Consider the following 56,967-nt stretch of genomic DNA (forward strand, 5'->3'; position numbering starts at 1 on the left):
GTCGTTGCCGAGCGCATTCTCGCTCACGTGAATGGGCTGTTTACCTGATTTGAGTTGGTAGCCCGATGGCGAGTTCTCGCTCGACACAAACTTGCACACCCAGACCTTCACGTTTTTCTGCGGGCGGGATTGCGGTGCGGGCTGAGCCGAGCGAGCAACTGCCGCTACTGGCGCCACATCAGGAGACTCTTCGCTAGGCGCGGCGGTTGTCGGCTCGGGGGTTGGGGACTCTGGTGCGGCTTCAACGACGGGCTCGTCGGGGGACGCCGGCACCGATGTTGGTTCGGCAGAGGATGCGGGAGCTGGAGCTTCGGGCACCACAGGAAGGGTGTCGGCGATGGTTTCGGTCGCCGTTGGGTCGTGGGCGGGTACTGCATCATCAGCAAATACGGGTGCGGATATTCCGACAAATGCACCGGTCATAAGGGTGATGCTGGCGACTGTCGCCAGCAGTTTCTTAATGAACATGTGTGGCAGCTTTCTACAGGGGGAATGCATTTCGGCGCATCCGCACGCAACTGCAGAATCGGAGCCGCCATTGGCTCACGACAGGGAGTACGAGCGCATTCACGGGGGTGAACTGCGCCGCTGGGAGTGATTCGGGTATCACCTTCTTCGTCACCATCGGGGGTTGACCGGAGCGGGCCGGTCTGGTGTGTCCAACAAATTAGCATGTCCCCCTTTAGGAGGACAGTAGACGTATTTGTTGGTCAAAATTCTGCGATCCCCGTTCGCAGTGTGAGCCGCTCCTTTCTTAGTCTCGAGAAATTCACTCGCTAGGCTGAGGCGACTGAGCGGAGACCCCGATGGCCACTTCACGCACGATTGCGATTACGGGCGCCAACTCGGGAATCGGGCTCCGCGCCGCCGCACAGCTTGCCGCGGCCGGTCACACGGTGCTTGCCCTCTGCCGTGATGCAGAACGTTCCAGCATCGCGATCTCGGCAGCTACCGGCAACGCCCAGAACGTGCGAATCGTTCAGACAGACCTCTCCAGTCCCACCTCGATCCGCAGAGCAGCCGACGAAATGAAGGCCTACGGCGCTCTGGATGCCCTCATCAACAACGCGGCGATCTTCGACTTGAGCCAGAAAACAGCCGCATTCACCGCTGAAGGCAACGAGTTGTTTTGGGCAACCAACCACCTCGGACCTTTCGAGCTAACGGCACGACTGAGCCCGCTTCTCGCTGCAGCGCCGCAGCCCCGCATTGTGTTCATCGCGAGCAAAGGTCTCATCACGATGCCTTGGCTCCAGATTCGATTCGACCAACTTAATTCGGCCACCGGGTACAGCCCAACGAAGGCGTACTACCAGGCCAAACTTGCGCAGGTAATGACGGCCACGAGCCTGGCCGAACGCGTGCCATCGAATGTGGGTGTGAGCTGCATCCGTGTACCCGCTGTGAAGCTGGATAGTGCACGTCTTGCAGCGCAGCCCGCTCTGCTGCGCGCGCTTTATGCCCCCAAAAATGCCGCCGCTGCGACTCCCGAAACACTCGCCGCGACCTACGTGCGAGCAGCAACACGCTCTACGCCGCAGGATGGCGTCTACATCGACGAAAATGACCACGCTGTCCCCATTCCGCGGAGCGCTCGCGACGGCGCTGCACGCGAACGCCTGTGGGCTCTGAGCGAGCATGCCGCCGGCGATGTCGAGTGGGCTTGGTAGCGACGCACTGCAGACGGAAAGCGGCGAGCACTAGGTGCGCGAGAGCGTACCTGCGCAATAAACGAAAAACCCCATGATCGTAAGGATCACGGGGCTTCTCTTGCTGTGCACCCCCCCGGACTTGAACCGGGAACCCACTGATTAAGAGTCAGTTGCTCTGCCAATTGAGCTAGAGGTGCGTGGCTTGGTTTTCCCTCTCAGGGCAACCGAGGAACAACGTTACCATGAGTTAAAGCGACTAAGGAGCACAATGACCACTGAATCTTCTCGACTTGCCGTCGGCACCCCCGCACCGGGCTTCACACTGTCCGATCACGACGGAAATTCGGTGTCGTTGAGCGACTTTTCTGGCAAGAAAGTGATTCTTTATTTTTATCCTGCAGCGATGACTCCCGGATGCACGAAGCAGGCCTGTGACTTCCGCGATCAGCTCGGCTCGCTGCAGTCAGAGGGCTATGTCGTGCTGGGTGTTTCTCGCGATACTCCCGAGAAGCTCACGAAGTTTCGCGAGCAAGAAGCACTCACCTTTCCGCTCCTCAGTGACCCCGATCACGCGGTGCACGAAGCGTATGGAGCCTGGGGTGAAAAGAACCTCTACGGCAAGCAGGTCGTTGGCGTCATCCGGTCGACTTTTGTCATTGACGAAGAGGGCGCCATCACGCTCCCCCTCTACGCCGTAAAGGCGACCGGCCACGTAGCATCGCTGCGCAAGAAGCTCGGGCTCGACTAACCCTCTCGGCGGGTGGTTGCCGCTAGCACCGGCTTCGTAAAGAGGAGCACCAACACCACGATTGCCGGGGTGAGCAGCAACCATCCAACATCTTCGCGAGCAAACACCCCTTGGAAACTGCCGATCGCCACTGAGATCTGCAACACCTGCCAGACGACAGCGGCGCCGCGAATCCACGGTTGTTGCCGCAGCGCACTGATACCAATAATTGCGACCCATACTGCCGCGATTGCGGTCAAAACCGTGAGCGCAATCGCACTCGGGTACGACTGTGGGGTCTCTGCGCCGAGTTCAAAAACGAGGTACGCCAGAGCAGCAAAGAGCAGGGCGCTCTCGAGCAAGATCACGACCGCCAGCGCTATCAAATACGGATGATGACGTGCCGTTTTCTCTTCTGGGACAAGTTCGTCTACCATTCGCTCCCCGTTAAATCGCTGAAAGACCATTGCTTTGCCTTTGACGATATGCGATTCTAGTTGAGGTTGATTTCTGGCTCCCAGTGTTGCGAGCGAGACCCACATAATTTCTCAAGCTCGACGCCGATCAGGGCGTAATTTTTTTGTGCGCTCGAGCAACGCAACACACTGTAAGGAGCAACAAATGGACTGGCGCGATAACGCTGCATGCCTCACCGCTGACCCGGAGCTATTCTTCCCGGTCGGAAACACCGGTCCGGCTGTTGACCAGATTGAAAAAGCAAAAGCCGTCTGCGGTCGCTGCTCGGTAACTGAAATGTGCCTCCAGTACGCACTCGAGACCAACCAAGACTCTGGCGTCTGGGGCGGACTCAGCGAAGACGAGCGTCGCGCTCTCAAGCGCCGCGCCGCACGCGCACGCCGGGCTTCCTAAGCACTTCTCGCCACCGGGAGTAAAGACTCTCAGCGCTACTGATCTTGCAGAGAAATTCTGCTCGTGTTGCCGCGCGCTGACTAGCTCGCTTGGCTACTTAACGCGAGTCAACCAGGTCAGCGGGATATCGATCGTCACTTCGGTGCCGCTGCCGACGACCGTGTGCCAGTCAATGGTTCCGCTCAGCTCACCCTGAATGAGGGTGCGCACAATTTGCGTGCCGAGGCCTTCGCCGACGCGGCCTTCAGCAAGACCTACGCCATTGTCACGAACCTGCACAGTGAGTTTGTCTTCCGTACGGCGAGCGTCGATCTCGACGGTTCCATCTGCCCTGCCAGCAAGTCCGTGCTCAACAGCATTCGTCACGAGTTCAGTAAGCGCGAGCGCCAACGGCGTTGCGTACTCGCTCGGGAGGGCGCCAAAACTTCCCACGGATGTGGGGTGCACTGTCGTGTTGTGGCTCGATGCCACTTCGGCGATGAGCTTCAAGACACGGTGGAACACCACGTCGAAGTCAACGTTTTGGTTGAGCCCCTCCGAGAGCGTGTCGTGGACAACGGCGATTGCCGCTACGCGGCGCATGGCCTGACCAAGAGCCTCCCGTGCGACTTCGCTATGCGTTCGACGCGCCTGAATTCTCAGCAACGATGCCACGGTCTGCAGGTTATTTTTCACCCGGTGGTGAATCTCCCGGATCGTTGCATCCTTGGTGATGAGTTCGCGTTCCTGATGGCGAACCTCAGTGACGTCACGGCACAACACAATGGCGCCAACGCGTTCTCCACGGTCGCGGATCGGAATCGTGCGCAGCGACACCGTCACACCGCGGGCCTCGATATCGGTGCGCCACGGGGCACGACCGGTGACGACCAGCGGAAGGGACTCATCCACTTCTGGCTGGCCCGCAATAAGCGTTGTCGTTACTTCAGCGAGGGATTCTGCCTCGAGTTCGCCCGAGAAACCGATGCGGTTGAAGGCTGAGAGCGCGTTGGGGCTAGCAAACGTTACGAGACCGTCGACATCCAACCGAATCAGACCATCGGATGCTCGGGGAGCACCCCTCCGCGGTGCGGCTGGGGCACCCATGTCGGGAAAGTCACCGGCTGCGATCATGGCGAAAAGATCATTCGCACAGCCGTTGAAGGTGAGCTCTTGACGTGACGGAGTGCGGGCATCCCCCAAGTTTGTGTGCCGCGTGATTACCGCGATCGGAGTAGCTGTTGTCTCGTTTCCTGTGGCCGTGAGCCGACGCATCACTGGCACAGCACGCACACGGGTGGGAGTCTCTTCGTACCAAGCGGGAGCTGCCGTATCAACGATACGAGCGGTATCGAAAGCCTCAGTGACCTGCGCAAGCCACTCCGGTTTGATCTTCTGACCAACGAAGTCACGGTAGAACAGCGTGGCTGAACTGCTCGGGCGAGCGTGGGCTACAGCGACGAATTGATCGTCATCGCTGGGAATCCAGAGCACGATATCTGCAAACGCCAGGTCGGCAAGAAGCTGCCAGTCGCCGACAAGCATGTGCAGCCATTCGATATCTGCTTCGCTCGAATGGCCCTGCTCTTGTACTAGATCACTGAGAGTCGACACCTCTACAGGTTACCCGCGCGCCAGCATCCTCCCGAACAATGACCGCTGCGGGGTTGGTTCTGCCTCCTCTGGCACCAGTCTCGATGTCACCAAGTCTCGGATGGCGGCGCGCGCCGGCGAGCGCGGAGCGGCATCCACGAGTGTCTTACCGCTGAGCACAGCGCCATCGAATCCAGACAGATCGTGAGGCACCAGAATCGGATGCTCGATGCCGCCGAAGCGCGACAGCGTCTGGGTAATCTGGCCATGCGGATTCATGCCGCTTGCGCTTACCCGGATCTTGTTCATCACCACGCTCACGCTCCGCGTCGTCACAGTCTCGAGTAGATCGACATGGGCACGCAGGAACCGCGAGAGCCCCACAGGATCGGCCGAACCAACCGCGATGACATGATCTGCGGCACGAACAGCAGTGACTGCCGCCGCATTGCGGCGGGGAGCGAAAAGGTCGCTCGTGATTTCTTCGTCGTTCTCCAAGCTGGAACTCGTATCGAGGACCGTGTAATCGACCCACAGCCGACATTGGGCAATGGTCGTGCCCACGCGCTCAGAGGAGAGCTCAGGCCAGCGGCTAGGGCGGCCGATACCCGTGAGTACCCAAAACGCGCCGAGAGGTGACTCGTAGCGCTGCCCAATGCGTTCCAGTTCGCCAGCATTGAGGGTCTCTGTTCCAGCCAGCCGACACGCTGCCGCAAACCCAGGGGCTTCATCCAGCATCCCCAGCGCCGGAGCAACCGAGGCGCCGTGGGTGTCCACATCGGCAAGCGCCACGCTATAGCCGAGGGCTGCAAGTTCAGCAGCGATGGAAATGGCGATAGACGTTCGGCCGGGAGCTCCCCCAGGGCCCCACACCGCGATCACTTGGCCGAGCGCGCTGCGCCCCTGAACCGGAGCTTCTGCGTTCCATTGCGATTGCGAGAGCAGAGCATCCAACCCTGCCCACCCTTCGGCAGCGTCGACAATGTCGAATAGTCCCAAATCGCTCGCGTAGCGCTGCTCTCGCTCACTACTAGCGACCGCAACAAGTCGTACTCCAGCGTGATCGCACAAGGCAATAAGTCGATCGGTAAGGTAGCGCGCTTCTGCCGCCACGAGCGCGATGTCCGCGCTGGCTCCGGCCACGCGGGACGCAAGCTCCGGTGCGCTCACCGCCCGCAACACAATTTCGTGACCATGATGAGCGGCCTCAAAAGCGAACTGGTCTTCAAGGTTCACCGGCATCGCAAGAGCGAACGCAGTCATCTCAGCCCTCCGCGGGGAGGTTCGCGGGGATGACCGACAGAACATCGCCGTTGGCCATCGCCTCAAGCAAGCGGGCAACGCGCGAGCGCGGCACCAGCAACTCAATTGCGCTCCCCTGCGCCGAAGATACGAGCGAGTCATCCTCGACCAAACGCACTACGATTGCGCCCGAGATGATCACAGCGGGCGCGCCGTAGCCGACTTCCTCTGCCTCAGCACTTGCCCACACATCGACGGATGCTCCTGTGGCCACTGTCGCGGCCAGCCCGCCCTGAGGAGAGACCACGACCGAGGTCAAGGAGAGCCCGTCGTGGCTACCAAGCGAGGATGTTGGCACCAGCTCCCCCGCTTCAATAGGCCGAGTCGCGATGAAGCCTTCAGCCGGAAGCTCGCCCCGCGCAATGTACTGGTCGGTCGCTTCGTTGAGCTTGACGCTACGGATGACCAGATCTGAACTCATGACTCGGTCTCCCGGGGTCAACGACGACGCTGCGGCATACACCTCGGTGGAATCGTCTGACGTCGCAACAATCGCCACGACACCCGCCACCGAGGCTACGACGAGCACAACGCCGATCGCGAGCCGCGGGTCAAGTGCGAAGGCACGCGCCCGCGCTCTCGTCTGAGATTGGGGTTTGCCGGAGCGGCGGCTCATAGCGTGCGCTCCGCACGTCGGGTGTTGATCATGGCACCATGGTTCGTTACCACCCGGAAGCGGGGTGATAGTTATCCACATCAGCCCCATTCCCAGCTTCGTACACGCATAATCGATGCATGAACGCGATCAATCCAGCAGAGAGCCTCGGGCGATTTCTCACCCTTGCCGATACTGCCGAAGTGCTCAGCGTCTCTCCCCACGAGGTTCTTGAGCTCGTACGTTCCGGCGAATTGCCCGCGATCAAAGTCGGCAGCAAAGGCCAATGGCGTATCGAGAACTCCGTTCTCGAGTCATACATCGAAGCGCTCTATGAAGAAACTCGCCGTATGAGCTTGTGGAACCAGTCCGATATCGCCACCGTCACCGAAGTGAACTTCGGCGAACAGCGCTCGCGCTAACGCACACGTCGCTCGCCGCGCTCGCGCAGATCAGAGCGATGCCCGCCCAAGCGGCAGTCAGCGTTAGGGACGAACGAGCACGACGCTCGTAAACGGCACCAAGCGATACTCCGATACTGCAGCCTCTCGGCGCACGGCGCCGCGCTCGTGCACCGCGACGTCAAGATGGTCCCGCCCCACCCGGTCGATAGTGCCATGAACTTCTCCTGAGACAAGAACCAAAGAAACTGAGCGTCGCCGCCGGCACAAATCACGAAGCACATAGCTCAGGCTCAGCCGCTGAGAGAGGCTCGGATGCCCGTCAGATGGAGTAGTCGCGAGACTCGGCGTGATGTGAGCTGCCCCCATCGAGATGCCCGCTAGCGCCGCGAACGGCACGATGCACTGGGCAGGACGCCCGCTGTCGTCCACCACGTCGGCCGACATCCAATCTCGACCGATGATGACGGGACGCAGCGTGACGCGCGCCCCCGTGACCAACAGCACTGCGAGCGTGAGGGGCGAGTTGGTGGTGCTGCGGGAATGAAGTGCCAGAATGCGGTCCCGGATGCTCAATCGCCCCAGTCGCAGACGCTCTTCTTCAGCGTCAAGTTCAAGGTCATCAGCACTGATTTCACGTTCGAGTTGGCTCTCGAGATCGTCGAAAAGGTTGTCCCAGCGCATGGGTTGACGGTACTGACGGCGGCAAGAAACTTGAAAATGTTATCCACAATTGAATATTGGTCATAGACAATTGGTCTACTTCCTGATTAAGTGTGGTCTACCCCCGAATGGGGGTGAACATTGCAATCTTGACCTTTTACCCGGGAGATCATGAGTACCGAGCCACTTCCCGCCTCCTTACCGAGTGTGGAAATACCCCGACAGGCGCGCCAGCGCACAGGCACACTTCCTTCTAAGGTCATCCGGCCTCGCTTCGTCCCTGACGAATTTTTTGGACACCAGCCCACGCCCAGTGCTGACCTGCCCGACCCCACGCCCCTCGTCGAAAACCTCACTCGCTGCGTGATCGAGGTTCTCGCCGGCGCACGCGATTTGGAGCAGATCGCCCGGTGGGTCACCGATGACGTCTACCGGCATCTGCTCAAGCGCACCGTGCTCTCCGCCCGCGCTCGGCGCGCCAAGGGCCAACCGGTCACTCGCCCCACCTTCAGCATGGGCTCAATTCGACTCTGTGAACCCCGCGATGGCGCCGTCGAAGCCGTGATCATCGTGCGCGGTCGTGCCCGCACCCGCGCTGTCGCCATACGCCTGGAGGGCCTCGACAAGCGCTGGCGAGCGACCGCCATCAACGTGCTGTAGCCTCACACCCCTACAGCGCACACAACGGATGCCCCACTCACAATCTGAGTGGGGCATCCGGTGGTTAATAGCCGGCGATCATTCGCTGGCTCGACGTCTTGCTACTTCTTGCGCTTCTCCTGCGCACGACGCTGCGAACGGTTCAGCGGAGCCTCGGGAGCGGCACCCTCAGGGCGTTGACCGAATGCTCCACGATCGTTGCCCTGAGGTGCAGCCGGCGCCTGCGTGGCCTGCTGAGGAGCAACCTTCGATTGGTGCTGCTGTGCTTGCGCTGTAGCAGCACGCTCAACCTGGCCGCGGTCGTTGCGAACCTCAACTTCGCCCGACGCGTCGGCGCTGGGTGCCGAGTAGCTGAGCTGAGTTGCGGGCGCGACCGGTGCATCCAGACCACGCGCTTGAACCGTGGTCGCTTCGCCGCCACCATTGACTTCAACATCGAGGTTGAAGAGGAAGCCAACGGTTTCTTCGCGGATCTGGCCCATCATGCTCTGGAAGAGAGCGAAACCTTCACGCTGGTACTCGACAAGAGGATCGCGCTGAGCCATAGCCCGCAGACCAATACCATCTTTGAGGTAATCCATCTCGTAGAGGTGATCGCGCCAGCGACGGTCGATCACACTGAGCACGACGCGACGCTCAAGCTCGCGCATCGCGGTCTCGCCAAGTTGCTGTTCGCGTCGCTCGTAAGCGATCACGGCGTCGGAGTGAACTTCCTTAGCAACGAATGCACTCGTCAGCTTGCCGCGAGAACCGCCCTCGGTGAGCACCTCGTCGACAGAGATGCCAACGGGATACATCGTCTTGAGCTCAGCCCACAGCCCGTCAAAGTCCCACTCCTCGGAGTGGCCCTCGGCGGTGTGGACGTCTACGACCTCGGTCACGACATCTTTCAGGAAGCGCTGCACGCGATCCTTGAGGTCATCACCTTCGAGAATATGACGACGGTCGCCGTAAATGGCTTCACGCTGGCGGTTGAGGACATCGTCGTACTTGAGAACGTTCTTGCGGATCTCAGCGTTGCGAGATTCAACTTGCGACTGCGCACTGCGGATGGCGCGGCTGACGACCTTGGACTCAATAGCGAGATCATCGGGAACCGACGAGCGCCCCATGAGCGCCTCGGCTGCACCGCTGTTGAACAAGCGCATGAGGTCATCCTGAAGCGACAGGTAGAAACGGCTCTCGCCAGGGTCACCCTGGCGGCCGGAACGACCACGGAGCTGGTTGTCGATACGGCGCGATTCGTGGCGCTCCGTGCCAAGCACGTAAAGCCCACCTACGTCGATGACCTTCTTGGCTTCCTTCTCGACTCCCGCTTTGACTTCAGCGAAGACGTCATCCCACGCAGCTTCGTACTCGTCGGGGGTTTCAGACGGGTTAAGACCGCGGGCATTCATTTCGGCGACGGCCAGGAACTCAGCGTTTCCGCCGAGCATCACGTCAGTTCCACGACCAGCCATGTTGGTGGCGACCGTGACGGAGCCTAAACGACCGGCTTGAGCAACAATTGCTGCCTCACGAGCGTGGTTCTTGGCGTTGAGCACTTCGTGCTTGACGCCCTTCTTGGCGAGCATGCGCGAGAGGAGTTCGCTCTTCTCAACGCTTGTCGTACCCACCAGCACCGGCTGCCCCTGTTCGTGACGCTTAGCGATGTCAGCGACGACTTGCTCGAACTTGGACTGCTCGTTCTTGTAGATGAGGTCGGACTGGTCGATGCGCTGCATCGGACGGTTCGTGGGGATAGCAACCACGCCGAGCTTGTAGGTCGACATGAATTCTGCCGCCTCCGTCTCGGCAGTACCGGTCATACCCGACAGTTTGTTGTACAAACGGAAGTAGTTCTGCAGAGTGACGGTCGCAAGAGTCTGGTTCTCGGCCTTAACCGCAACGCCCTCTTTGGCCTCAATCGCCTGGTGAATACCTTCGTTATAGCGACGACCTTGAAGAATACGGCCGGTGTGCTCATCAACGATCAGCACTTCGCCGTTCATGACGACGTAGTCCTTGTCTTTCTTGAACAACGCACGAGCCTTGATGGAGTTGTTCAAGAACGAAATCAGCGGAGTGTTCGCCGATTCGTACAGGTTGTCGATGCCGAGGTAGTCCTCAACCTTTTCGATACCGGGCTCGAGCACACCAACGGTGCGCTTCTTTTCATCCACCTCAAAGTCGATCTCGGGAACGAGCTTCTTGGAGAGGTTCGCAAACTCGGTAAACCACCGGTTTGCCTCTCCCGACGACGGTCCCGAAATAATGAGCGGCGTGCGTGCCTCATCAATGAGGATCGAGTCGACCTCGTCAACCACAGCAAAGTAGTGCCCACGCTGCACCATGTCGCTCGCCTGCCACGCCATGTTGTCGCGCAGATAGTCGAAACCAAACTCGTTGTTGGTTCCATACGTGATGTCGGCCGCGTACTGTTCGCGACGCTCGGGAGGCGCTTGACCGGAGACAATACATCCGGTCGTCATGCCGAGCGCGCGGAAAACGCGACCCATAAGTTCAGATTGGTAGCTGGCCAGATAATCGTTGACCGTGATCACATGCACGCCCTGCGCCGCAATGGCATTGAGGTAGGCCGCGAGCGTTGCCACGAGAGTCTTGCCCTCACCGGTCTTCATCTCGGCGATGTTGCCCAAGTGGAGCGCCGCACCACCCATAAGCTGAACATCGAAGTGGCGCATGCCCAGAGTACGGCTTGCCGCTTCACGAACCGCAGCGAAGGCCTCGGGGAGCAAGTCGTCGAGCGACTCTCCGCCGGCGTAGCGCTCGCGCAGTTCTACGGTCTCGTTCTTCAGCTCATCATCAGTGAGGGTTTTGAAGTCATCCTCGAGCTGGTTAACGGCCGCCGCGTAGCTTTTCAAGCGTCGAAGAAGTCGACCCTCACCTACGCGAAGAGCGCGTTCTAAAACATTCGCCACCGAATACTCCCATTCTTGTCGGACGGGTCCGACCCTGGCATTGCTCGACGAAGCGCATTCTTTTGAACGCTTACGTCACGGTAACGCGGTGCAGGCAATAAGCACGCAGCCGCGTTACCGGTTCGTAATCGTATCAACTCCAAGCCAAAAACTTGGTGTGATTAGCCGTTAGCGACCTTGCGCTTGCGTGAGCGGCCGCCCTGAACTGCGTCATCAGCCTCTTCTTCGAGACCAATTACACCGTAATCCCAGCCCTTGCGGCGGTAGACAACGCTCGGACGATCCGTCTGGCTATCGACGAAGAGGAAGAAGTCGTGGCCGACCAATTCCATGTGATCGAGTGCTTCCTCAACCGTCATGTGACTCGAGGGGAATACCTTGCGACGGATCACGACGGGCGAGTAGTCCTCGTCGCCGGGCTCCGGTGTCTCATCCTGGATCGGTACTGCTCCAGTCGCGACCTTCTCGATCACGTCGGGGCTAGCCGGGGTGATATCGACGACAGCAAATCCACCAGCGCTTGCCTCACGAAGTGACGTGGGGCGGTGATTTCCGCGATGAACCTTGCGGCGATCTTTCGACTGGCGGATGCGCTCAATGAGTTTGGCCATAGCCAGATCAAAAGCAACATATTTATCTGAACCAGCAGATTCCGCTCGAACAAGCGGACCTGGTCCAATCAACGTCAACTCGACACGATCGTCTCCACTGGAACCTTTGGTTTCGTGGTGTCTACTCACCTTGATCTCGAAGGCGATTGCCTTCTCGGCCAAGTGAGAGACCTTTTCAGACTTCTCGATCGCGTACTCACGGAAACGATCCGTGACTCCTACATTTCGTCCGTTGACGGTGATTTCCACGGCGACCTCCTAGCGATCCTGCGCGGCTGCCCCGTGAGGCAGCTACTATTTCGCGCCCTTTTCCTTACCGTAGCCCTCGCCGCTAGCAATGTCACGGACCGTCAGCGTTCTTGGAGTGAACCCAATGGTTACTGCCGCAATAACCGTTCCGCCAGCGGCAGAAACTGCCCTCGCTGCTTCGTCGAGCGTCGCGCCCGTGGTGAGCACGTCATCCACAATGATTACGCGGACACCGACGAGAGAACGCGCCGAAATGAACGCACCTTTAACGTTGAGCGCCCGCTCGTCAGCGCTCAACAATTTCTGGCTTCGAGTTTTTTGAGCAACACGAAGCACCCGGGCGTGGCGGATTCCCGCTGCTGCGAGCACAAGCCCGACCGGATGGTAGCCGCGCGTTCGGAAAGCCTTCTTGCTGCTGGGAACGGCAACAATCTCAATCGGTGCCGATGCTCTCTCGTGCGCCGCTGACTCGCTGAGTGCCCGCCTGAGAGCGGGAAGTAATGCACCAGACAGCGGGCGAGCAAGATCGGTGCGGTGGTGGTTTTTGAAGGCGAGCACGACGCGACGAACACGGTCCTCGTACCTCAGTGCGGCATATACACGCAGGTGCTGGGGTGTGGAGTGGATGCTGGTATCCGCGACAAGGCTGCGCATGCAGTCGGAGCACAGCGCTCTGTCGTGCCGCTGGCATCCAGCGCACTCGACAGGCAAAACGAGCGCGAGTGCGTCACGGAGGGCATCCCGCACCACCGCCAGCCAGCGGCTGCGTCCGTGACCGATGGGTGGTTGGGGCGGAAGCGTCATGAAGGGATTGTGACCGCACGCGGCACCCCCAAAAATCGCTTCAAACGATCCGTGGAGAAATGCTACTGCTGGGAGGCCATGAAGGAGGCGTCGAGCCCCGCAAGAACCCACGCCTGACTGCCCTGAGGCCGCCACACTTCGCCACCAGCAAGCACCCGCAGCCCATCAGTGTTCGCTCCAGTGCTCACGAGCTGCGTAGCGCCGGCGACAGTACCTAAGTCAGTCGACGGACCGCCGACGCTGTATGCGGTCACAGAGACCGAATCGTCGGCGCCGGAGAGCGTTGCGACAGTGCTCGACCCCACCCACGCGGCATCGATAACCGATCCCTCCCGCACCGGAAGCGAAACGGGATCCACCAGTTGCACCGGCACGTTGCCCTGCTGGCGAACGATTCCATAGACGAGCAACTGGGGCCCGGACGGAGTGGAGAGATACACAAGCAATCGCGCGCCATCGCGTGAAACATCCAACGACACAATTTCAGAGTCTGCAGGCAACGTGGTTTGCAGCGGATGCTCAGTGCCATCGACTTCGAACGTTGAGAGTGATGTCGCACTGCCATTTTGCGCCGACCAGACAAACCGGAATGGGTCGAGTGAGGGAGCGATGAGGCCCGAGCGCGCGTCGATGAGCCGAGGCGCCACCCCAACGGAGGCGAAGTAGGCGCTGCCCTCAGAGTCCAAATAGGCGACCGAGAGTCTGTCAGCGGAGAGCGCTGCACTCGTCGCCCCAGCGTCGACCACAATAGTGCTGAGCTCGTTCAGCTCAGTGAGGCCGTCGCTGGTACTGAAACCGAACTCGCTACCGGTGCCGACGACGAGTGGTCCGGCCGATGCCGGCTCAATTACTGCGGCGGTCTGACCAGAACTTGTGCTCTGCAAATCGCGACCATCGACGGTCAGCTCGACAATCGGCGTGTGCAATGTTGCTGACAGCTGCTGGCGCATCCGTTCCCGAGCAACCGTGTCTGCGGCGAGCGCCTCAGAGCTCAGATCAACAACCGCGCGGCCAGAAGTCAGGCTGCTAGTGGCACCGAGAGTTGTGGATTGTGGGAAAGCGGTGAGCAGAACGCCCTGCTGCACCCAGGCAGAATCCGCAGCCAACAACGCCTGGATGGCACGCGACTGGGAGGACTGACGCACGGCGAACCAGCGAACATCCGGAATCAGGTAGGCGAAGCTCGGGTCGAAATAATACAGAACTTGCTCTTCGAAGCTCACTTCGAAACCGCGATCGGAAAGCACAATGCCCGGTGGCGCTGCAGAAATTCGCCACTCCCCTGCGATCTGTTCGAACTCGAAGGCGAGAGTTTGCGACACCGGCGAGCGCAACTCTGCATAGACGCCGCCCTCATCAATGACGGCCTGCGCTGAAAAGGAGTAGGTGAGCGCATCGTCGTCGGCTGCAGCAGCAATAGTCGGCAGCTTGTCGACCTCGCGGACCGTAGCGCTCGCTGCGGGATTCCAGGTCTCACTCATGGAACTCGTGAGGAACTCGCGGGCCACCGAATAATCGCGCGAAGGTGAGCGCACAGCACTCATAAAGTCGGTGAGAATTTGTTCTTGAGTGGAGCCGGCGACGGGGCCCGATGCCACAATTTCGTATTGAGCATCATCTTGTTCGTCGATCAGCGGGCCCGATTGCACCTCACTAGACAGCGGAACACCGACGCACCCGGTGAGGGCGATCGAAACCCCGACGAGGAGAGCCAGGTAGCTCAGAGAGACCTTAGGCATTCAGGCCCTCCAAAATCGGTACTTCATCGTTCGGTGGCAGCTCAAGAGGTGACGAGCGCAGCTCGGCACCACGGATGCGCGGAATGGTGAGCCGGAAGCACGAGCCGTTATCTCCATCCGACCACACTTCGAGCCAGCCACCGTGGAGCGCAGCATCTTCGAGGGCGATCGCGAGACCGAGGCCGGTACCGCCCGTCGTGCGCTGGCGAGAGGGATCAGCTCGCCAGAATCGGTCAAAGACTCGTTCAAGGGCAGCGTGACTCATGCCGACTCCATAGTCGCGCACCGCAATCGCCACCGCGTCTTGATCGCTGTCGATCCAGACAACAATCGGTAGTCCATCGCCGTGGTCGATGGCGTTGCTGAGAAGGTTCTGAAGGATGCGACGGATGCGACGCGGGTCGACATCCGCCTCAAAGTAGCCACCTGGGGCCACAAGTCGCAGTTCGGATCCCTTGCTTGCCGCAAGCGACGTGAGGCTCTCGATGGCATCTTCGACCAACCGTACGAGGTTGGTTGGCTCGGTTTCCATGTCGACCGCGCCCGCGTCGTAACGGCTCATCTCGAGCAGGTCAGCGAGAAGCAACTCAAATCTTTCTACCTGAGTGTGAAGTAACTCAGCGGTGCGGGCCGTTGCCGGCGGGAACGTCTCGCGCTGATCGTAGAGAACGTCGCCGGCGAGCCGGATGGTCGTGAGCGGCGTACGAAGCTCGTGCGAGACATCCGACACAAAGCGTTGTTGCACTTGCGAGAGAGCAGCCAGCCGGGTGATCTGCTGCTGCATGCTCGTGGCCATTCCATTGAACGACTGTGCCAAAGTCGCAATAACGTCGTTGCCGTGAACCGGAATGCGCACTTCGAGTTCGCCAGCGGCAAGGCGTTGGCTGGTCTCTGCGGCCAATTTGACCGGGCCGACAACAAGGCGCACGACCACAAAGGTGACGATGCCAATGAGTGCCAGCAGGGCGAATCCACCAAGGCCAAGCGTCTGCTGCACGACCACTAAGGTGTCTTGCGTGTCTTGAATGTCGTACACGAGATAAAGCTCGTATTGGGCACCTCGAATGTCGAGAGTCGATCCCACAATGAGTCCAGGATGTACGGCCCCGTCTTCAGACTGCTCGAGCGCCACTGACTGCCAATAAGTGCGCTGCTCAGTGGAATCCGCCACCACGTCGCGCAACTCCTGCGAGATCAGAGTTTCGGACGACAGCCCCTGAGTCTGCACATCGGCCGGAACCCGAACGCCGTCTTGACCAGGAGTGCGCAAAATCGCGTAGCTCGTGCCACCTGTGCTCGAGGCAACGCTCTCGATCACGCCGGCAACATCCCTCATCATGTCATCGAGGTCTTCAACGCCAAGATCTTCGTCTGCAGCATCGAACACCTGCTGGCCAGCAAGTGTTGCGTTGACCGAGGTGCGGGTGAGTTGGTCTCGACTCGCATCAAAAAGGTTCGCCCCAACGCTGAGCGACATATAGCCCGCGATCACAGCGACAACAACCGACGACAGCAACACCGTGATGGCCACAGTGCGCACTTGAAGCGACGAACGCCACAGGGCAGCAATTCGCTGCCCCCAGCCGCGCCAGTCGAAATCGAGCATGAAAGTTAGACGCTGGCGCCGGCGCGGTAGCCAACTCCGCGAACCGTCATGACGATCTTCGGGTTGTCGGGATCTTCTTCAACCTTGGCGCGCAACCGCTGCACGTGAACATTCACGAGCCGGGTGTCTGCCTTGTAGTGGTAGCCCCACACTTGCTCCAGCAGCATCTCGCGAGTGAAGACCTGCTCAGGCTTCATTGCGAGCGCCAACAGCAGCTCAAATTCGAGCGGCGTCAGGTTGATCTTGGTGTCACCGCGGCGAACCTCGTGGCCCGTGACATCCAGTTCAAGATCGCCAACCGTTAACGTGCCGGTCGCTGCGTCACTTGCCGGACGCAATCGAGTGCGCACTCGAGCAACGAGCTCTTTGGGATTGAACGGCTTGACGACATAGTCATCAGCACCGCTCTCGAGCCCCTTCACGACATCGGCCGTGTCGCTCTTGGCCGTGAGCATGATGATTGGCACGCCAGACTCTTCCCGGATGCGGGCACAAATCTCGATGCCATCCATGCCGGGCAGCATGAGGTCAAGCAACACCAAATCGGGCGCCGCCGACTTAAATGCGTCGTACGCTAGGGCGCCGTCTTGACAGAAAAATGGTTCATAACCTTCGGTGCGTAGAACGATTCCGATCATTTCTGCCAGGGCAGTGTCGTCGTCGACTACAAGAATTCGTGGGTTCACGTGTCCTCGATACTTTCTAGCTCTCGGGCGAACTGAGTGAGAAGCTTTCGCACAAGAGTAGTCGAGTGTGAAAACATGAGTGAGATTGAATAGATGAAGTTCAACATTCGAGGGTGAGACGTGAGCGATAACAGTCCGTGGCAATCGCCAGATAGCAGTAATCCTGTTGGCGGTTCGCTGCCTCTTGCTCCCCCAGCGCCATCCTCGGCCTACGTGCCCGGCACGACGCCTTCGGCCTCCGGCGGCGCTCCCGGAGCACCGCAGTACGGGGTTCCAGCGCCCTCGTGGACTCCACCACCCAAGCCCGGGCTGATCCCCCTCAGCCCCATGGGACTCGGCACGATTCTTTCGGCATCACTCATGGTGCTGCGCCGCAACCCTCGGCCTACATTTGGACTCGCTCTAGCGATCATGAGCATTGTCATGGTCGCGTCGCTCGCGCTCGTGGGCATCGTGACCTTTGCTGGAGTCGAACGCACGCTTAGCGCGAGCGACGCGGATGCCGCTGCCATCGAAGCTGGCGCCGCCGCCGGAACAATTTTGTCGGCGCTCTTTGCCGTCGTGCTCTCCCTGATTGGTGGCGCACTTCTTCAGGGAATCGTCTCGCTCGAGGTAGCACGAGGTGCTGTCGGCGAACGACTGCGCCTGCGCGGATTGTGGGCAGCCGCGAAAGGACGCATCTGGGCTCTCATCGGCTGGTCGGGTCTCGTCACCGTTGCCGTTGTTGTTGGTATTTCCATCATCGCCGGAGCTGCCGTGCTGCTGTTCATGTGGGGCGAAACCGCCGGCATTGTCATCGGGGTTCTCGTGATGCTGGTCGGGATTCTTGGTGGCGTATTTCTCGCAGCCTGGCTCGGCACCTTTTTCGCTTTCGTACCTAGCGCGCTCATGATCGAACGATTGCCGCTCGGCCAAGCTATTCGTCGCTCGTGGTCGCTGGTCAAGGGAAGCTTTTGGCGCACCTTCGGCATCTTGCTGCTCATCATGGTCATCGTGAACACGGTGTCGAGTGTGGTTACCGCCCCGCTGAGCTTCATTGGCGGTCTCGGCGTTGCCCTCCTCAATCCAACCGGCGACGAAGATGCTGGTGCCATCGCGTTCGTTGCGCTTTACATCGTGACGATCATCGTTTCCGTCGTGATCAGCGCCGTCACAATAGTGATTCAATCGGCCGCTCCCGCGTTGCTGTACATCGACATGCGCATGCGAAAAGAAGGTTTCGACCTCGAACTCTCGCGCTTCGTCGAGGCCCGCAACGCTGGTGACTTCTCAGTCCCCGACCCGTACCTCACCCTCAACAGCTCTCCTCGACGCACCCCCGAAGCTTCGCCTTACACGGCTTCATGACGCTCACCACGCTCACGGTCGCCGTGCCCGCCCTGCTGTCATCTAGCTGGGCGCGCGCGGTTTCTGGCGAGGTTCCGGTTGATCCCGACTCAGAGCAAGCCACGAATTGGCTCATCGAGGAACTTTCAAAGGCTCCCTATCAAGCAGCGCGACCCACTCTCTTCGATCAGATATCGAAGGCATTTAGCGACTGGCTCGCCAGCCTCACCATTGGCGAAGGAACGGGCATCCCAACCATCGTGTTGATCGTGCTGCTGGCAGTGGTGGCGATCGCCATCATCGCCGCCATCGTGGTCTACGGGCTGCCCCGCCTCAACCGCAAGAGCCGCCACGAGGAGGGCATATTCGGCGAGGCCGACTACCGCACGGCGGCCCAATTGCGGGCATCAGCAGAGCAAGCGGCTGCGCACGAAGACTTTGCTGAAGCGATCGCTGACATGTTCCGCTCGATCGCCCGCGGGCTCTCGGAACGCACTCTCGTGAGCATGACGCCCGGCACCACCGGGCACGGCTTCGCCACCCGCGCTAGCCGCGCGCTGCCCGAGCTCGCCCGCGAGCTTGGCCACAGTGCCGACGTTTTCGACCTCGTGCGCTACATGCGCAAACCCGCAACGCGAGAACAGTACGAGGAACTGCGCACGCTGGAAGCACGCGTACGTGCGGCCAAACCGGATCTTGCCGAGGCCGCCCTGTGAGCGAGACAACAGAAACAGCTGCAGAAACGACTGTGCTTACGCCGCGCCTCGGCACCACCGCCAAGCGCTCGCTGTTCTGGGTTGCGGCGGCGATTGTCGTGCTTGTCGTTGCTCTCGCGAGCCTCAATCTCGCCGGCACCGCGGTCGAAGGCCCAGCCCTCGACCCAACGAGCCCGTATGCATCGGGAACGCTGGCACTCGCTGAAGTACTCCGCGGTCACGGCGTCGACGTTGTGGTCACTGAGACCCTCGATGACACTCGCGCAGCACTTGATACCTCCAACGACAGCACGCTGTTCTTCTCCAATTTCGAGGCCTATCTCACCGAGGACCAAGTAGCCAGCGCAGCGGGACTCGCGGCGACCGTCGTCTTCGCCGATCCCACCCTCCCCGAAATTCTGCGGGTGGCACCAGAAGTCGCCCACGCCGGCCAAAATTCGGATGCTGTTTCGGCATCCTGTTCAGCACCTCTCGTCGCGCAGGCCCCCGATATAACCGCCGGCCCGAGCAACTATCGCGTGATCGAACCGAGCGCCGACATCACGGCCTGCTACGGAAACGACGACGATGGCTACGGGCTGATCGTGCTCGACCGTGGCGATACTGAACTTCGGATTCTTGGCGCCACGGATGCGCTCAGCAACGGCGACATCACGGCAGCCGACAACGCGGCCTTCGCTCTGCGGCTCCTCGGCGAGCACGAAACACTCGTGTGGTACACGCCAAGCTTCCTCGACCTCGCCAACTCCGGTGATGCCAAGACGCCCGCTGAACTCGCCCCCGGGTGGGTCTTGCCCGGTGTCTGGCTCACGATGCTGACACTTCTGGCTGGCGCACTCTGGCGTGGGCGCAGATTCGGTCCGCTCGTGATCGAAAAACTGCCCGTGACTGTGCGCTCAAGCGAGACGATGCAGGGGCGGGCGCGGCTGTATGAGCGCTCCACGGCCCGGCTCCACACCCTCGATTCGCTGCGCATCGGCACCATTCGCCGTCTCGCCGTACTGTGCGGCATGCCGAGTACGGCATCCGTCGACGATGTCATCAACCGAGTATCACCTCTTGTTGGTCAGCCGATTGAGCCGTTGAGACAGTTGCTCATCGATCGCGAGCCGACCTCCGACCATGAACTCATCACCCTTTCCGATGAATTGCTTGCTCTCGAAGATCGAGTTCACGCTGTCATCCGCCCCGCCTAACAACCTCAGCCCCACCGAGCCAGAGATAGAGAAGAATCGAGATATGACTGACGAGCAACTGCGGCACGCATTCACTCAACTCCGCACCGAAGTAGGCAAGGCCGTCGTCGGTCAGGATGCGGCTGTTACTGGCCTCACCATTGCACTGCTCACGGGCGGCCACGTGCTGCTCGAAGGTGTTCCCGGCGTTGCCAAGACCCTTCTCGTGCGCACCCTCAGCCGTGCGCTGCAGCTTGACACCAAGCGCGTGCAGTTCACGCCTGACCTCATGCCGGGTGATGTCACCGGTTCGCTCGTCTACGACGCCAAGGCTGGCGAGTTCGAGTTTCGCGAAGGCCCCGTCTTCACCAACATTCTGCTCGCGGATGAGATCAACCGCACACCACCGAAGACTCAGTCATCGTTGCTTGAAGCGATGGAAGAACGTCAGGTTTCTGTCGATGGCCAGTCGCTGAAGCTGCCGGTGCCGTTTATGGTTGCCGCCACGATGAACCCCATCGAATACGAAGGCACCTACACACTGCCTGAAGCGCAGCTCGACCGCTTCCTACTGAAGCTCGTGCTCGATCTACCGGAACGCGACACTGAAATCGAAGTGCTCACGCGCCACGCTGCCGGCTTCAACCCGCGCGATCTCGCCGCCGCCGGCGTGACCCCCGTGCTCGATGCGACCATGCTCGCCGCCGCTCAGGATGCCGTAGCAAAGGTCGGCGCAAGCCCCGACGTGATTGCCTACGCCGTCGACCTCGCTCGCGCCACTCGTCAGAGCCCGTCCGTGAAGCTCGGAGTCAGCCCTCGTGGCGCGATCGCGCTCATCTCGGCTGCCAAGGCCTGGGCGTGGCTCACCGGCGCTGACGCGATCACGCCCGACCACATCCAGAGCATGGTGTTGCCGGTGCTTCGCCACCGCATCCAGCTCCGCCCGGAAGCCGAGCTTGAAGGCGTTTCGTCTGACGTGATTTTGCGATCGATCGTGCAGCAAGTGCAGGTTCCGATCTAACGATGGCGCTTTCTGGATGGTTCGTCGCATTATTGGCGCTCGGCATTGTGCCGATCGTCCTGACTGGCGAGCCCTTTGTGCTCACGCTGTGGCTGATTTTCGTCATCGTCGTCGGAGCCATCGACCTGCTGCTGGCGGTGTCGGTGCGCTCGCTGCGCTTCGATCGCACCGCTCCCGACCGGGTGCGCCTCGGCGAGACCACGAGCTCAACGCTGCGCGTCACAAACCCGACCCGCCGTCGACTGCGTGCCGTCGTGCGCGATGGCTGGCAACCATCCGCTGGCGCTCACACCAACCGGGTACCTCTGACGGTGCCGTCGCGCGAACGTCGCGAACTCAGCACCGTGCTCACGCCCGTGCGGCGAGGAACCCGCGAAGCCGTGCACGTCACGGTGCGGTCGTACGGCCCGCTGCGACTGATTGCGCGTCAAACTACGGTGAGCGTGCCGAGTACCTTCACCGTTCTACCGCCGTTCAACTCTCGCAAGCACTTGCCATCACGGCTCGCTCGACTGCGGGAGCTCGACGGCGCCACGAGCGTCATGATTCGCGGCCAAGGCACCGAATTCGATAGCCTGCGCGACTACGTTCGCGGCGACGATGTGCGCTCCATCGACTGGCGTGCCACCGCTCGTCGCTCTGAACTCGTGGTGCGCACGTGGCGGCCAGAACGGGATCGCCGCGTGGTCATCGTCGTCGACAGCGGCCGCACCTCAGCCGCACGAATCGAAGACGAGCCCCGCATCGATACCGCGTTCGAATCAGCGTTGCTGCTCGCCGCCCTCGCTTCGAGTGCCGGCGATCACGTCGACTTCATGATCTACGACCGCCGCGTTCGCGCCCGCGTGCAAGGCGCAAGCGGCCCTGATCTGCTCTCCAAAATGGTCAACAGCATGGCGCCGGTGCAGCCGGAACTCATCGAAATGGACTGGGACTCCGTGCCCGGCCTCGTTCGCCAGGCCACCACCCAACGCGCGCTCGTCGTGCTTGCCACCACAGCTGAATCGCCCGGCGCCAGCCTCGGGCTGCTCGCGATGCTCCCCCAGCTGACCGCAAAACACACTGTCGTAGTGGCATCCGTCACCGATCCTTCCATTGTGGATGCCACGCTCGATCGTTCAACGCGCGACGCCGTTTATCTGGCCGGGGCCGCCGAACGCGCTCTCCTCGATCAGTCACGAGTTGCCGCCGCGATCAACCAGCTCGGAGCATCCGTAGTCTCGAGACGCCCCAGTGAACTGCCGCTGGCTCTCGCCGACCATTACATCGCGCTCAAGGCCGCAGGAAAGCTGTAAAGGCGGTCAGCAGCGGTAGCTAGTCGCAAGAGAGGTTCGCGACGAGCCCACCGTTGCTGCGATCGGCAAGCGAACGGCTAATTGGCGACGATGTGGGTAGCCCCCGCGTCGAACTCGCTGAGGTCTCCCGTGTTGCCGGCGCGAGCACTGCGCCCACCGAGAATCCACTGGTACGCCAAGAACCCGGCGAGCGCGACGGTACCGATTCCAATTTTGATAGGCCATGGCCAGTCTTGGCGAGTGACGTAGCCCTCGATCACTCCGGAAACCAGCAGGGCAAGGATGAGCCCGACGACGATAGTGAAGAGTGAGCGACCGGCGTGCGCGAGCGACTGAGCCCGCGTGCGCGGCCCAGGGGAAACCCACGACCAAAAGATCATCATTCCTGTGGCTCCAGCCACGAAAATGGCGTAGAGCTCAAGCTGGCCGTGCGGGGCGATGTAGAGAAAGAACACGTCGAGTCTGTCGAACTCGTTCATGATCGCCGCGGTGAATCCCAGTTGCTGGGCAGTATTGAACAGCAGGTAGGGAACGTAGAGGCCGATGATTCCGAACGCGACAGATTGTGCGGCAATCCACGCGTTGTTGGTCCAGACGAAGCCAGTGAACGATCCACCCGAGTATTCAGAGTAGTAACCGACGAAATCGTCTTGCGCGAGGGCTTCACGCTCTGCCTGCGTGCCGAAGTTGGCAAGAACTTGCGGGTTCGAAATTGCCCACCACGCGAAGAGGAATCCGACAAAGAAGGTCGCGGCAGCGAGGATGAGCGACATCCACCGCACTCGGTAGAGCGCCGCAGGGAGTTGGACAACAAAGAATTGCGGGAGTTGGCTAAGCAGGTTTGCCGACGCGCCAGTGAAGCGCAGGCGAGCCCGGCTGAGGGTGAGCGAAAGCCGATCTGCTTGCGCTGACTGGCCCGTGCTCGTCTTCATCGCCGACAATTGCGTGGCGCCCGACTGATAAAGATCAATCAATTCGTCGACATCGGTGCCGGAAAGTCGTCGTTGCTTACCCAAATCGGCAAGGCGATCCCATTCTTCGCGGTGCGCGGCTGAGTATGAGTCGAGATCCATCTGCTTAAATGATGTCATGCCGAGCCCACAAACAACCAACACATTTGCGTATGGTGACGAACCCGATGAGCTGATCACGGGTGAAGCAGTTGCGTTGGAACTGCGTTCGACCAGTTTCGTCTTGCGTGCTGCCGGCACCATGATCGATTTTCTTGTCTACGCCGCCGCCCTCATCGGTCTCCTGATCGGCGCATTCGCGTTCGCGAATGCAGCCGGTCTCGACCAAGCAATCGGCACAGCTCTCACCGTCAGTGCGACCGTCATCTGCCTCGTCGTCATACCGACAACCGTCGAAACCCTCAGCCGCGGTAAGTCCCTCGGCAAGCTTGCGATCGGAGCCCGCATCGTTCGCAACGATGGCGGCGCGATCGGCTTTCGGCATGCTTTCATCCGAGCTCTCATCGGCGTGCTCGAGATATTCATGACCGCGGGTGGCTTAGCGGCAATCGTGGCGTTGCTCAACACTCGAGCACAGCGTCTCGGCGACCTCGTTGCTGGCACCTACGCTCAGTACGAGCGAGTGTCGAAGTTCTCGAACCCGGTTGTGCAGCTGCCTGGCCAACTCGCTGACTGGGCTCGCACCGCCGATGTTGCCAAGATGCCGGATGCTCTGGCACGGCGCATCTCACACTTCCTTGTTGCCGCCCCTGGCTATACGCCGATGACGCGCCACCAGCACGCTCTGAACCTCGCACACGAGGCATCCGCCTATGTTTCTCCGTTGCCGGCAGTGGAGCCCGAAATGCTGCTCAGCGCTGTGAGCGCCCTACGTCGAGAGCGCGAAACAGTCGCCCTCACCAACGAGAAGGCGCGGCTAGCGGCGCTCTCGCCCGCACTGACGAGCGTTCCACGCGGCTTTCCGAGCGACCGCGACTAAGCGGCTCGCGAGCAACTTCTCCGAACGCGGGCTAGGCGCGAATCAGCGCGAGTACTCGATCGCGAATCGTCTCAAGCGTCGGCTGGTCTCCGGCTTCAGCATTGAGTCGCAGCAAGGGTTCAGTATTCGACGGGCGCACGTTGAACCACCAGAATGGTTCGCCTTCCCCTGTCGACCCCGTGACGGTGAGGCCATCGAGCTCGTCGAACTCGGCCTCTCCCTCAAACGCCGCACGGACGCGAGCGGTAGCCGCCACGACGTCGTCCACCACCGAATTGATCTCGCCGCTGGCCGCATAGGGCGAATAGCGATCGGCGAGCACCGAGAGGGGCTCCGGTTGGGAGCCGAACTCGGCCAACATGTGCATTGCGGCGAGCATCCCATTGTCTGCTCCCCAAAAATCGCGGAAGTAATAGTGGGCGGAATGTTCGCCGCCGAAAATCGCCCCCGTCGCCGCCATCTGATCTTTGATAAGCGAATGGCCGACCTTCGTGCGCACCGGGATCGCACCAGCGGCCACGATTGTTTCTGCCACGATGCGCGAGGTGATCAGGTTATGAATGACGTGAATGTCACCCTCCGGCTGCGACGCCCGCACTCGTTGGATCTCGCGCAGGGCCACGACGGCAGCAACGGCGCTCGGGCTCATCGGGTTTCCGCGCTCGTCGATCACGAAGCAGCGATCGGCGTCACCGTCGAAAGCGAGCCCGACATCAGCACCGTGTTCGAGCACTGCCTTTTGCAGATCGACGATGTTGGCAGGATCGAGCGGGTTGGCTTCGTGGTTGGGAAATGTGCCGTCGAGCTCGAAGTACATAGGGATGATCTCGATGGGCAACGCCGGCAATCCGGCAGCCGTAGAGAGCACAGCAGGGACCGTCAAACCTCCCATGCCGTTACCGGCATCTACAACGACCCGAATGGGACGGATGCTGCTCAGATCGACGAGTTCACGCAAGTAGCCAGCGTACTCACCGAGCACATCGAGCTCCCGCTGGGAACCGACAGCCGAAACTGCCTCGATGCCGGTGGAAAGGTAGCGCTGCGCGCGGTCACGAATCGACTTCAAGCCGGTGGCAAAGCTGATTCCCTGTGCACCCGCACGGCTGAACTTGATGCCGTTGTACGTCGCAGGATTATGGCTCGCGGTAAACATGGCGGCCGGAGCATCTAGCGAACCGGAGGCGAAATACGTTTCGTCTGTCGAACAGAGTCCGATGAGAACGACATTGGCACCGCGAGTGCGAGCACCCGCCGAGAACGCGGCGGCGAAAGCGGGAGACGAGTCGCGCATGTCATGACCGACGATGATTTCGTGGCCAGCGGCATCCACTTCATCGGCGAAAGCTGCACCGAGTGCTTCAACGACCTCGTCTGTGAGTTGTGAGCCGACAAGGCCACGAACGTCGTACGCCTTGATAAACGGGGCAAGATCGATGGGGTTAGCTTTGCTCATGCCCCAAAACTACATGGCGAACGACCTGCCATCCCTGAGGCACGGATAGTCGTTCAGCATGGCGGGCGCACAAATCGTAGGTGTGTGGTTCTGCGCTGTAGCTCAGCGGCCCCAAAACTGCCATCGAGTCGGCATAGACATAGGTGAGGGTGGCGACTGCTTCGGAGTTGCAGGCGACCTTGCTGCACGGGCGCTGATTCATTGTGAGCCCTAGCCTACGACTGTGCGCCCACAGATGGGCAACTGACGGCCGTACAATGAGCACGTGGCTAGATCATCGAAACGAGCGACGACGCGCTCTGTGCGGGGCAACTGGCGCGACCGTCACGGTCGCGGCATCCGCTCTGCTGTCACTGGTCCGCATCTTCCGCTATTGAGTAGTCGCAACGGAAACTTCGAGCTCACGGTCGCGTCTGCCGCCCAGTATTCGAAAGAGATGTGGCCAGAGGAGCTCGCTAGCGCCCGGTTCGAGCTCGGGCTCATGCCCGGCAGCAGTCCAGAAGGCAGCAAGATCGTGCGCTGGACCGCTCTCCCTGATGAGAAGCGCATCATTCTCTACCGCTTGCCCATCGAACGCATGGCCAGACTGCACCGCGATGACGAACTCCATAAGCGGATGCTCATCGAAAGTTGCGTCTTTCAGGCGGTCGCCGAATACATCGGCAAAGAGCCGTGGGAACTCGCGCCGGAGCGATTCCGCAACTTCTAGCGGTTAGCTAGCGTCTCGAGATTTCGAAACTGCTCGCGGTTAGGGAAAGACGGTCAACGGCGATGAACCGGGCGTCAGCGGGTCAATCGAGTACGCCGCTATGAAGCCATCCTCTTCCTGCGTGACGCTCAGGTAGACAGGACCACTCTGGTTGAGGGTGAACGTGCGTCCGCTCGATACTGGCACGCGCACGGTAGCCCCTGGCTCGATCGTGTATTCCTCATCGAAGCCAGCATCGGCGGTGAGAGCAACGTCGACGGCAGTCTCACCAGCATTGGTCACGTTGACCGTTGCTTCTAGGCCGGGAGCAACAGTGAACTGAGTCTCGCCGCCCAGAGCAGGACTTGAAGTGAACCAGGCAAAGTCGGTCGCCGAAATCTCGTCGTCTGAGTCAAGAACCGCGGAGGTCGTGCGCGCAGCGGCGACGATGGGCTCACCAGACTCGATCTGAACCGTGTAGGCGCCCGTCGCGAGTTCTTCGATCGGAATATCGGTGACGACTCCGGCGCTCAGGTCGAGCGTGAAGGTGATGGTGTCGTCTTCGGTGTCTGTGGGCGTCAACGTTGTCGTGATGCTCGTTGGCTCGTCACCCGGCACGAATACGCGAATCGCCGTGATGACGTCATCGGTCTCGCTCGCCGTGCCCCGAAGCGCTTGGATTGCCTCAAGACTGGTGACAACCATGCTCGGGATGACAACGGAACGAGACGCCGGTTGGCTCGCGCCCACAATCTCAACGCCGCCGGCATCAAGCCCCCGCACGATCGATTGCTGGAGTTCTGCGGTGATTTGACCGCCGCTGCTCGTAACGTGAACGACTGGCGAAGAAACTCCGGGGGCAAACCCGGCTAGTGACAGCACGCGCTGCCCGTTCGGCGGCACCACGATCCCGGTGGTTCCTGCCGCTGAGACAGCGCCGCGCTCGTCGAAGATGTCGAGCGTGACCGTCGAGGCGACTTCGGTGGGGTTAGTCAAAGAAATGAGTGTTGTGCGACCGGTCGTGGTTGATCCCCCCACAAGCCAGCTATCGCCGCCGACTGCACGGCACCCGGCGGCCGCGAAACCTACATAGTCACCGATGTCTACGGATTGCGATTGGGCGCCGCTCAATCGCACGAGCGAGTCGGGAGATTGCGAATCGGGCGCAGCGCTCAGCACCAACGGTTCGGCGACGGCTTCTCCTGATTCGGCATCCGATGCGGTGATGCTCGACTGTTCGACTGCTCCCGTGCTCGACGAGAAGCGAGTGCTGGCTTGCCCCAGAGTAAACACGCTGGATGCCGCAGCACCGGAATCGTCAGAAAGCCTCAGGAGAGGTCCGGGGCACGTCAACTGCTGCGCTGTAGGAACTGGAACCACGACCTCGCTCGGCGGCGAAGCTGTGTAGCTGGGGAGCTCGACAAAGGTCGACCCCAGCACTGCTGCGGCCGCGATTGCGATGCCGACGACGCCGACAACCACTCGGCCCCCCACTGCAGCAGCGGCTTTGGCCGAGATGGGGCGTTTTGTGCTTGACTCCGGTTCCGGGGCTCCCGTGAGTTCGTGATCGTCGTCGAATTCTTCACCGGTTGGCTGATCGGGAAGCGCTGCGGCTTCGTCAGGGGTGAGGTCGTTGTCGGTCATTGGTTCGCCTCAATTACGGTGACGGCACTTTCCGCTTTGGCTGCTTTGAGCCGACGGCGGCGAGTGGTCGGAATGGCGAGCAGCAGGGTAAGGCCGAACACAACGGCCTGGCCTGCCAGCACACTCTGCCCCCAGCCGGTCTCCGTGTTGCCGGCTCCGACCGGAATGTCGGCTTCGCGCAGATCGGGGTAGTGCCACAGGTAGCCCTGCGCCGTGTCACCGATCGGGTTCAACAGGCTGTTGCCGTCTAGCGCCTCAATGATGCGCTGACGTGTCTCGGCGGTGTCGGAATCAGTGGCCGGGGTGAGCACAATGAACGCGACCTGCAAGTCATTCAGTTCGTTCGCAATCGCATAGCCACTGCGTGATGAAATGTTGCCGGCTAGTGTCGCGTTCACGAGTTCGGCGTCAGAGAGTTCAGTGCTCGTGGCGGCGAGAGTCGATTGCTCGTCGAGGCCCGAGCCTCGTCCGCGATGCAGATCTACCGAGATTGTGGAATCTGACGTCACAGTAAGTTGGAGAGTCCCTAAGCCATCTCGTTGAGTGGACTCCGCAGACACGAACGCCGGCAATAGGCGCCCATTGCTGGTCGTGACCGGGACCTCACTGGACGCGAGTGACCAAAGCGGAGCCGCAGCAACGCCGACGAGGCCGACGAGAGCGACGAGAGCGGGAAGCGCGGCATTGCGGCCAAGACTGTCGATCGCAACGATCACGGCGCCACAGAGACCGAGCCAGTAGAGGCTGAGACCCGCGCCCGCCCAGACGACAACCCCAGATTCGCCAGAAGCGCTCACCGTCAGATGCGTTGCCGCAACCGCGGTAGCGAAACCCAACAAAGCGAGCCCAAGCGCAGGAACAGCACGACGGGTGCCAGGCACAAACAGGCTCATGAGCGCGAGCGCAGCGAACGGTGCGAGCAGAAGCGCGACGAGGAGCGGGCCATAACGGTCGTTGAGTCCGAGCGTGGCGAGCAGGGTGCTCCATCCATTCGTTCCAGGAACGACGCTGCCGATAGCCAGTTGCCACCCGCTCGAGGCAACGCGGGCTATGGGAAGTCCAGGGTCAGCGAAGACGGCGAGGAGAGCGCCGCGACTCCATTGTTGGATCACGAGCGGTGCGAATAGTGCAGCGGCCGGAATCACGATCCAGAGCAGTCGATGTGTCGACTTCGGACGCAGCACGATCCACGCCACGAGTCCGATCACCAGTGCGGGAATCAAGCTGGGCGCCGAAGCCGTGATCACCGCGAAGAGCAGAGCGGCGAGTGCCGCCATTGCCCAGTTGTGAGCAGCACGCAATGCCGTAAGCATCAACCACGGCAGCGCAATGTGGGCAATAACAGCGCCCAATTGTCCTTCACCGAGAGAAATCAAGAAACTCGGAGCAACTGTCCACGCCACCGCCGCGAGCGTTGGCGCCCAGGTGCGTTCCGACATCGACGCCGCACACAACCACGCGGCCAACGCCGCTAAGGGAAGCGCGAATAAATACAGCAGCACGATGCTGAATGACGGATTCCAGAACGTCAACGACCCCATGACGGCGAGGACAGCGGCAAACGGATCAGCCGCTACCACCTGCTGAGCGAGATCGTTCCAGCCATAGCCCACGTGAGCCCAGAGCTCAGACACCGTTGTCGACAGCGGCAACAATCCGCCACCGGTGAGGGCACTCGCATCCACAAAACGCGAAAAACTGACCATGCCCAGAATGCCAGCCAAGAGCACCACCCAAGCTCCGCCGTTTCCGAAGAACTTGGGCCGTACGATTTCAAACGCCGCATCGGGAGCGTTGCCGTGACGCTCATGGGCGCGCATCTCGCGCAACTCTGCCCACGTCATCCGCAGCGGGTCTACAGCCGCGAACCCCACGGCCTTGTTTCGCCTGAGGTTCCGGCGAGCGGCAACAACGCCACCATCAAAGATCGAAGCAAACGCTGCAGCAAATTCGCCCGCGATTGCCGTGGGGCGTTTCGCGATGAGATGGCCGAGCGATCGAAGGATCGCGAGAGGCAAAAGAGTGAGCCAGTGCAACGGCACAGCGAGAGCCGGCGCATAAACCAGCCGACGATGCAGCTGCGCAAACCGTTGCACCCGGTTGTGAGCTGCCGCAGAAATTGAACGCTTGCCGAACAACTCGGGTCCGCCAGCGCTCGCGACACGAGCGTCCGCCACAGCAACGACGCGGTGGCCAGCCAACCGAGCACGAATACAAAAGTCGAGTGCGGCATCCACAGATGTCAGTTTCGAGTCGAACCCGCCGAGCGCTGTCCAGACTTGACGGCGAACGAGCATGCCTGCCCCGGCCACCGCCATGGCGTCGGTCTGGACATCGTGCTGAGCCTGATCGAGCTCGTCGTTGACGAGGCCAACCGATCGCCCGAGGGGCGTCAGCGTTTCGCCGAAGTTGGAAATAACAGACGGATCATCCCACCGCACCAACTTAGGGCCAGCAATGGCCACCGACGGAGCGATTTCGACCGCTCCGAGCAAGGCACGTAGCGCGTTCGGGTCTGGAGCATTATCGTGCGCCAGCAGCCACAACCATTCATTTTCGGTGGATTGGGGCGCTGCGGTGTAAAGAGCAGCGCCGATCGCACCACCAAAAGTCCGGTGGCCGTGCGCATCGGAAATTTGTGCCGGAGCAGAATCTGCCATCAGAGCGAGAGACTCGTCGCTCGACTCGGCGTCAACGACGATCACCGAATCGGGTCGCCGAGTTTGAGCCGCGATCGCGGCAAGGGTTCGTGGCAGATACTTCGCACCATTACGGGCGACAAGTACTGCGGTGACTCTCGGCTGCATTTGTTTGAGACTATGCGCCGCTAGCGCACTTCTGCACCCGACTCGCTGCAGACCCCCGAGACTGAGAATCGCCCCAATTCGGGGTTAGGCGCTCAGCCGTCGCTTAGCTTGCGCGCTTGCGCAGCTTACGACGTTCGCGCTCGGAAAGTCCGCCCCAGATACCAAAACGCTCATCGTTCTCGAGAGCGTATTCGAGGCACTGACTGCGAACTTCGCACGACGAACAAATCTTCTTTGCGTCGCGAGTGGACCCGCCCTTTTCAGGGAAGAACGCTTCAGGGTCAGTTTGTGCACAGAGCGAGTCGGTCTGCCATGACAACGCATTGCCGTCTTCATCAGCGAGAGGTTGACGAACTCCAGGAACCCCGAGTCGTACTGGGTCGACAAACCAGTCGTCGGGAACTCCCGCGCGGTATCCGCTGTTGCCCATCTGGTCTTTCTCCCCTCCGCTTTTAATGCTTTGCATCAAATCGCGTTACATAATTACACCGGTGTAGTTCCCGAGAGTCAAGTCGCAGATCATAATTGCCTCGACTACGAGTTAAGGGTTATGGCGCGCCGTGACTTAAATTAACTCAGCAAAGCGAGATCGTGGTCGACCATCGCCGCCACAATTTCATCAAACTCAACCTGTGGAGTCCAACCTAGGATCCGCTGAGCCTTGCTCGCATCCCCCAGTTGTAGGGCAGCATCCCCTGTACGCAGCAAAGAATCGGATACTCGCAGACGCTCAGACCAGTCATCGACGCCAGCACGTTCAAAGGCCGCAGCCACGAAATCACGCACTGAATGAGAAACTCCCGTCGCGATAACGAAATCATCGGCGTGTGGATGCTGTGCTGTTCGCACCAGCGCGTCAGCGTAGTCAGGCGCCCAGCCCCAATCACGGCGGGCATCCAAATTTCCAAGCTCAAGGGTTTCTTGCAGCCCGCGCGAAATTCGTGCCGCTGCCGCGGTGATCTTGCGCGTCACAAACGTTTCGGGCCGACGTGGCGACTCGTGGTTGTACAAAATTACGGACGACGCAGCAACGCCCGCCGCGCGATACGCCCCTACAAGGCCGTGGGCGTACGCCTTAGCTGCGCCGTAGGGGCTCGTGGGGCGCACAGCCGTGCTCTCATTCTGAGGCGACTCAGCGGGCACACCGAAGATCTCTGCGCTTGATGCCTGCACAAAGCGAATCTCGGTGTCGCCACGATCGTGGATCGTCTTGACCGCTGCCAGCATTTCTGCCACAACCGCACCGTTGAGCCGCGCGGTGAGGTTCGGATTCTGCCACGACTGGTATACGGAGCTCAGCGCCGCCAAGTTGTAAATCTCGTTCGGCTGCAGTTCATCAATGAGTTCGCCGATTGCACTATCCGCGGCCAGATCAAGCTCGTGGGCAACGACTCCCGGCGTCACGAGTTCTCCTACGTCACGGGTCACACCGTGCACTTCGTAGCCTTGAGCGAGCAGCAGCTCTGCTAGATAGGAACCATCTTGGCCGGTGACTCCGGTGATCAGTGCACGGGTCATTGCAGGCCAGCGAGCGCTTTCTGTTCTGCGAGGTCTGCTTCGACCATCATCGTGACGAGTTCGGGGAATTTGACGCGCGGCTGCCAGCCGAGTTTTTCTTTCGCCTTCGCCGAGTTGCCCACCAGCAGGTCGACCTCGGCGGGCCGCATGAAGCGCTCGTCGAAGGTGACGTAGTTGGTCCAGTCGTCAATTCCTACCGCGGCGAAAGCGAAATCGAGAAGCACGCGGATGCTCTGGGTCTCCCCCGTGGAGATGACGTAGTCGTCTGCCTCATCCTGCTGCAGCATCAGCCACATTGCTTCGACATAGTCGCCGGCGAAGCCCCAGTCGCGCTGAGCATCGATGTTGCCGAGGGTGAGAGTGTCTTGGAGCCCGAGCGAGATGCGGGCAACGGCACGAGTGACCTTGCGGGTAACAAACTCGGGGCCGCGGCGCGGGGATTCATGGTTGAACAGCACGCCAGACGAAGCGTGCATGCCATAGGACTCGCGATAGTTGATAGTCATGTAGTGGCCGTATACCTTGGCGACACCATAGGGTGAGCGCGGCCAGAGCAGGGTGTCTTCGTCTTGCGGAACGGTCTGCACTTTGCCAAACATCTCGGAGCTGGATGCCTGGTAAAACCGAACTTCTTGGCCGGTAGCAGCAGTGTGCAGTCTCACGGCTTCGAGCGCGTTGAGCACGCCCATGCCGGTGACCTCGCTCGTAAGGTGCGCGTTTTCCCACGAGTAGGCGACGAAGGAAATCGCTCCGAGGTTGTAGAACTCGTCCGGCTTGGCAACGCTCATGGCGCGCATGAGGCTCGACAGGTCAGTGAGGTCTCCCGTGAGAATTTCCACATCGGGGATCACTCGCTCAAGCAATTCACGTTTCGGGTTGTTCTGGCCCCGCATGAGACCAAAAACTTTGTAGCCCTTCGAGAGCAGCAGCTCAGCAAGGTACAGCCCGTCTTGGCCCGTGATTCCGGTAATGAATGCGCGCTTCATGGTGATCTCTCTTGCTTGCGGTCGGCTCTGCCTAGGTTCCGAGCCAACACGTCGGCCGAAGTAACGCTACTTGAACTTCAATTGTCGCGCAGTGGCAGCAGATGCCTACGGCGATGCTTGGTCGTGCAGTGCAGACAGCAACACTATTGCGTTGCCGCCACGAACAGCTGACCGTCGCCACTCACCGTGAGGGTTCTCTCATCGCCCGACACGAAAATCGCTTCACCACGGGAAAGCGATGCTGAGTGATCACTGCCCTCAACGACAAATTGCCCGGCAGCGCACAGCAGGATGGCCGCGCTATGCAGCTCGAGGCTCGCGGCCTCAGTCACTTCAATCAACTGAAAATCACGCACGGGCGGCCTGAACGCCCGAGCGGTGGCACCAACCGGCTCTGGCTCCAAATATGGCACCGGGCTCGCCGAGAAATCCAGAACGCTCAACAATTCAGGAACGTCAACATGCTTCGGCGTGAGTCCACCACGCAAGACGTTGTCAGACGATGCCATCAGCTCGATTCCCAGACCGCGCAGATAGGCATGGATGTTGCCAGCGGGCAAGAACAGCGCCTCACCTTTCGTGAGAGTCACATGGTTCAGCATGAGCGCGATCAGTACGCCCGGATCGCCGGCGTAGTACCCCGCAAGAGTGCGCACGAGTGCAAACTCCTCGCTGGCCTTGTCGTCTTCGGCGAGCGCCGTAACGCGACGGACGAGCTCCGGCACCGGCTCCGCGGCAGAAATGAGCCACTCGAACATTGCACGCAGATCGGAATCAGCGCGAGCGAAAGCCAACCACTGCGCAAACAGGATCGGCGTGGGGGCTGCGGTTGCGGCATCCAATTCAGCAAGGCGTTCGATGGATGCTCGGGTGTCTGCCATGGAGCGGAACCCACACAGCGCCTCAAAGGTGTCGCTCACGGCGACTATGAGTTCTGGCTTGGCCGACGCGTCTTTGTAGTTGCGGTGTGCAGCAGTCAACGGGATGCCTGCCGCGTTTTCGCGCGCGAAGCCTTCAGCCGCCTGCTCGGGGGTGGGATGAGCCTGCAGCGAGAGCGGCGTGCCAGCGGCGAGCACCTTGAGCAGGAAGGGAAGCTGCTCGACTCCCTCGCCGAGCACGTGGGCGGCGTCGCGCTGAATCCACTCGTTCAGGTCGACTGCGCCATCAGACAGAGTTGGATCGAGGATGACGCTCGGGCTTCCCGGATGCGCTCCGAGCCAGAGCTCTGCCTCGGGCTTTCCCGTCGGCTCCGTTCCTAAGAGCGCAGAGATTTCGCCAGCGGAGCCCCACGCGTAGTCGCGAGGCGTATTAGTGATGCCTACAAACATTCAGTCCACTCTTCTCGAAGCCTTAGCCCAAAGTACCAACCGTCTAGAAACGACGCGTACTCACGCTTTAGGATCGCAGTGATTTCGATAAGCAATGGAGCGAAGACTATGTCATTTGAGACCCTCAGCAGCGACTTCTACGGCTACGAGAATGCGCTGACCGATCAGGAAAAAGACACCATCCTGAAGCTGCGCGCATTTCTCGATAAAGAGGTGCGCCCGATTGCCAACGACCTGTGGGCTAAAGCGGAGTTCTTCGACCGCGACGTTGTCGTCAAGGGACTCGCCGACCTCGGACTCTTCGGACTTCCCTGGGCCGAAACCCAGCAGTTCCCCAACTCAGCCGTCTTCCGTGGCTGGGTGGCGCTAGAGCTCGCTCGTGTCGACGCCAGCGCCGCCACCCTCGTCGGCATGCAAAACGGTCTCGTCATGGGATCAATTGGCGTTGCTGGTTCGCAAGAACAGCGCGACGAGTGGCTGCCCAAGTTTGCTTCAGGCGAACTGCTCGGCGCTTTTGGCTTGACCGAGCCCCTCTCGGGTTCTGACACCGCCCAAGGCCTGCAGACCGTCGCCAAGCGCGAAGGCGACAACTGGATCATCAACGGCGCCAAGCGCTGGATCGGCAACGGCTCCATCAGCGACGTCACCATCATCTGGGCACGCGACGAAGCCGACAACCAGGTCAAGGGCTTCATCGTTCCCACGAGCACTCCCGGCTACTCTGCTACCCGCATCGAGAACAAGCAAGCACTGCGCATTGTGCAGAATGCCGACATCGTGCTCGAAGACGTCATTGTGCCGGAGAGCAACCGACTGCAGAAGTCCACATCGTTCCGCGACACCGCAGCAGTGCTGCGACTCACCCGCGCCGAAGTGGCATGGGCCGCGGTCGGAAACTCCATCGGAGCCTATGAAGCTGCCGTCAAGTACACCGGAGAGCGCATCCAGTTCGGCAAGCCCATCAGCAGCCACCAGCTCGTTCAAGAACACCTGGCTAAGAGCCTCGGAAACATCACCGCCTCCATCGGCATGGTCACTCGCGTGTCCGAGATGCTCGACGAGGGCACCCAGAAAGATGAACACGCAGCGCTTGCCAAGGAATACACAGCAAGTCGGATGCGTGAGACCGTCGCATGGTGCCGCGAGGTGCTCGGTGGCAACGGAATCGTTCTCGACTACGGAGTAATGCGTCACTTCGCCGATGCTGAAGCCATCTACTCGTACGAAGGAACCCGCGAAATGAACACTCTGATCGTGGGTCGCGCCATCACAGGTAAGGCAGCATTCGTCTAATGTTGCGACATGCGACTTTTAGCGAGCCCCCGGGCGCGGGCGTGGTTTCTTAGCGCGTCGCTACTAGTCATTTTGGGCGGCGACGCGTGGCGCTACTCTTTCGGCTGGGGTGTTTTTGTCACCCTAGCCGTGGCGCTTGGCGCAGTGTCGCTGTACATTCTCATTGCCAACCGTCGGCAGTGGAGCATCGGCGGCCTGCCCTACCCGCTCATCGCGTTCATGGCGCTGGCGACATTGTCCCTCATCTGGTCTTTTTATCCCGGCGCCACCGCACTGGGCTTGATGAATACGTGGCTGACGGTGATCGGCGCACTTGCCGTTGCAACCAGCTTTTCGTGGCAAGAAGTGCTCGATGCCGCGGCACGAGCACTTCGTATTCTTCTCGGGTTATCGATCGCTTTTGAACTGATCGTGGCCACCATCATTCGCCACCCCGTTGCTCCACTCGCGCCGCAACCAGAACTCACCGTGAACCCGGATGGTCCTCTGCCCATCATGTTGCTCTGGTCACGCAATGTGCTGTTTGATGCCCTTGATGGCGGACGAATTCAAGGCATCGTTGGCAACGCCAACCACTTAGGCTTTCTCGCGCTTCTCGCACTAATTGCGTTCGCGATCCAATGGGCTCAAGGCACCACGAAACGTTTCACATCGATCACGTGGCTCGCGCTGGCTGGCCTCACGCTGTTCTTGGCGAGGTCGGCAACTGTCACGCTCGCACTGGTTGCTGTGATCGTCACGGCCGCCGCGATCCTCATTATCCGTACGCGCAGCACACCTCGAGCTGGTGCGGTAGCTCAGGTCACTTTTGTTGCACTCACCGCAGCTGCCATCGCGGCGGCACTGATGTTCCGTGAAACCCTTTTTGCGTTGCTCAGCAAGAGCGAAGATCTCACCGGACGAGCCGAAATTTGGCAGAGCGTGAGCGAGCTTGCGCAACAACGAGCAGGCTTCGGCTGGGGGTGGGTCAGCGTCTGGATGCCCTGGGCAGAGCCGTTCGCCGGTCTCGCGCAGCGCAACGGCGTTGTGCAAGTGCAGGCACACGATGCCTGGCTTGATATTTGGCTCCAGCTCGGAGTTGTGGGCGTCGCCTTCTTCGGCGCGCTAGTACTGACGACGCTGATTCGCACGTGGTCACTCGCCACCGACCGGCCCCAGCGCGCTGCCGGTGAACGACTGGCTTTTACCGTCGGCTCGGTCGCTCCCGTACTCGTCATGATCGCCCTGTCCGTGCAATCGATCCCCGAAAGCCGCTTGCTTGGGGAGTATGGCTTGTACTTACTCGTCATTATTGCGGTGAAGGCGAAACGCCCCGACTGGGCAGGAGTCCGTCAATGATTTCTCGCTCCGCCCTGAACGCCGCAACGAATGTCGGTGCGGTGATCCTGTCGTCGCCTCGAACGTCCGCAGCTCTCAGCACTGTTGTCATCGGCACCACGGTAGCGGCATTCTTTCTGCGAACCGTTTTAGGCACTGCTGGCTTTCTCGCCGCCCTGATGCTGCTCGTCGTGCTTGTCTCGCTGTCGGCATGGGCGCAGTGGAAAGATATTGGCTGGCGCGCCCTGGTGCCGATTTCACTCATCCTTTTCACGGGCTGGGTCTGGCTCTCCGTAGCGTGGTCGCAGTACCGTGCGGAGAGCGTAGCGAGTGCGCTCTACTTGCTGATGCTCACGATTATGGGCATCTATATCGCCTTGGTGCGCGACACAATCCAAATCGTGCGGGCTTTTGGCGATGTGCTGAGGGCAGCTCTCGTGGTCTCTCTAGTTTTTGAGATTCTTACTGGCCTCATATTCGATTCCTCGATAGATGCGCTTCTGATCCAAGGCAATTTGGGAACAGCGGAGCCAATTCAAGGCATTTTCGGCACTCGGAATCATCTCGGCATGATTGCCCTCATCGCGTTCATCACGTTCGCGATTGAATACGCAACACGATCCGTCGAACGTAATCTCGCGATCGGTTCACTCATCACAGCGGCGCTCGTGCTCCTGCTCTCGCAGTCTCCGCTCGCTCTTGGGGCTGGGCTCATCATTGCCGCCGCCACTGGCGCGCTTGCCGCTCTGCGCCGGGTGCCGTCCGGGCGCCGACGCTATTGGCAGATACTTCTGATGGCATTCACCACAGCCACCCTCATCGTGAGTTGGCTATCTCGAACAGCGATCGTGGCGTGGTTCGATGCGAGCGATGAGCTCGCCTATCGAGTGGGCGTGTGGCGTCAGTTGTGGACGCTAGAGGATAATTATCGGCTTGAAGGGTGGGGGTGGATAGGCCCGTGGGATGCCACTGTTGCCCCGTATCTCGCGTTCGGATCCTTTGATTCCCGCGTACCCGACTCCGCACACAACGCGTACCTCGATGTGTGGTTCCAACTCGGCGTCGTCGGCTTCCTCATTTTTGTCGGCTTGCTCGGCTTGGCTTTCACTCGCTCGTGGCTTTTGGCCTCCCGCCGGCGCAGCATCGTCTTCGCCTGGCCAGCTCTCGTGCTGCTAGCGCTGGCTATCGGCGCACTCGCAGAGAGCTCGATCTTGACAGACTTCGGCTGGGTCACGTTCGTCGTGTGCTGTGTCAAAGCGTCGCGAGAACTCAGTTGGCGCCGCGCACTCGACTCGAGTGTCTCGCCCGGCATTTAGGGTCTATCGGGGTTCAGGCACAGACTGTCGAGCTTCCCACGCCGAGTTCACAATGTCCTCGACTCCGAAGCGGGCAGACCAACCGGTGAATTCCTTGATCGCACTCACGCCACCGACGATCGCGGCTGGATCGCCTGCACGACGAGGATGCACCTCAGCTATCAAGTCTGTTCCAGAAACCTTGATAAGGGCATCAACGATCTCACGAACGCTCGTGCCTACTCCGGTTCCGACATTCAGGATGGTGTTTCCCGGGTCGTGCGGAAGGGCATCCAAGACAGCCAAGTGCGCTTCAGCGACGTCGACGACATGCACGTAGTCGCGCACGCACGTGCCATCGGCAGTGTCATAGTCGTCACCGAAAATAACGGGAGGCTGATGGTCAGCGATCAGGTCGAGGCAAATCGGAATCAAGTTGAAAGCCACCGTGTCTGCGAGATCGGCGCTACCCGCTCCTGCGACATTGAAGTAGCGCAAGCTGGCGGCCCTCAACGGCCACGCCACGGCCGCGGCTGTAATGATCTGCTCACCAACCAACTTGGTGGCACCGTACGGGCTAATGGGCAGCGCGGGGGCAGTCTCAGAGATTGCCCCTGATGCATTGCCATACACGGCCGCAGACGACGAAAACACGAGCTTGTCGACACCCGCGTTTTCCATCGCCATGAGCAACTTGGCTACAGCGCCAACGTTGTCGGCGTAGTAGAGCGCAGGCTTTGCCACAGACTCCCCCACTTGCTTGTGAGCAGCAAAATGGATGACTGCATCGATCGCGTTGTCGCTGAGCGCAGCTTCAATCTCGCTCACCGGTGCGGCCGCCAGATCAAGCTTCACTAGCGCCACGTCTCGGATTCGATCAGGTTGTCCTGATCCGAGGTTGTCGAGAACAACAACCTCGTCTCCGCGATCAACGAGCAGTCGGACAGTGTGGGCACCGATATAGCCGGCTCCGCCGGTAACGAGAACGCGCATGAATCCAGTCTAAGAGTTAGCAGGTGGTGAGTTTGGCGACCTTACTCGTCAACGCACTCGTGCCTCCGAGAAGCACCACTTTGCTCGCCCCGAGATCCTCGATGTCTTGAAGTATCGCCTTCGGAACACAGGACGTTTGCACGATGTAGAGCGGAACCGACTGCGCACCAGCAACGGCTGCGCCGGAGAGAGCGTCAGGAAAGTTGTACCCGGATGCCAGATAGACCGTATGGGCATCATCGAACGCTGCATTATTAATTGCAGCCGATACAGCGAATCGGTCACTTCCGCCCATTCGCACCACCTTCGATGATCCGAGCTGCGACTTGAGCTGCGACTCGATCCCGCTGCTGACTGCTACTGAGCCTCCAGCAATTGTCACGCTGGTGATCCCCAGCTTGGTGAGGAGCGATTTAGTGGCTGAGTCAAGCTTCGAGGCATTACCAGGAACGAGGATCACGGGGCTACCCGCCGCCGCCGCCGCGGAACTCGCAGACAGTGCGTCAGCGAACGTGGTGCCCGTGGCAATGTAGGCCGAGGTCGTTGTGCCCGCGGGGAAGGCTGATTCTGCAATCAAGCGCGAAGACTCATAGCGGTCGCCGCCCGAAATCCGCGAGATCTTCGACGTATAGCCGGCCAGGCTGTTGTAGATCGACTTCGAGATGGCTCCCGTTCCGCCAACAACGACGATCTCTTTCGGCTTCAGCCGTTTGAGCTCAGCGCTGGTACTAGCGGGGATAGCAGATGATGTGACCAAGAGCAGCGGACCCCCATAAAACGCCGCAGCAGCTGCCGCGCTCAAGGCGTCGGGAAAGTCCATCCCGGTTGCAACGTAAACGCGGTCGATACCGGAGTCGGGGTACGCCTTCGCGGAGAGGGCCGCCGAGACAACGAAACGGTCGCCTCCACTCACTCGCGAAACGGAAACATCAGGAGTGACGTCGGTGGGATTACCGAACCACGAGTAGTAGTAGTACCAGAAGTTGCGGTTTCCGTAGGAGGAACACTTATCGCCAACGCCGCCAAGATTGGCTAGCGCCGCTGCGTTGGGTACGTACGGCGTGTAGTTGTAGAGGGCCGCGGTGGCGTAGTTGGAAATCTTTACTGTTTTGCTGCCGCAGGTGTTGCTACCTGGGTAGTACGCAATGCTGAAGGTGCCGGGCTGTTTGGCGAAGTTAGCGGCCTTGTATGCCTTGAACTGACGTGTTCCCGTGAATACCTGAAAGCCGAAGCCTTGTGCTTCTTCGGAGCAACCAGTGTCGTCTGGGCATCCGTAGCCAAGAGCGTTGTTGATGTTCCACGAGCTGGGGTTGGAATTGGTGATCAGCCCTTGCTCTTTTTGCAAAGTCACCAAAATCACTTTCGCGCTGATGCCGCACGCGACCTGTGCCCGATAAATGATTGTCGAGGCCAGCAGGTTGCTGCCGCCCTTGATCTCTTCACAAATCAAATTGCCTGTGGTCTGCGAGGTTTCTTTAGCTCGCGTCTCGACGTCTTGTCGCAGCGTCTTGAGCGCACCAGAATTGGCGTTCAAGAATGCCTGAATCTCGCTTTCAGTCATCGCGGAGCCGTCGTAAAACTGCTCGTCGCTGATGATGTTTCCCGGGTCGAAATCGCTGCCGCTAATGGCGGACGCGGAGAGCGTCGGGCCCGAGACCACGACACCAGTAGCTAGAACAGCTATTGCCGCAACCATCGCCGAGACGCGGTAAAAACCACCCCGGACAGTCAAAAAAATGTGCATTATGCAATCCCCCAAGCAAACACGCGTTGTTACAGGATATGTCTAATGGTGAGAATGTGAAGACCCACTTTGAGTGACACAGCGCGTGGCACCATGCTTCGCAGCAAAGATGCGCTATCTAAGGAACGCTCGAAGGACATCCGCTGATCGACGCCCATCGTGCACCTCGTTCACGAATCCCGGCCCCAGAGCCGCGCGTTTTATGTACTTTTCGCGATCAGCACAGATCTCCAGAAGAGTCGCTTCAAGGCTCTCTATTGTGGCTTCCACGATGGGAACCTCACGCCCCACTGTTTTCTCGACGTGGTCGCGAACGTCTTCCAGAAGATGAGCAATAACAATTCGACCAGCGGCGAGAGCCTCAACCGCCGTCACCGAATAGGTGCCAATTCTGAACTGCTCAAGCACGATATCGGCCCCATGATAAATCGCTGGCATCTGATCAGCCGGAATGTCGCGGAGCTGCTGATATTCAATAACGCCACCGTCGTGAAGGCGCCGCAACATGGGTTCGATCAACTCGGAACCTTTAATCCAGGGATTCGTCGGGGCATGCACAACGCGCGGACGTGGCCGCTGCAGCACTGGTTCACTCGTTCGCCAGATCTCTGGATCGATTACCACCGGAATCCATTGAGCCGCTGGCCAATCCATGAGCAAATCCGGCGTCGTTACGAACACTGGCGCCGTTGCGCGCGCAAGCACTGCCCTGTTGCGTGTAGTCACGGTGCGCAGCCGAGAGATCTCAGGGCGTCCGGTGTCGTTGAATGGCGATGCGGGATCACGGGATGCGTGCAGGTCTGGTCCCCGCAAGTCCGTACCGTGCGAAAGCAAGGCGACCGTCACACCGCGTTCACGCAGTTCAGCAACCTCCTTCACTACGTCGTCATCGAAGTAGCCGCCGAACACCGGCAGCTCGGCCTCAATAATCACGTGAGTAAACGAGCGTGAGATGTGCTCAAAGTGCCTTCGTTGCCATCGCAGAGAATGTCTGTACACGCGAAGAGGCACGTACAAATCAGCGGAAAACCCATAGCCGCCGGGGAGCACCCGTTGCATGTTTACCGCGCCAACGGAGGGCAGCAGCTCTGCAGCGCGAGCGAAACGAAAACCCTGGCCTGCGAAATTCGCGGGCCCGACAAAGAGCCGAATCGGGGTAACCGGAACGGAACACATTCGCGGAACATCGCGTGAACGGTAGCGGAATTGCGGCGCGTGAAGTCGCGAACCCACCCACTCGGGCAAGTACGATCGCACACGATTCAGGAGGGCCCGCACCCCCCAATATTCTCACGCCCAGCATCAGCACTGTGACGCCGCGGCTGCGATCACAGAAGAGGTACTCCGTTGAAAGAGCAAACGAATAGGATTGGCGTGTTCCCCACGACTGATTCTCTGGAGTGTGAATGCACCAAGTGACCCCCCTGCAGCACGTCACCGCCGACGTCGCCAATAACGCTTCCATCGCCGCAACCGCGCGCATTTGGCACTACGCCCAAGTCCGCGAAAACGCGTCGGTTGGCGAGAACTGCGTGATCGGCCGCGGAGCGTACGTTGGCAGCGGCGTCGAAGTCGGCGACAATTGCAAAATTCAAAATTACGCACTGGTCTACGAACCGGCCACATTGGCTCGCGGCGTCTTCATCGGGCCCGCCGTTGTGCTCACCAACGACCACTTTCCTCGCGCCATCAACGCTGATGGTTCTCCCAAATCGGCTGATGATTGGAAACCGGTTGGCGTCGATATTCGCGAGGGTGCGTCAATCGGCGCGAACAGCACGTGCATCGCACCACTCGTGATCGGCCGCTGGGCGCTCGTCGGCGCCGGCTCAGTTGTCGTTAAAGATGTTCCAGAGTTTGCCCTGGTTGTTGGCAGTCCCGCTCGCCGCATCGGCTGGGTGGGCACCGCCGGGCATCCGCTCACTGAGATTTCACCAAGTCAGTGGGAGTGTCCGGTCACCGGCGCGCGCTATGAAGAAACCGCTACCGACCTTCTGATTGAGGTGCAAGATTCGTGATCCCCGCAGCTAGGCCCCAAATCGGCCAAGACGAACGCGATGCCGTTGACCGGGTGATGAGCACTGGCATGCTTGCGCAGGGTCCGGAAGTCGCCGCCTTTGAGACCGAATTTTCGGCGATCGTTGACGGAGCGCACTGCGTTGCAGTCAATTCGGGTACGTCTGCATTGCACATGGCATTCGTCGCCGCCGGAATCGGTGCTGGCGACGAAGTTATCGTTCCCTCATTCAGCTTTGCGGCAACAGCCAACGCCGTAGCGCTCGCGGGGGCCACTCCCGTGTTCGTCGATATCGAGCGGGATTACTTCTCGATGGATCCCGCCGCGGTTGAAGCAGCCATAACGTCGCGAACGAAAGCGATTATGCCGGTGCATCTCTACGGGCATCCCGCACTCATGGTTGAACTGAGCGCAATCGCCGCCAAACACGATCTCTTGGTCTTTGAAGACGCAGCCCAAGCGCACGCGGCGTCGGTCAACGGCGTTCCGGTCGGTAAATGGGGAGTTGCTGGCTCCTTCTCCTTCTACCCGACGAAGAATATGACCTCCGGCGAAGGTGGCATGATCACGACATCCTCCGATGAACTCGCCCGGGTTGCACGACTGCTTCGCAATCAGGGAATGGAACGTCGTTACGAGAATGAAGTCGTGGGCTTCAATACCCGCATGACAGACATTCACGCGTCGATTGGCCGCGTACAGCTGACGAAGCTGGCCGGCTGGACCGCACAACGTCAAGCCAATGCCGCGTTTTTCGACGAGCAACTCAGCGGCGTCATCACGCCTCCGATCGCCGATGGCTCAGTACACGTATATCACCAGTACACGATTCGCGTTGTCGATCACGATCGGGACGCGTTTGCCGCCGCTCTCGCCGAACGCGGAGTCGGCACTGGGGTTTACTACCCCACCCCCATCCATCAGCTACCCTCGTTCAAGCTCGATCTCGACCTTCCGGTGACTGCCGAAGTCGCGACTCAGGCTTTGTCGTTGCCCGTGTACCCATCCCTTACCGAAGCGGAACGCGAAACGATCGTGAATGCCGTCAATGACGTAGCAAAGGCAGGCAGCTAATGACTCTTCGCGCAGGTGTTCTCGGCCTCGGCGTCATGGGGCGCCACCACAGCCGGGTTCTCAACGAACTCGACGGCGTCGAATTCAAGGGTGTTTATGACCCTTCGGATGCCGTTCCCTCTCACATCGAAGGCAAGCCGGTTGTGCGAGACCTCGACACTTTCCTCGACATGGGCTTCGATTACTGCGTTGTCGCGGCGCCCACGATTTACCACTTGGAGATCGGCACGATGCTCGCAAGCCGAGGAATCCACGCGCTGATCGAGAAGCCTGTCGCCTCAACCTCGGAAGCAGCATTTGAATTGCGCGATCTCTTCACTGCGGCAGGATTGGTCGGAGGGGTCGGTCATATTGAGCGCTACAATCCCGCCCTTCAGTCGGCACGTCAGCGCATCCAAGATGGCCTCCTCGGTGACATTTATCAAGTAACGACTCGACGCCAAGGGCCTTTCCCTGGGCGGATCGCAGACGTCGGAGTAATCAAAGACCTCGCCACTCACGACATCGACCTCACCGCGTGGGTCACTCAACAGGAATACGTCTCGATCAATGCCCGCACCACTTTTCGAAGTGGGCGCGAACATGAAGACATGGTTCTCGCTGTCGGAACTCTCAGCAAGGGCACCATCGTCAGCCACACCGTGAACTGGCTCACTCCTTTCAAAGAGCGCACCACGATCATCACGGGCGAACACGGCTCTCTCGTCGCCGATACGCTCACCGCTGATCTCACTTACTTCGAGAATGGCGTTCGCCATCACGAGTGGAATGACATCTCGCAGTTTCGTGGGGTCAGTGAGGGTGATGTCACCCGCTTCGCTCTCGACAAAAAAGAGCCGCTCCGTGCCGAGCACGAAGCATTTCGCGATGCGGTGCTCTCGGGAGACACCAGCGCCATCGTCACTCTCGCACAGGGCGCAGCAGTGGTCGCGACGGCCGAAAAATTCGTGGCCGATGGCCTAGACCATCGACTGGCATAGTCCTAGCGAATCAACGCCTGGGGCAGGTAGCTGACCTCAGCGTTCGGCTCGGGTTTTCTAGCGGTCAACGTTAGGTGCCGGGGGTTCCTCTGTCGGGGATTGCCCTGCAGAGCCTTCGACGCGCGCCAATGCCACTTGCCGCGCCATGGCCGTGAGGTCGTTCTCTAGACGCCGAAAACGACGATAGGTCGTCGCCGAAACGCCCAAGAATGCCAGAACAGTGATGTACAACAAGAGGTCGGTTCCTCGACCGACGCCCAGAAGCTGAGCAGCAAAAGTCCACACTTGAGGCACAAAAATGGACGAGCCAGCTGCGACGATAAACAACAGCATGAAGATGCGCTGAATCGCTTGATTTCGCGCTCCCCCACCACGCAGCATGACAATCGCTACAAGAACGACGGCAACGATCGCAAGGATCTGAAAAATGATGGTCACAATGCCCTACTTGAAGATGATTTCTACGAGGATGTTGATGGCGTTGAGCACCGATTGCCCCTTGCTTTTGGAGTACTCGGTGTAAACGATGTGGGTGGGATGCTCGGCCCAGTTCGCTTTGTGCAGACTGATCTGATCGACGAGCTCGGAGGCATGCGCCATCCGGTTTTGTCGAAGTTGAATCTTGAACAGCATGTCTCGCGAGAGCACTCTGAGTCCATTATGGGCGTCGGTGAGCGCCATTCCTGTCGTCATTCTGGTGTACCCAGTGGCGAGTCGGAGGACAGCACGCTTGAGGGTGCTCATGCTCGTTCGGTTGTCGAGAAACCGAGAGCCAATGACGATGTCGAGCTTCTCGTTGCGCAACCGCTCAACCATGGCCAGAGCATCGTCAACCTGATGTTGGCCATCCGCGTCGAAGGTGACGACCTCGGTCATTTGAGGGATCGCGCGCACAAATTCAAAACCGGTTTGCAGGCTCGCACCCTGCCCCAGATTGATCGGATGCTGAACGACTATCGCTCCAGCTGCCCTCGCGTTCGCTGCGGAGTCATCGGTAGAGCAGTCGTCTACACACACCACATGAGGAAGGGATTTTCGCAGTTCCTCGATCACGGACGCAATGACGCTTGCCTCGTTATACATCGGAACAACAACCCACGTTTGCGCCATGCAGATAGTTTCGCACAGTCTGTGTCGCGCCAACTCGACTCGCGGCCGCATAACCACCGGTAGGATTGAGGCACTATGGCGCACAGTACTCAGCGGGCTCTTGTGATCGTAATGTCGCCCATCACGAGAGATCCCCGAGTTCTCCGTCAAGTGGACTGGCTGCGAGGCAAAGACTGGGAAGTCGACACTGTTGGTCCAGCCGGACATCACGTGCCCGGCGTCGACATTCACTACGGGCTTTCAGAGCCTGCGCAGTGGACGCGATCAAAAATTGGCTCGATGTTCATCTACGCGCTTCTTCCCCACGCGCTCAAGTTTTCAGTGCTGCTCGAGCGGCTGATTCCGCAAGAGGTATGCGATCGCATCGCGGCTGGCGAATATGATCTCGTCCTGTTCAACGATCACCACTTCTTGCCGTGGGTGCGCAACCGCAAGGTCTTCACCCCCGCGGTAGTCGAGCGCGGCATCCATCTCGACATTCACGAATATGTGCGTCCTCGCGTTCCCCGTGACAGCCTGTGGCGCGTCTTCGCGGCGCCCTACTACGACTGGATTCGCACCTACATCGGCGACCGTCGCTTCAGCACTCGGTCGACCGTAGCCTCGGGCATTTCTGATTTGTACGTCAGCGAATTCGGCATCGAGCCGCTCACAATCGTTCGCAATGCGCCACCCTACGTTGAGCTCAGCCCGAGCCCAGTCGATCCGGAACGAATCGAGCTGCTCTACCACGGAGCCGCGAGCGATGTTCGAGGCATTCCTGAGTTGCTGGAAGCCATGAAGGTGCTGCCGGAACGCTTTCATCTCACGCTCATTCTGGTCGGAGAGCAAGCACGGATCGACTCGTACGTTCGCACCGTCGAACAGCATCAGCTTCGAGTTCAGTTTGTTGATCCCGCTCCTGTCGCCGAGATCGCTCAGCACATAAACCCGTACGACATCGAAGTGATGTTTTATCGGCCGCTGAATCGCAACCTCGAGTTCGCACTGCCGAACAAACTGTTCGAGGCTTTCCAAGCGCGACTGGCGATCCTGATCGGCCCCAGCGCGATGATGACCAGCGTCGTCTCCGAGTACGACAATGGTGCCCTCGCCTCTGGCTGGGAGGTGTCCGATCTTGTCGCAGCTATCGAGCAGCTCGACCACGAATCCCTTTCCCGCATGAAGCACAATTCCGATCGTGCTGCTCGCGAAATCTCCGCCGAGACCGAGCGCGAAGCCTTCTTCCGCTCCTTCGGCGGCACTACGGCATAGTGACGCGTTAGCGCCCACAGTGCTGTAAAGCACAGCGCGCAGCAGCCCGCTCACGCGAGGTAGTTACCGACGTGCGGTGAGCGCCTTCTCGTAGACCGCACGATACGCCTCGGCCCGAGCATCCTCAGAGAATAGGGAAACTGCGGCGGTGTGAATCTGCCCGGCTGACCAGCGTTCAGGGTCATCTCTCAACGCGAGCACTGCAGCGGCGATGGCCGGCCCGGTCCGGGCGGCGAGTCGCGACGCGTGAGCGGGTAAGAACTGCAGATGCCCACCGGAGCCACTAGTGACGACAGGAAGGCCGTGGCCGAGCGCTTCAGCGATGGCGACGCCGAAGGTTTCCCCGGCAGTAGGCAGCACGAAAACGTGTGCGTTCAACAGCACCTCGCCGAGTGCTGCGGGATCAACGTGGCCGAGCAGAGTCAGCTTGTCAGCTATTCCTAAACTCGTTGCCCGAGCACGCATCTCGGATTCGAGGCTGCCCGCCCCGGCCCAGTGCAGCGTAGCGGGCACTCCCCGACTTTCGAGTTCGGCGACTGCATCGAGCGCCTCGAGCGGACCCTTGTGAGCAACGAGGCCGCCGACCCCCACGAGCCGAATCGGTTCGGAAGCGTGCTGCGGAATAGCGCTCGGCAGCCGGTCACCCGCCGGGAGATGCACTCGATTGCCAATCACGGTCGTTGGCACTTCACGGCAACGATCCATCGCATCGGCGAGGCCTACGCCCACGGCGACTGCGGCATTGGGGAGAGCAAGATCTTTACGCAGATACTTCATCGCGACACCGGCGTGCCAGCTCGGGGGGTCTGTGACCAACCCCGACCAATGTTCGGTATGCACCCACGGCGTGTCCACTTGGGCTCGCGCCACCGGAAAGAGCGCGGGGAACGCCATGGTGTGCACAATGTCTGCACTCTCCACGGCTTCGCGAATCTTTCGCACCGCACCGCGATATCTGTCGGGGCGCGAGAAGTGAAAGTGAACGCGTTCGACGGGAGACCCGCCCGAGTCCCCCGGCACTGGCCCCACGAGCGATGCCCCGGGAGCAACGAGATGCAACACGCGCACATCATGTTCTTTGCGCAGCAGCTCGACATCGCGCAGGGTGAACACACCAGCGCCAGGAGTCGCCTCACTGGGATACCAGGGGGTCACAACCAGCACGCGCATGCAGCCAATCGTACTGCGCGATTTCAACGGACGTCTGGAGTGAGCCGTGCTCACAGGGCGTGGGCGGAATCAGGCCGTGGACCGTAGAATGATTCGCGTGAAGATCATGAGTGTGGTGGGCGCGCGCCCACAGTTCGTCAAGCTTGCCCCCATCGCTCACGCGATCACCGCCGCCGGCCACGAGCACGTCATCGTGCACACCGGCCAGCACTACGATCCGATGCTCTCAGACGTTTTCTTCCGCGATCTGAAGATTCCCACTCCTGACGCCCACCTCGGCGTGGGCTCGGGTTCGCACGGAGTTCAAACCGGGGCGATACTTGCACAGATGGACGAAGTCCTTGAGCGCTTCCAGCCCGACTGCGTGCTCGTCTACGGAGACACAAACTCAACTCTCGCTGCGGCAGTGAGCGCTGTGAAGCTCCATTTTCCGGTCGCTCATCTCGAAGCTGGGCTGCGTTCGTTCAATCGATCGATGCCCGAAGAGCACAACCGCGTGCTTACCGACCATGCGGCAGATCTTTGCCTCGCCCCGACTGCCGTCGCGATGAAGCACCTCGCGACCGAAGGTCTGACCGACACCGCCGTGCTCGTCGGAGACGTCATGACCGACGTGCTCTACCAAGTGCGTGACGGCCTGCTCGCTAACGGCACTCAGAACCCGCTGGCCGATATCGACGCGCCGAATGGCTATTACGTCGCTACGATCCACCGTGCCGAGAACACGAACGACCCCGAACGGCTTCGCGAAGTGGTTGCGGCCCTCGGCGCGGCAGACAAGCCCGTCGTGCTGCTTGCACACCCCCGGGTTCGCGCTAAGGCTGAAGAGCACAGCATCTCGCTGAATTCAGGGGCTCTTATCGCCCGCGACCCTCTCTCGTACCCAGAGCTCATCGCATCGGTGCTCAGCAGCTCCGGTGTCGTCACTGACTCCGGCGGACTTCAAAAGGAAGCGTTCCTGCTGCGCGTGCCATGCACCACTGTGCGTCACGAGACCGAATGGGTCGAGACCATTGAGCTCGGCTGGAACGTGCTTGCGAATTCCACTGACGAGATCACGGCGGCACTCACGCGCCCTGCCCCCGAGGCAACGGAAGCTACGCCATACGGCGACGGTGACGCCGCGACGCGTGCCGTTCAGGCGATCGTCGACGGCATCAAGCCTCGAGCCTGACAGTTAAGCGCTGCTTCGTAGCTAACGCTCGGTGAGATCGGCGGCGACCTGACGTGCTCGCGCTTCCCAAGTGTGCTGCTGGCGCACTTCCCGCACGCGCGCCTGAGCCGCATCGAGTTCTTCGGGGTGCGCTTGCAGCCGGGAAAGTAGCGCTGAAAGCTCGTCGGCGCCGTAGGGAATTGACCATCCGATACCGTTTTCTTCAACGAAGGCACCGGCGAGACTGCCCTGCGTAGCGACAATCGGCTTACCGTGGCCGAGGTATTCGTAGAGCTTCATCGGCGCAGCGAACTCACGGTACTCGAGAGGTTCCAGCAGTAGTACACCGATGTGCGCATCCGCATAAAGCGCTTCGAGATCAGCACCCGATTTGTGAACGATAGTCGTCGATCCGCCGAGAACGTCGACGTAGTGCGGGGCAGACTCAGCCCATTCACCCTCTCGAGTGCAAATGGTGAGCCGAGCCCCAGGACTCAACTCAACGCCGCGCACGGTCTCCTGCATGCGGTAATAACCACCTGTTCCCCCGACGTAAAAGAGGGAGATTCCGCTGCTAGGCGCTGGCGGGTCGAAGCGCTCGGCACCCGGCGGTAGTGCCAGAGTCTGCGGCTGGTTCTCTGGGGGCAGGTATTCGGCCATCCGCATCGACGGCAGGTAAATAGTGTCGACGCCGGTGCGATAACCGCGCAAATCAGCGCGATAACGCCACCGAAGCAGCGTCGTGTAGGGCTGCCCCACTCGTTCGGCGTACTCTTCGAACTGCCAGTAGATGTCGCGGTAGAAGAGTCCAACGGGAACTCCGGCTCGGCGGCAGAACCGCAAGAACGCGACGTCTCGCGCGAGGCTCGTCGCCGGAGTGATTTTTTCGCCGAGCCCGGTGGGGGTCGTTGAGGCCTCCGAGTAGACGAACTCAACTTTCAGCCCCGAGGAAATTCGCTTGCGGAGCGCACGCATCTGCTCACGCCGCTCCGGATGACGCCCTGAGACTTCGAGCACCTCGTAACCATTCGCTCCAAAAGCTTGTCGCATCTTGACGGGGCGGATGCCGCTGGCGCTTGTCGCCTCAGGATTGAGGGGGAACGGCACGTGATAGATCATCACTGGTCGTTCGCTCATTGCGTTTCCTTACCCTCGTGCAAACCAGCAAGCTGCGCCTGATGCGCAAAGTCTGGAACCGCTGCCGCAAGTTCGTCGAAGCTTCCCTGCCCCAGCACCCGGCCCCGGTCGAGGTAGCACAGGGTGTCGTAATTGCGCACCGTCGAGAGTCGGTGGGCGATTGTCACGAACGTGACGCTGCCCGACAATTCGTTCATCGCCTTCGTAATAAGACTTTCGGTGCGATTGTCTAGGGCACTCGTCGCTTCATCGAATACCAACACCAACGGGTCGGAATATAGGGCTCGTGCGATACCGAGGCGTTGCTGCTGGCCCCCGGAGATCGAAGCGCCGCGCTCACCGATCGGCTCGAAAATTCCTCGTTCTTCTACGAGCTCGCTGAGTTGCGCGCGTCTGAGCGCGTCAATCACCCGATCCTCGTCGAAATCGTCTGTCCACGTGAGCGCGACGTTCTGCGCGATAGAACCGTTGAAGAGAGATACTCGCTGAGGCACGTAGCCGACGCGGCTGCGCCACTGCTTGACGACCTCATCAACGGGAGTGCCATCGACGGAAATCGACCCACTTGTGGGCGTACTGAGCCCGAGGATCAGGTCGATGAGTGTCGACTTGCCGGCTCCCGAAGGGCCGACGACTCCCAGACTCTTTCCGAACGGAACGGTGACCGAGACTCCCTTAAGCACGTCCTCTTGCGATCCTGGGTAGCGGTACACCACATCCCGCAGCTCCAGCGCAGTCGCGGCCTCAGGGAAGGGCTTCTCTGTGCGCTCGGAGACCGCGACGTGGGTATCGTTCTGAGCCCGGGTGAGTTCGCGAATCACGTCTCGCGCGTAGACGATATTCGCCGAAGCATTCGTGAAGCTCGCCTGCACGTTGTTCAACGCGGGGATCATCCGGAATCCGGTCGCGGCGAAGAGAGATACCGATACCGTAGCGGCACCGATACCACCGATGAGGAACCCGGCGCCGCCGATAAGCAGGAAGCCGCCGATGAGGGCAGCCTCGAGCGAATAACGCGGAACGATGCCGAGGAACGACATATTTGCTCGAGCGTTCGTCGCCACCTTGCGGTAACTCGACACCACAACTCCGGCCTCGTCCAGCTTATTGCGCAGTGTCACTTCTTTGATCGCGTCAACCATCTCGGTCATCACGCTGGCAGCTTTATAGGCGTACTGCCGGTTCACTCGTCCGGCTTGACGCGCCTTCGCTGTCACCACAAGCACCATCAGCAGAGCCACGAGGCCGAGGTACACCAGCGCAATGAGCGCAGTGAGCGGCTGCACAACAACCAGCACCACCAGCATCGCGACGAACGTGAAGGCGTTATTCGGCAGCTGCGACAGCGGCAGGATGAAGCCGAGGTTTGTGTTCGCCATCGAGCTATCGACGATGCGAGTGATTTCTGCGGTCGACAGTGATGACCGTGCTTCCCAACTCGACTGTGTATAGGACTTGAAGAGGCGATTGCCCACTTCGAGTTCATACGTTGCGAATCGGCGGGTAGCCCGCCAGTGCAGCAGCAGCGCGAGACCGCTCTTGCTGATGAAGAGCGCACACACGACGACGATGAGCCAGAGAACCTCTTCGTCGCTGATAGGTCCGATAACGGGCAGTTGCGCCTGCGTGCCTGTTGCTAGCGGCGTGATTATCGCCGTGATCAACCCGAGAGCGAGAACGTCGAGTATCGATAAAAGACTCGTAATCACCGAGTAGCGGATGTAGTACCGCTTCGCTCCGCCCGGCAGCACGGTGAAGAGCTGGTTGAGCGTTGCCCAGATGTCTTTCACGAGTTACTCCCTACCCACGCTTCTCGAACCACGCCGCTCTGCATTGTAGAGTGCCAGCGATCCACAAGTCCTGCTTCCTGTTGAGCATTCAGACACCATGCCGCGCTCATCACTTCGTCTCCGTGAGTGCGTGAACTGCGCGCTCGGCGACCGAGGCCAGACTGACGTTTTCGGCTGCCCAGGCAGCGGTCAATCGGCGTGCTGCCGGGTTCAAATCAGCACTGAACGCATCCCGCAGGGCGGCTTCGATCGGCTCAACCGCGTAGTCACATCCAACGCCAAGCGCGGCTTCCGCGCCGCGCGGCTCGATGAACTCGCGCACCGGGCCAGGGCCAGCGAAAATGACCGGCGTTCCTGTCGCCCACGAGGCAAAAACTTTGGTGGGGAAGGCGAAGTTGTACCCGGCATCGGGCCGGATCGAAGCAAGGCTCACAGCGGCACCCCGCAACCACGCGGCAGCCTCGGCGGGAGGCACCGTCGGCACAAAAGCAACAGCGCCCTCGGGTAAGTGAGCAGCGCGGGCACGCAAAGCGGCCCAGTCGCTGCCCTGGCCCAGAAAAACAAGCTTTGCTTCGGGATGATCGACCAGCACTCGTTCGAGTGCGTCGATAAACACGACGGCGCCCTGCCACTCCGACGCGGTACCCGGATAGATTGCGTACTGTCCGAAATCGCGCGCGGGGCCTTCCGCGGAGAAAATCGATGTATCGATCCCGTTGCCGATTGTGTGTACGACGGCCTTCGGCGCAATCTCTCGAATGCGCGCGCTCACGCCCTCGTTCACCGAGAGCACGCCGCGAGCGCCATGCATCGCCGACCGCTCCATCGCGCGGACTACCGAGACGACGACGCCGGGGGCACCCGTCGACTCACTCGCATCTGACCAAATGTCAGCGGCGTAGTAGGCATACGGTGTTCGCCGTAGTGCCGCAGCAATGCGCACGAAGAATGCCGTCGTCGGGGGCGGCTCGACGACGATGAGGTCGCAACTGGCACCGAAGAGAACTCGAAAGAAGAGCGGAATGTCGAAGCTCATGTACTGCAGGTATCCCCGCACATACCCGGTCGCATCACGCAGAACGCGCTTGCGTCGCACTCGGTAGGGGCGAGCATCATCGTTTTCTGAGCCGCGAAGCTGAGGGAGCGGTGTGACCGTGAGAACCGTTACTTCGTGCCCAGCCTCGGCGAAAGCTCGGGCGAGGGCAGCGAGCCTAAAAGACGCCGCGCTGGGCTCTGGCTCGAAGATTCGGCTCGCGATGGCTACGCGCATGATCCCCTCTACCCACCGGCCGGCGCGAACACGGCGACGTCGCGCAGAGCACACAGAACGGAGGTCGGAAACCTCGGGGCAACCATCAGTACACGCACCGGTTCACGATAGCACCGAGAGACCGCGAAGCGAGGCGTGGTTAACGCTGGGTGAACGCCCGAGTCCGCAACCGGTGAACCGCCAGCATCCCCAGAAATTGAGCTTTAGACTTGACTGCGCGTAAGCGTTGCTTCAGCCAACTTTAAGGATTCGGTTTCGTGAAAATTGCGGTAGTTGCCCTCGGTAAAATCGGCCTTCCTTTGGCCGTTCAGTTTGCTTCGAAGGGCCACGAGGTTGTCGGCGTTGACATCAACGCCAATTTCGTTGATCTCATCAATCAGGGCATTGAACCGTTCCCCGGCGAAGCTCACCTGCAAGAACACCTGAGCGAGCTCGTACCTGCCGGTAAGCTTCGTGCGACAACTGACTACGCCGACGCGATTCCCGGCGCTGACGCGGTTGTTCTTGTGGTTCCGTTATTCGTCGATAACGACGCCAATCCAGACTTCGGATGGATGGATGTCGCGACCCGCTCGCTCGGCGAACACCTCACGCCTGGCACTCTCGTCTCCTACGAGACCACTCTCCCGGTCGGCACAACGCGCACGCGCTGGAAGCCACTGCTCGAAGAAGTTTCCGGCCTCACAGAAGGAACAGACTTCCATCTTGTCTTCTCTCCGGAGCGAGTACTCACCGGCCGCGTCTTCGAAGACCTCCGCAAGTATCCGAAGCTCATCGGTGGTCTCTCTGCTGAGGGCGCCGCTCGCGCTACCGACTTCTACAATGCGGTGCTCGACTTCGACGACCGCCCCGACCTCACGCGCCCCAACGGCGTCTGGGACCTCGGCTCGGCCGAAGCATCGGAGCTCGCGAAGCTCGCAGAAACCACCTACCGCGATGTCAACATTGGGCTCGCGAACCAGTTTGCTCGTTTCGCCGACAAAACCGGCATCGACATCTACCAGGTCATCGAGGCCACAAACTCGCAGCCGTTCAGCCACATCCACCAGCCCGGAATTGCGGTTGGCGGACACTGCATCCCGGTCTACCCACGCCTCTACCTCTGGAACGACCCTGACGCGACTGTCGTGCGCGCCGCACGCGAGGCGAACGCAGGAATGCCCGAGTACGCCGTTGGCCTGCTCGAGGGCGCTCACGGCGACCTCAGCGGTCAGCGCGTAGCAGTACTGGGCGCCGCCTACCGTGGCGGAGTCAAGGAGACCGCATTCTCAGGCGTTTTCCCCACGGTGGCCGCTCTCGAGGCTCGAGGCGCCGTTGTGACCGTTCAAGACCCGCTGTACACGGATGACGAACTCGCCGCTCTCGGATTTGCCCCGTACCACTGGGGTGAAGCCCTCGACGCTGTGGTGGTGCAGGCCGACCACGCTGAGTACCGCACACTCGCCGCAGACCAGCTGCCCGGCATCCGCACCTTCATTGATGGTCGCCGCGTGAGTTCAGCCGCACAGTGGCCGAACGCGACGTACCGGGTTATCGGCACCGCGTAGCGCGTAGAGACTTTCAGCACTACGACGGCTTCGGCAACCGCTCCATCGAAGATCGACTTACCCTTTTTCACGACGATGCCACGGTCGCAGAGTTCGCGAACAGTCTTGGTGTCGTGCCTGACCACGACTAGAACGCAACGGTGCTCGTGAATGATCCCCTGTGCGGCGATGACGAGCTCGCCGGCCTCGGCTTCACCCCGTACCACCTTGGTGAGGCGGTGGATACAGCGGTGGTGCAGCCTGAGCACGCCGAGCACCGGGGACTCATGCCGGCAGACCTTCCCGGCATCAAGAACTTCGCCGATGGTCGCTGTGTCAGTTCAGTCGAACAATGGCCAGGTGCCACTTACCGGGTTACTGGAAAGTCATTAGCGCGCGACGGCGCCAATGATCAACGTTTCGACCGATTGGCCGGCGTCGGGACCGGATAAAATGCCGTGACTAATGCCGCTAGACCGAGAATGGCCCGCCGGGTTCTTTCAGCACCGACATCATTCTATCGACGCCGTGCTCAAGATCGAAGGCAGGTTCCCACCCTAACGCCTCTAACTTATCTGAGGCTAGCGATGAGTTCTGCATCAGACTGGGGGCGCTCAACCCTGACTCTGCCGAGAGGTCGTAGCGAGCTTCTACCCCTCCTGCGTGCGCAATGGCCTCCGCGATGTCGCTGATTGTGCAGATGGAGTGAGGGTTTGAGATGTTATAGGCGTTGGCCCGCTCTCCTTGAAGGAGCACAGTAAGAATTGCCGATGCGCAATCGAGTGAGTAACAGTACGAGCGCAGCTGGCTGCCTTTGCTTCTCAAAACCACCTCGTTCCCAGCGACAGCATTCCGGGTGAACTCCGCCGAAGCACG

At 60.3% G+C, this 56,967-nt stretch carries 53 protein-coding genes and 1 tRNA gene (2 of these 54 running past the window's edge); 22 read left to right on the forward strand and 32 right to left on the reverse strand.

Features of this window, described 5'->3' with window-relative positions; translation table 11 throughout:
• Positions 1-468: the start of a hypothetical protein gene (locus I6E56_RS04400; protein WP_197136288.1), read on the reverse strand. It extends 1,317 nt beyond the left edge of the window; the window shows 468 of its 1,785 coding nt (coding positions 1-468); its start codon is at positions 466-468; its stop codon lies beyond the left edge, outside the window.
• Positions 469-806: 338 nt separating this feature from the next.
• Here I6E56_RS04400 and I6E56_RS04405 point away from each other — a divergent pair, with 338 nt between their 5' ends.
• Positions 807-1,670, forward strand: a complete 864-nt coding sequence (locus I6E56_RS04405; RefSeq protein ID WP_197136290.1) for an SDR family NAD(P)-dependent oxidoreductase — start codon at positions 807-809, stop codon at positions 1,668-1,670.
• A 106-nt stretch (positions 1,671-1,776) separates the two neighbouring features.
• On the opposite strand, the gene I6E56_RS04410 is transcribed toward I6E56_RS04405, so the two are convergent.
• Positions 1,777-1,849, reverse strand: a tRNA-Lys gene (locus I6E56_RS04410).
• A gap of 71 nt (positions 1,850-1,920) precedes the next feature.
• Here I6E56_RS04410 and bcp point away from each other — a divergent pair.
• Positions 1,921-2,400, forward strand: coding sequence for a thioredoxin-dependent thiol peroxidase (bcp, locus tag I6E56_RS04415; RefSeq protein WP_197136292.1), 480 nt, complete (start codon positions 1,921-1,923; stop codon positions 2,398-2,400).
• Here bcp and I6E56_RS04420 read toward each other — a convergent pair.
• Complete coding sequence (locus I6E56_RS04420; RefSeq protein ID WP_197136294.1) at positions 2,397-2,816, reverse strand: DUF3087 family protein; 420 nt, start codon at positions 2,814-2,816, stop codon at positions 2,397-2,399. The two genes, bcp and I6E56_RS04420, sit on opposite strands and share 4 nt — an antisense overlap.
• Before the next feature lie 184 nt (positions 2,817-3,000).
• Here I6E56_RS04420 and I6E56_RS04425 point away from each other — a divergent pair, with 184 nt between their 5' ends.
• Positions 3,001-3,249: a WhiB family transcriptional regulator gene (locus I6E56_RS04425; protein ID WP_009772809.1), complete on the forward strand. Its 249-nt coding sequence runs from the start codon at positions 3,001-3,003 to the stop codon at positions 3,247-3,249.
• 93 nt (positions 3,250-3,342) lie between these two features.
• Here the strand turns inward: I6E56_RS04425 and I6E56_RS04430 are convergent, their stop codons facing one another.
• Genes I6E56_RS04430 through I6E56_RS04440 form a run of 3 tightly spaced genes read right to left on the reverse strand, consistent with a single transcriptional unit; the run spans position 3,343 to position 6,739 of the window.
• Positions 3,343-4,842 (reverse strand): sensor histidine kinase, encoded by a 1,500-nt coding sequence (locus tag I6E56_RS04430; RefSeq protein WP_197136296.1) that lies wholly within the window; start codon positions 4,840-4,842, stop codon positions 3,343-3,345.
• A 9-nt stretch (positions 4,843-4,851) separates the two neighbouring features.
• The gene (locus I6E56_RS04435; RefSeq protein ID WP_197136297.1) at positions 4,852-6,084 is read right to left on the reverse strand and encodes a regulator; all 1,233 of its coding nucleotides are present in this window, start codon (positions 6,082-6,084) and stop codon (positions 4,852-4,854) included.
• 1 nt (position 6,085) lies between these two features.
• Positions 6,086-6,739: an SAF domain-containing protein gene (locus tag I6E56_RS04440; RefSeq protein ID WP_231606240.1), complete on the reverse strand. Its 654-nt coding sequence runs from the start codon at positions 6,737-6,739 to the stop codon at positions 6,086-6,088.
• A gap of 119 nt (positions 6,740-6,858) precedes the next feature.
• On the opposite strand from I6E56_RS04440, the gene I6E56_RS04445 reads away from it, so the two are divergent.
• Positions 6,859-7,140 carry a helix-turn-helix domain-containing protein gene (locus tag I6E56_RS04445; protein ID WP_197136299.1) on the forward strand — a complete coding sequence of 94 codons (282 nt, stop codon included), beginning with the start codon at positions 6,859-6,861 and terminating at the stop codon, positions 7,138-7,140.
• A gap of 63 nt (positions 7,141-7,203) precedes the next feature.
• On the opposite strand, the gene I6E56_RS04450 is transcribed toward I6E56_RS04445, so the two are convergent.
• Positions 7,204-7,803 (reverse strand): hypothetical protein, encoded by a 600-nt coding sequence (locus I6E56_RS04450; protein WP_197136300.1) that lies wholly within the window; start codon positions 7,801-7,803, stop codon positions 7,204-7,206.
• A 150-nt stretch (positions 7,804-7,953) separates the two neighbouring features.
• Between I6E56_RS04450 and I6E56_RS04455 the strand changes: the two genes are divergently transcribed.
• Positions 7,954-8,442 (forward strand): Rv3235 family protein, encoded by a 489-nt coding sequence (locus I6E56_RS04455; protein ID WP_197136301.1) that lies wholly within the window; start codon positions 7,954-7,956, stop codon positions 8,440-8,442.
• Between the two features lie 101 nt (positions 8,443-8,543).
• On the opposite strand, the gene secA is transcribed toward I6E56_RS04455, so the two are convergent.
• The 6 genes from secA to mtrA all read right to left on the reverse strand — a co-directional run bounded on the left by secA (position 8,544) and on the right by mtrA (position 17,058).
• Positions 8,544-11,363, reverse strand: coding sequence for a preprotein translocase subunit SecA (gene secA / locus I6E56_RS04460; protein WP_197136302.1), 2,820 nt, complete (start codon positions 11,361-11,363; stop codon positions 8,544-8,546).
• A gap of 161 nt (positions 11,364-11,524) precedes the next feature.
• Entirely contained in the window at positions 11,525-12,223 is a 699-nt protein-coding gene (gene hpf / locus I6E56_RS04465; RefSeq protein WP_197136303.1) for a ribosome hibernation-promoting factor, HPF/YfiA family, read from the reverse strand.
• Between the two features lie 45 nt (positions 12,224-12,268).
• On the reverse strand, positions 12,269-13,027 hold the full coding sequence (locus tag I6E56_RS04470) for a ComF family protein (protein ID WP_197136304.1): 759 nt from the start codon (positions 13,025-13,027) through the stop codon (positions 12,269-12,271).
• 62 nt (positions 13,028-13,089) lie between these two features.
• Positions 13,090-14,766, reverse strand: a complete 1,677-nt coding sequence (locus tag I6E56_RS04475) for an LpqB family beta-propeller domain-containing protein (RefSeq protein WP_197136306.1) — start codon at positions 14,764-14,766, stop codon at positions 13,090-13,092.
• Positions 14,759-16,372, reverse strand: a complete 1,614-nt coding sequence (gene mtrB, locus I6E56_RS04480) for an MtrAB system histidine kinase MtrB (protein WP_197136307.1) — start codon at positions 16,370-16,372, stop codon at positions 14,759-14,761. Before mtrB ends, I6E56_RS04475 begins: the two co-directional genes overlap by 8 nt.
• 5 nt (positions 16,373-16,377) lie before the next feature.
• Positions 16,378-17,058: an MtrAB system response regulator MtrA gene (mtrA, locus tag I6E56_RS04485; RefSeq protein ID WP_197136308.1), complete on the reverse strand. Its 681-nt coding sequence runs from the start codon at positions 17,056-17,058 to the stop codon at positions 16,378-16,380.
• Between the two features lie 120 nt (positions 17,059-17,178).
• Between mtrA and I6E56_RS04490 the strand changes: the two genes are divergently transcribed.
• Genes I6E56_RS04490 through I6E56_RS04510 form a run of 5 tightly spaced genes read left to right on the forward strand, consistent with a single transcriptional unit; the run spans position 17,179 to position 22,591 of the window.
• Complete coding sequence (locus I6E56_RS04490; protein ID WP_307842764.1) at positions 17,179-18,405, forward strand: hypothetical protein; 1,227 nt, start codon at positions 17,179-17,181, stop codon at positions 18,403-18,405.
• On the forward strand, positions 18,402-19,100 hold the full coding sequence (locus I6E56_RS04495) for a DUF4129 domain-containing protein (RefSeq protein WP_197136309.1): 699 nt from the start codon (positions 18,402-18,404) through the stop codon (positions 19,098-19,100). The genes I6E56_RS04490 and I6E56_RS04495 overlap by 4 nt, the downstream gene beginning before the upstream one ends.
• On the forward strand, positions 19,097-20,296 hold the full coding sequence (locus tag I6E56_RS04500; protein ID WP_197136310.1) for a DUF4350 domain-containing protein: 1,200 nt from the start codon (positions 19,097-19,099) through the stop codon (positions 20,294-20,296). The genes I6E56_RS04495 and I6E56_RS04500 overlap by 4 nt, the downstream gene beginning before the upstream one ends.
• 43 nt (positions 20,297-20,339) lie before the next feature.
• On the forward strand, positions 20,340-21,296 hold the full coding sequence (locus I6E56_RS04505; protein WP_197123743.1) for a MoxR family ATPase: 957 nt from the start codon (positions 20,340-20,342) through the stop codon (positions 21,294-21,296).
• A 2-nt stretch (positions 21,297-21,298) separates the two neighbouring features.
• On the forward strand, positions 21,299-22,591 hold the full coding sequence (locus I6E56_RS04510; RefSeq protein ID WP_197136311.1) for a DUF58 domain-containing protein: 1,293 nt from the start codon (positions 21,299-21,301) through the stop codon (positions 22,589-22,591).
• Positions 22,592-22,668: 77 nt separating this feature from the next.
• Here I6E56_RS04510 and I6E56_RS04515 read toward each other — a convergent pair whose 3' ends face one another.
• Positions 22,669-23,664, reverse strand: coding sequence for a stage II sporulation protein M (locus I6E56_RS04515; protein WP_197138079.1), 996 nt, complete (start codon positions 23,662-23,664; stop codon positions 22,669-22,671).
• Between the two features lie 16 nt (positions 23,665-23,680).
• Here I6E56_RS04515 and I6E56_RS04520 point away from each other — a divergent pair, with 16 nt between their 5' ends.
• On the forward strand, positions 23,681-24,541 hold the full coding sequence (locus I6E56_RS04520) for an RDD family protein (protein WP_197136313.1): 861 nt from the start codon (positions 23,681-23,683) through the stop codon (positions 24,539-24,541).
• Positions 24,542-24,572: 31 nt separating this feature from the next.
• On the opposite strand, the gene I6E56_RS04525 is transcribed toward I6E56_RS04520, so the two are convergent.
• Together I6E56_RS04525 and I6E56_RS04530 are read right to left on the reverse strand one after the other, a co-directional pair.
• Positions 24,573-25,997, reverse strand: a complete 1,425-nt coding sequence (locus tag I6E56_RS04525) for a phosphomannomutase/phosphoglucomutase (RefSeq protein WP_197136315.1) — start codon at positions 25,995-25,997, stop codon at positions 24,573-24,575.
• Positions 25,984-26,199 carry a DUF3499 family protein gene (locus I6E56_RS04530; protein WP_100388473.1) on the reverse strand — a complete coding sequence of 72 codons (216 nt, stop codon included), beginning with the start codon at positions 26,197-26,199 and terminating at the stop codon, positions 25,984-25,986. The genes I6E56_RS04525 and I6E56_RS04530 overlap by 14 nt, the downstream gene beginning before the upstream one ends.
• Before the next feature lie 63 nt (positions 26,200-26,262).
• Between I6E56_RS04530 and I6E56_RS04535 the strand changes: the two genes are divergently transcribed.
• Positions 26,263-26,706 (forward strand): metallopeptidase family protein, encoded by a 444-nt coding sequence (locus I6E56_RS04535; protein WP_197136317.1) that lies wholly within the window; start codon positions 26,263-26,265, stop codon positions 26,704-26,706.
• Between the two features lie 39 nt (positions 26,707-26,745).
• On the opposite strand, the gene I6E56_RS04540 is transcribed toward I6E56_RS04535, so the two are convergent.
• From I6E56_RS04540 to manA, 6 genes are all read right to left on the reverse strand, one after another.
• The gene (locus I6E56_RS04540) at positions 26,746-28,329 is read right to left on the reverse strand and encodes a DUF5719 family protein (RefSeq protein ID WP_197136320.1); all 1,584 of its coding nucleotides are present in this window, start codon (positions 28,327-28,329) and stop codon (positions 26,746-26,748) included.
• A complete protein-coding gene (locus tag I6E56_RS04545; RefSeq protein ID WP_197136322.1) occupies positions 28,326-31,136 on the reverse strand; it encodes a glycosyltransferase family 2 protein in 2,811 nt (936 codons plus the stop codon). Before I6E56_RS04545 ends, I6E56_RS04540 begins: the two co-directional genes overlap by 4 nt.
• A 103-nt stretch (positions 31,137-31,239) precedes the next feature.
• Positions 31,240-31,566, reverse strand: coding sequence for a WhiB family transcriptional regulator (locus I6E56_RS04550; protein ID WP_197107160.1), 327 nt, complete (start codon positions 31,564-31,566; stop codon positions 31,240-31,242).
• A gap of 140 nt (positions 31,567-31,706) precedes the next feature.
• Entirely contained in the window at positions 31,707-32,654 is a 948-nt protein-coding gene (locus tag I6E56_RS04555; protein ID WP_197136324.1) for a GDP-mannose 4,6-dehydratase, read from the reverse strand.
• Positions 32,651-33,640, reverse strand: a complete 990-nt coding sequence (locus I6E56_RS04560; RefSeq protein WP_197136325.1) for a GDP-mannose 4,6-dehydratase — start codon at positions 33,638-33,640, stop codon at positions 32,651-32,653. Before I6E56_RS04560 ends, I6E56_RS04555 begins: the two co-directional genes overlap by 4 nt.
• 143 nt (positions 33,641-33,783) lie before the next feature.
• Positions 33,784-34,968, reverse strand: a complete 1,185-nt coding sequence (manA, locus tag I6E56_RS04565; protein WP_197136326.1) for a mannose-6-phosphate isomerase, class I — start codon at positions 34,966-34,968, stop codon at positions 33,784-33,786.
• A gap of 108 nt (positions 34,969-35,076) precedes the next feature.
• On the opposite strand from manA, the gene I6E56_RS04570 reads away from it, so the two are divergent.
• The 3 genes from I6E56_RS04570 to I6E56_RS04580 are packed head-to-tail and all read left to right on the forward strand — an operon-like array spanning position 35,077 to position 38,894.
• Positions 35,077-36,261, forward strand: a complete 1,185-nt coding sequence (locus tag I6E56_RS04570; protein ID WP_197136327.1) for an acyl-CoA dehydrogenase family protein — start codon at positions 35,077-35,079, stop codon at positions 36,259-36,261.
• 9 nt (positions 36,262-36,270) lie between these two features.
• Complete coding sequence (locus I6E56_RS04575) at positions 36,271-37,599, forward strand: O-antigen ligase (protein WP_197136328.1); 1,329 nt, start codon at positions 36,271-36,273, stop codon at positions 37,597-37,599.
• Complete coding sequence (locus tag I6E56_RS04580) at positions 37,596-38,894, forward strand: O-antigen ligase (RefSeq protein WP_231606241.1); 1,299 nt, start codon at positions 37,596-37,598, stop codon at positions 38,892-38,894. Before I6E56_RS04575 ends, I6E56_RS04580 begins: the two co-directional genes overlap by 4 nt.
• Before the next feature lie 3 nt (positions 38,895-38,897).
• On the opposite strand, the gene galE is transcribed toward I6E56_RS04580, so the two are convergent.
• The 3 genes from galE to I6E56_RS04595 form a co-directional block, all read right to left on the reverse strand.
• Positions 38,898-39,866 (reverse strand): UDP-glucose 4-epimerase GalE, encoded by a 969-nt coding sequence (gene galE / locus I6E56_RS04585; RefSeq protein WP_197136329.1) that lies wholly within the window; start codon positions 39,864-39,866, stop codon positions 38,898-38,900.
• A gap of 16 nt (positions 39,867-39,882) precedes the next feature.
• Positions 39,883-41,610: a cell wall-binding repeat-containing protein gene (locus I6E56_RS04590; protein ID WP_197136330.1), complete on the reverse strand. Its 1,728-nt coding sequence runs from the start codon at positions 41,608-41,610 to the stop codon at positions 39,883-39,885.
• 114 nt (positions 41,611-41,724) lie between these two features.
• Complete coding sequence (locus I6E56_RS04595; protein ID WP_197136332.1) at positions 41,725-42,543, reverse strand: glycosyltransferase; 819 nt, start codon at positions 42,541-42,543, stop codon at positions 41,725-41,727.
• A gap of 482 nt (positions 42,544-43,025) precedes the next feature.
• Between I6E56_RS04595 and I6E56_RS04600 the strand changes: the two genes are divergently transcribed.
• Genes I6E56_RS04600 through I6E56_RS04610 form a run of 3 tightly spaced genes read left to right on the forward strand, consistent with a single transcriptional unit; the run spans position 43,026 to position 45,681 of the window.
• Positions 43,026-43,628: an acyltransferase gene (locus I6E56_RS04600; protein WP_374061389.1), complete on the forward strand. Its 603-nt coding sequence runs from the start codon at positions 43,026-43,028 to the stop codon at positions 43,626-43,628.
• Positions 43,625-44,701, forward strand: coding sequence for a DegT/DnrJ/EryC1/StrS aminotransferase family protein (locus tag I6E56_RS04605; protein WP_197136337.1), 1,077 nt, complete (start codon positions 43,625-43,627; stop codon positions 44,699-44,701). The genes I6E56_RS04600 and I6E56_RS04605 overlap by 4 nt, the downstream gene beginning before the upstream one ends.
• Complete coding sequence (locus I6E56_RS04610) at positions 44,701-45,681, forward strand: Gfo/Idh/MocA family protein (RefSeq protein WP_197136339.1); 981 nt, start codon at positions 44,701-44,703, stop codon at positions 45,679-45,681. Before I6E56_RS04605 ends, I6E56_RS04610 begins: the two co-directional genes overlap by 1 nt.
• 57 nt (positions 45,682-45,738) lie before the next feature.
• Here I6E56_RS04610 and I6E56_RS04615 read toward each other — a convergent pair whose 3' ends face one another.
• Complete coding sequence (locus I6E56_RS04615) at positions 45,739-46,119, reverse strand: DUF2304 domain-containing protein (RefSeq protein ID WP_197136341.1); 381 nt, start codon at positions 46,117-46,119, stop codon at positions 45,739-45,741.
• A 6-nt stretch (positions 46,120-46,125) separates the two neighbouring features.
• A complete protein-coding gene (locus I6E56_RS04620) occupies positions 46,126-46,791 on the reverse strand; it encodes a glycosyltransferase family 2 protein (protein WP_197136342.1) in 666 nt (221 codons plus the stop codon).
• A gap of 75 nt (positions 46,792-46,866) precedes the next feature.
• On the opposite strand from I6E56_RS04620, the gene I6E56_RS04625 reads away from it, so the two are divergent.
• Positions 46,867-48,045: a glycosyltransferase gene (locus I6E56_RS04625; RefSeq protein ID WP_197136344.1), complete on the forward strand. Its 1,179-nt coding sequence runs from the start codon at positions 46,867-46,869 to the stop codon at positions 48,043-48,045.
• 63 nt (positions 48,046-48,108) lie between these two features.
• On the opposite strand, the gene I6E56_RS04630 is transcribed toward I6E56_RS04625, so the two are convergent.
• Positions 48,109-49,215: a glycosyltransferase family 4 protein gene (locus I6E56_RS04630; protein ID WP_197136346.1), complete on the reverse strand. Its 1,107-nt coding sequence runs from the start codon at positions 49,213-49,215 to the stop codon at positions 48,109-48,111.
• Between the two features lie 97 nt (positions 49,216-49,312).
• On the opposite strand from I6E56_RS04630, the gene wecB reads away from it, so the two are divergent.
• Entirely contained in the window at positions 49,313-50,389 is a 1,077-nt protein-coding gene (gene wecB, locus I6E56_RS04635; protein ID WP_197136348.1) for a non-hydrolyzing UDP-N-acetylglucosamine 2-epimerase, read from the forward strand.
• Positions 50,390-50,410: 21 nt separating this feature from the next.
• Here the strand turns inward: wecB and I6E56_RS04640 are convergent, their stop codons facing one another.
• From I6E56_RS04640 to I6E56_RS04650, 3 genes are all read right to left on the reverse strand, one after another.
• A complete protein-coding gene (locus I6E56_RS04640; protein WP_197136349.1) occupies positions 50,411-51,505 on the reverse strand; it encodes a glycosyltransferase in 1,095 nt (364 codons plus the stop codon).
• The gene (locus tag I6E56_RS04645) at positions 51,502-53,295 is read right to left on the reverse strand and encodes an ABC transporter ATP-binding protein (protein ID WP_197136350.1); all 1,794 of its coding nucleotides are present in this window, start codon (positions 53,293-53,295) and stop codon (positions 51,502-51,504) included. Before I6E56_RS04645 ends, I6E56_RS04640 begins: the two co-directional genes overlap by 4 nt.
• Positions 53,296-53,404: 109 nt before the next feature.
• Positions 53,405-54,565: a glycosyltransferase gene (locus I6E56_RS04650; protein WP_197136351.1), complete on the reverse strand. Its 1,161-nt coding sequence runs from the start codon at positions 54,563-54,565 to the stop codon at positions 53,405-53,407.
• Between the two features lie 257 nt (positions 54,566-54,822).
• Here I6E56_RS04650 and I6E56_RS04655 point away from each other — a divergent pair, with 257 nt between their 5' ends.
• Positions 54,823-56,112: a nucleotide sugar dehydrogenase gene (locus I6E56_RS04655; protein ID WP_197136352.1), complete on the forward strand. Its 1,290-nt coding sequence runs from the start codon at positions 54,823-54,825 to the stop codon at positions 56,110-56,112.
• Between the two features lie 146 nt (positions 56,113-56,258).
• Positions 56,259-56,543 (forward strand): hypothetical protein, encoded by a 285-nt coding sequence (locus I6E56_RS04660; RefSeq protein WP_197136353.1) that lies wholly within the window; start codon positions 56,259-56,261, stop codon positions 56,541-56,543.
• A gap of 19 nt (positions 56,544-56,562) precedes the next feature.
• On the opposite strand, the gene I6E56_RS04665 is transcribed toward I6E56_RS04660, so the two are convergent.
• Positions 56,563-56,967, reverse strand: the end of a protein-coding gene (locus I6E56_RS04665; protein ID WP_197136355.1) for an NAD-dependent epimerase/dehydratase family protein. Its footprint extends 576 nt past the window's final position; only the last 405 of its 981 coding nucleotides appear in the window; the start codon falls outside the window, past its right edge; the stop codon is at positions 56,563-56,565.

This window comes from Salinibacterium sp. NK8237, assembly GCF_015864955.1.
Classification (GTDB): domain Bacteria; phylum Actinomycetota; class Actinomycetes; order Actinomycetales; family Microbacteriaceae; genus Rhodoglobus.

Excerpts from the sequence above, each read along its gene's own strand:
- I6E56_RS04560 (WP_197136325.1), bottom strand. The coding sequence starts at position 33,640 with ATGAAGCGCGCATTCATTACCGGAATCACGGGCCAAGACGGGCTGTAC.
- I6E56_RS04630 (WP_197136346.1), bottom strand. The coding sequence starts at position 49,215 with ATGCGCGTGCTGGTTGTGACCCCCTGGTATCCCAGTGAGGCGACTCCT.
- I6E56_RS04530 (WP_100388473.1), bottom strand. The coding sequence starts at position 26,199 with ATGAATCAGCGCCCGTGCAGCAAGGTCGCCTGCAACTCCGAAGCAGTC.
- I6E56_RS04570 (WP_197136327.1), top strand. The coding sequence starts at position 35,077 with ATGTCATTTGAGACCCTCAGCAGCGACTTCTACGGCTACGAGAATGCG.
- I6E56_RS04580 (WP_231606241.1), top strand. The coding sequence starts at position 37,596 with ATGATTTCTCGCTCCGCCCTGAACGCCGCAACGAATGTCGGTGCGGTG.
- mtrB (WP_197136307.1), bottom strand. The coding sequence starts at position 16,372 with ATGCTCGATTTCGACTGGCGCGGCTGGGGGCAGCGAATTGCTGCCCTG.
- I6E56_RS04445 (WP_197136299.1), top strand. The coding sequence starts at position 6,859 with ATGAACGCGATCAATCCAGCAGAGAGCCTCGGGCGATTTCTCACCCTT.
- I6E56_RS04470 (WP_197136304.1), bottom strand. The coding sequence starts at position 13,027 with ATGACGCTTCCGCCCCAACCACCCATCGGTCACGGACGCAGCCGCTGG.
- I6E56_RS04450 (WP_197136300.1), bottom strand. The coding sequence starts at position 7,803 with ATGCGCTGGGACAACCTTTTCGACGATCTCGAGAGCCAACTCGAACGT.
- I6E56_RS04520 (WP_197136313.1), top strand. The coding sequence starts at position 23,681 with ATGCCGAGCCCACAAACAACCAACACATTTGCGTATGGTGACGAACCC.
- I6E56_RS04495 (WP_197136309.1), top strand. The coding sequence starts at position 18,402 with ATGACGCTCACCACGCTCACGGTCGCCGTGCCCGCCCTGCTGTCATCT.
- I6E56_RS04505 (WP_197123743.1), top strand. The coding sequence starts at position 20,340 with ATGACTGACGAGCAACTGCGGCACGCATTCACTCAACTCCGCACCGAA.
- I6E56_RS04515 (WP_197138079.1), bottom strand. The coding sequence starts at position 23,664 with ATGGATCTCGACTCATACTCAGCCGCGCACCGCGAAGAATGGGATCGC.
- I6E56_RS04640 (WP_197136349.1), bottom strand. The coding sequence starts at position 51,505 with ATGAGCGAACGACCAGTGATGATCTATCACGTGCCGTTCCCCCTCAAT.
- I6E56_RS04525 (WP_197136315.1), bottom strand. The coding sequence starts at position 25,997 with ATGAGCAAAGCTAACCCCATCGATCTTGCCCCGTTTATCAAGGCGTAC.
- bcp (WP_197136292.1), top strand. The coding sequence starts at position 1,921 with ATGACCACTGAATCTTCTCGACTTGCCGTCGGCACCCCCGCACCGGGC.
- I6E56_RS04575 (WP_197136328.1), top strand. The coding sequence starts at position 36,271 with ATGCGACTTTTAGCGAGCCCCCGGGCGCGGGCGTGGTTTCTTAGCGCG.
- I6E56_RS04540 (WP_197136320.1), bottom strand. The coding sequence starts at position 28,329 with ATGACCGACAACGACCTCACCCCTGACGAAGCCGCAGCGCTTCCCGAT.
- I6E56_RS04620 (WP_197136342.1), bottom strand. The coding sequence starts at position 46,791 with ATGGCGCAAACGTGGGTTGTTGTTCCGATGTATAACGAGGCAAGCGTC.
- I6E56_RS04610 (WP_197136339.1), top strand. The coding sequence starts at position 44,701 with ATGACTCTTCGCGCAGGTGTTCTCGGCCTCGGCGTCATGGGGCGCCAC.
- I6E56_RS04475 (WP_197136306.1), bottom strand. The coding sequence starts at position 14,766 with ATGCCTAAGGTCTCTCTGAGCTACCTGGCTCTCCTCGTCGGGGTTTCG.
- I6E56_RS04440 (WP_231606240.1), bottom strand. The coding sequence starts at position 6,739 with ATGAGCCGCCGCTCCGGCAAACCCCAATCTCAGACGAGAGCGCGGGCG.
- I6E56_RS04555 (WP_197136324.1), bottom strand. The coding sequence starts at position 32,654 with ATGACCCGTGCACTGATCACCGGAGTCACCGGCCAAGATGGTTCCTAT.
- I6E56_RS04405 (WP_197136290.1), top strand. The coding sequence starts at position 807 with ATGGCCACTTCACGCACGATTGCGATTACGGGCGCCAACTCGGGAATC.
- I6E56_RS04510 (WP_197136311.1), top strand. The coding sequence starts at position 21,299 with ATGGCGCTTTCTGGATGGTTCGTCGCATTATTGGCGCTCGGCATTGTG.
- I6E56_RS04650 (WP_197136351.1), bottom strand. The coding sequence starts at position 54,565 with ATGCGCGTAGCCATCGCGAGCCGAATCTTCGAGCCAGAGCCCAGCGCG.
- I6E56_RS04455 (WP_197136301.1), top strand. The coding sequence starts at position 7,954 with ATGAGTACCGAGCCACTTCCCGCCTCCTTACCGAGTGTGGAAATACCC.
- galE (WP_197136329.1), bottom strand. The coding sequence starts at position 39,866 with ATGCGCGTTCTCGTTACCGGCGGAGCCGGCTATATCGGTGCCCACACT.
- manA (WP_197136326.1), bottom strand. The coding sequence starts at position 34,968 with ATGTTTGTAGGCATCACTAATACGCCTCGCGACTACGCGTGGGGCTCC.
- I6E56_RS04590 (WP_197136330.1), bottom strand. The coding sequence starts at position 41,610 with ATGCACATTTTTTTGACTGTCCGGGGTGGTTTTTACCGCGTCTCGGCG.
- I6E56_RS04425 (WP_009772809.1), top strand. The coding sequence starts at position 3,001 with ATGGACTGGCGCGATAACGCTGCATGCCTCACCGCTGACCCGGAGCTA.
- I6E56_RS04420 (WP_197136294.1), bottom strand. The coding sequence starts at position 2,816 with ATGGTAGACGAACTTGTCCCAGAAGAGAAAACGGCACGTCATCATCCG.
- I6E56_RS04625 (WP_197136344.1), top strand. The coding sequence starts at position 46,867 with ATGGCGCACAGTACTCAGCGGGCTCTTGTGATCGTAATGTCGCCCATC.
- I6E56_RS04435 (WP_197136297.1), bottom strand. The coding sequence starts at position 6,084 with ATGACTGCGTTCGCTCTTGCGATGCCGGTGAACCTTGAAGACCAGTTC.
- I6E56_RS04545 (WP_197136322.1), bottom strand. The coding sequence starts at position 31,136 with ATGCAGCCGAGAGTCACCGCAGTACTTGTCGCCCGTAATGGTGCGAAG.
- I6E56_RS04550 (WP_197107160.1), bottom strand. The coding sequence starts at position 31,566 with ATGGGCAACAGCGGATACCGCGCGGGAGTTCCCGACGACTGGTTTGTC.